A 56135-nucleotide genomic window follows, 5' to 3' on the forward strand; every position below is an offset into this window, starting at 1 on the left:
GGGGCGTCCGTCCGGGCCTGTCCCGGCCGGCGCGCGGCCGGGCGCCGTCGGTCAGGAGCCGTCGCTCACGCGGCGCGTGCGTCGTGCTCCGCGAGGGCGTGGGCGTGCGGGCACGCGCGCGGGGCGGGCTTGCGGCGGCGCAGGAAGCGCGGCAGCGCCACGGCCAGGTCGACGAAGCCCTCCGCCTGCATGGCGGCGAAGCCGATGCGCGGCAGGTCGGCGGAGGCGCGGTAGACGACGAAGCGCGGCTCCCAGCGCGGCTGGAACTTGGCGTTGAACTTGTACAGGGACTCGATCTGGAACCAGCGGGAGAGGAACACCAGCAGTCCGCGCCAGGCGCGCAGCACCGGTCCGGCGCCGATCTTCTCGCCCCGCGCGAGCGCCGAGCGGAACATCGCGAAGTTGAGCGACACGCGCGTGATGCCGAACTTCGGAGCCGCCTGGAGCGCCGCGACGATGAGGAGTTCGTTCATGCCGGGATCGGCCGAACGGTCGCGGCGCATCAGGTCCAGCGAGGCGCCGTCGGCGCCCCACGGGACGAAGTGCAGGATCGCCTTGAGGTCGCCGTACTCTCCCGGCTCCGCGTCGGCCCGCCCGTCGCCCACCGTCGCCCTGCCCGAGGCGCTTCGCGCCGCCCCGTCGATTCTGTGGGCGGTGGCGATCAGGCAGTCGCCGTCGGAGGGGTCGCCGATGCGGCCCAGCGCCATCGAGAAGCCGCGCTCGGTGTCGGTGCCGCGCCAGTCGTCGGCGGCCTGGCGGATCCGCGCCAGCTCGGCGTCGCCGACGTCACGGACACGACGTACCCGGGTTTCGTAACCGGCGCGCTCGATGCGCTTGACCATCTGGCGCACGTTGCGCATCGCGCGGCCGGTCAGGGAGAAATCCGCCACGTCCACCACCGCCTCGTCGCCGAGTTCGAGGGCGTCGAGGCCGGTCTCGCGGGTCCACACCTCGCCTCCCGTCTCGGAGCAGCCCATCACCGCGGGCGTCCAGGAGTGGGCCTTGGCGACGTCCATGAAGTGCTCGATGGCGCCCGGCCAGGCCTCGACGTCGCCGATGGGGTCGCCGCTGGCGAGCATCACACCGGACACCACGCGGTACGTCACCGCCGCCTTGCCGCTGGGCGAGAAGACCACGGCCTTGTCGCGGCGCAGCGCGAAGTGGCCCAGGGAGTCGCGGCGCCCGTGCTTCTCCAGAAGCGCCCGGAGGTGTGCCTCGTCGTCCTCCGTCAGGCGCGCCGCCGGGTGTTCGGGCCGGAAGGCGAGGTAAATGGTCGTCACGGCGGTGAGCAGCCCGAGGGCGCCGAGCGAGAAGGCGACCGTCCAGGAGGTGTTGCCCTGGTAGTCCACCGGGCCCTCGAAGCCGAACAGGCCGTAGAGCACGTGCGTGATGCGGTCGGCCAGGCTCGGGTCGCCGACCATGCGGTCCGGGTGGACGCTGACGATGACCAGTCCGAGCACGAGGGAACCGGCGCCCATGAGCACGAAGTTGGCGAGCGCGCGCCAGCGGCTGCGCGGGTCGGGCAGGGCCGCGAACTGGTCGCGGTGGCGCAGCAGCGGGGCGAGCAGAACCAGCGAGATGAGCACGCCGACGACCGAGTGCCGGTACGTGAACTGCGCCACGGCGCCTGCCGGGAGGAGGGCCACCGCGGCGCGCCAGGCCCGGCGCTTGCCGCGCCTGAGGCCGTGCGCGAGCAGCAGCAGGAGAATGCCGGCGCTCAGCGACAGCGCGGCCGCGAACGGGCCGAACGAGCCGGGCAGCACCTCGGCGAGCGTGTGCATACGGCTGTGCCGGAAGCGCGGGAAGACCCCCGCCGCGACGTCCAGCAGACCGACGACGGCGCACGCCCTGGCGACCAGGACGGGAACGGCCTCAGGGCGCGGACCACGGAATACGCGCCGCGCGCTGCGTGATCGGGCGGGAACCCCACCCGACATTTCCTCATCTGTCCTGACAGACATCGCATCCCGTAGTTCTGCGAGAGACCTTGGATCCGGTACCGATTCGGGCATCCGGCGACATTGCGCCCTCTAGGACGGTGTCACGCGAGGAGAGGTTCACTCCGCTTCTCAAAGGCGTTTCAAAGGCCGGGGAAAGTCCCGGACAAGCCCCTGCGAAAGCGCGGGGGAGCCGGGCGAAACCGCAGGCAGGAAGCTGGTCATGGGTCTTACGAGCAACAAGGTGCTGTGTGTGGCGGTCGCGTGCGCCGTGCTGCTGTTCATCGGCACGGTGTGGCTGTGGCCGCGCCTCGCCCGCCGCCACTGGCGGGCGGTCGGCGGACGGGTCGGCCTGCTGCTCGGCACCCAGGTGGCCCTCTTCGCCTCGGTCGGTCTCGCGGCCAACCAGGCCTTCGGGTTCTACGCCAGCTGGGCGGACCTGTTCGGGCAGGAGAAGGACCAGGGTGTCGTGGTCAACCACACGGCGCTCGGCGGCTCGGGCGGCCCGCTGGAGGTGCTCGACACGGCGGGCGTGCGCGGGGCCGGCGGGCCCGCGCCGGCGGCCGGCGGTGAGATCCAGAAGGTCGACATCGTCGGCCGTACGACCCACATCGCCACCCCCGCGTACGTGTATTTGCCGCCGGAGTACTTCCAGGCGCGCTACCGCGCGCGTACATTTCCCGCCGCCGTCGTACTGACCGGATATCCGGGCACCGCCGAGGCGCTCGTGACGAAACTGCACTATCCGCGCACCGCCCAGGAGCTCGCCAAGGACGGGCGTATGCAGCCGATGATCCTGGTGATGCTGCGTCCCACCGTGGCGCCGCCGAGGGACACGGAGTGCGTGGACGTTCCGGGCGGCCCGCAGACGGAGACATTCTTCGCCAAGGACCTGCCCGACGCGATGCTCGCGCACTACCGGGTGGGCAGGAAACCGGGCAGTTGGGGCATCATCGGCGACTCCACCGGAGGCTACTGCGCGCTGAAGCTCGCCATGCACCACCCCGGGTCGTACACCGCCGGGGCGGGCCTGTCGCCGTACTACAAGGCGCCGATCGACCCGACCACGGGCGATCTCTTCGGCGGGAACAAGGCGCTGCGCAATCGGGCCGATCTGTGGTGGTGCCTCAGCCATCTGCGCGCACCCGACACTTCGCTGCTCGTCACCAGCAGCCGGATCGGGGAATCCAACTACAAGGCGACGCTGAAGTTCATACAGCGTGTGCAGGCCACGAAGGTCACGCGGATCTCGTCGATCATCCTGGAAAGCGGCGGTCACAACTTCAACACCTGGCGCAGGGAGATTCCCGCGACGCTGCAGTGGATCAGCGGGCGGCTGAGCGACAGGTGACAGGGGTTTCGGAAGATGTCGATCTTGCCGAATTCGACGCCGGTCAATTCCTGATGCCGTGTGAACGTTTCGGTATGGCTGTGTTTTTGCGGGGCGGGGCACCAAGGGGCGCCTACGCGCGGTAAGTTTCTGGCCATGCCACGTGGACGTCACCGCCATTCCCCGCCCCTGCACAGACTGCTTCCCCCGTCGGCGATCGCAGGCGTCTCCTTCGTCTGCGCCTTCGGCCCGTGGGTCTTCACGCAGCAGGCCGTGCTCCGTGTCATCGCCGCGGGAGCCGCGGCGACGGCGGTCGTCGGTGCGGCCGTCATGCGCCGCTGGGACGCCCAGGCGGGCAAACAGGTCGCCGACCTCACGCGCGCGCGTGCGAGCGACGAGTGGCGCCACGAGGAGCGGGTCGCCGAGCTGGAGACCGACCTCGAGGAGTCGCGCGAGCTGCGCGCCAAGCTGGAGCAGCGGCTGCGGGCCAAGCGTGCCGAACTGGCGGGCCTGCGCAACGAACACGCGGCGCTGCTGCGGCGGTACGCCACCGCCGAGACCGAGCGTGCGAGCGCCCTGGAGGGCCGCCGCCTGCTCGAGATAGAGACGGGCGCGCCGGCACCTGCGCTGCCGCCCGCGCCGACGCAGGAGCCGGCGGACACGGACGCGGACGTCGAGGCCGCGGAGACCGAGGCTGTGGCTGCCTCGGCGGACGCGGAGGAGACGGCGGGAACGGCGGACACGGGGGACGGCGACGAGCCGGCGGAGGGCGGCACGGTCTTCTCCCCGGAGGGGTCGCAGCTGTTCCTGCGGGCGAAGGCGGCGCTGAAGCGGTTCGACGAGGACGAGGACGGCGCCGCGCGGGACGCGGACACGGCGGACGGGTCGTCCGGCGAGGACGGCTCCGCGGACGTCGCCTCCGCCGCGGACGACGCTTCCGGCGAGGACGACGCTTCCGGCGAGGACGCGTCGCCGGCGGACGCCCCGGAGACCGGCGCCGCGAACGACGATTCCCCGAACGGCGATTCACCGGCGGGCGACGCTCCGGCCGGCGACTCCTCGGACACCGAGGACGGACCCGCGCCCGAGGACGACGGTTCGCCCAAGGGCGACGGTCCCAAGGGCGACAGGTCCCGCAGGCGCGAGCGGGTGAAGGCGAAGGCCGCCGCCGCGACGAGCGAGGCCCCCGCCCCCGCGACCGAGCCGGCTCCGATCGCGTCGGAGGCCGCCGTGGACGGCGCCGCCGGGCCCGCGGCGCAGGAGGACGAGGCGCAGGGGCAGCCCGTGGCGCAGGAGGACGAGGCGCAGGGGCAGCCCGTGGCGGTCGACGGGCATGAGCGCGCGGCCGCCACCACTCCGGCCCGGCCCACGCCGTCCGCGCAGCAGCCCGCGGGGCACTTCGTCGCACCGACCGCGGTGGCCGTGGTGCCCGCGACGCCCGCGCGCCCGGCGGTCGAGGGCGGGTTCGACTTCTTCGGTACGAAGGCGGAGCCGTCCCCGCAGGACATCGAGGCCGTACAGAACGAGGACCTCGCGGACGTGGTCGGCGAGGAGGCACTCGCGGTCCACAAGGCCGACACCGAGGCGGAGTTCAAGCCGGCCGACGAGGAGACGCGCGGCGCCGGCCAGGTGATCGACCTGACGGCTCACGACGAGACCGAGCACATCGACGTAAAGGGGCTGCGCAGCGCGGTGTCCTGACCCTGCGCTCCCGCAGTCCCGAAGCCGGCGGTCCTACGGCCGCCGGCTTTCCTGTGCCCCCGTCCCACTCCCGCTCCCCGTCCCGGTCCCGCGCCCCGTTCCAGCTCCGGCGCCGTCGACGGCGGCGGCACCGCCGGCGTCGGCCCGCGGCGCCATCCAGCGGTCCGGGCGGGCGTCCCTGCGTCCCGTGCGGGACCGCTCGGCCTGTGCCCGCAGCAGCTCGGCCGCCTCCCGGGCGTCCCGCAGCCGGGCCGTCACGGTCTTGTTGGCCCCGGTGTCCACATGGAGGTCGGCGACCCGCCACAGCCGCTCCCACGGCCCCTGGGCCAGCCGTACGCTCTGCACCTTCGCGTGCGGCACCAGCGCCAGGTTCCGGCTCAGCAGCCCGTGCCGGGCGGCGAACACCGTGTCGGTGACGGCGAGTCCGTGCCCCCGCCACCACAGCGGCATGCACCACCCGGCCCGCTTCGGGGGGCGGGACACGGCCGCCGGCACGGTCACGCCGGGCAGCACGCGTGCGACGACCGACTCGGCCAGCGCCCGCGGGGCCACCGGCACCAGCACGGAGTTGGACGATCCGGCCACGTCCAGCTCCACCCGCACCCAACCGCGCCGCCGCCACAGCAGCGGCTCCACGATCCGCACGGTCTGCACCCGGCCGGGCGGCACCGTCTCGTGCGAACGGTCGAGCAGTCCGTGGTCGATGCGCAATCCGTCCGGCGACTCTCCGACCGTCCAGTCGTACTCGCCGACGAACCGCCCCACGCTGCTCGCGCCCGCCGCGCCCAGCAGGGGCACGCCCGTCGCGAGGACCGTCCACACGCTGTGAGTGGCCAGCCAGAGCAGCGGCGGGACGACGAGCGCCGCGAGCAGCGAGCCCCAGGTGGCGCCGGTGAGCACGACGGAGACGGCGAGGTCGAGCGGAGGCGTGCGCAGCAGCACGCGCGCCGGTGCCTCACCGACCTCGTGCGCCGTCTCCGGCGCGAACCCGGCGGCGCGCGCGAGGAGTTCCGCGCGCAGCGCACGCGCCTCGCGTTCCCCGAGGAAGGCGAGCTCGTCCTTCTTGTCGGTCCCTATGACGTCGAGCTTGAGCTTGGCGACGCCTGCCACGCGCGCGAGGAGCGGCCGGGTGACGTCCACGGCCTGGATGCGTTCCAGCCGGATGTGCGCGGTGCGCCGGAACAACAGGCCGGTACGGATGCGCAGTTCGCTCTGTGTCACCGAGAAGTGCGTGAACCACCAGGTCATGAAGCCGTACAGGGCGGCGACCGGGACGAGGACGGCGACCGCGATCAGCAGGGTCGTGGCCGTCAGCCTGGTCAGCTGCCGCTGTGCCTGGTCGGGGTCGTGCACCGCCCACCCGATGACGACGGCCACCGGCGCCCACGCCCGCCTCAGGGGTGTCACCGGGTGCAGCCGCCGTTCGGCGACCGGCTCCTTCTCGCCAACGGCGTCCTCGACGCCCGGCGCGGTCACAGGCCCGCCGATCGGGCCTCGCCGAGTGCGGTGAGCCGGTCGCGCAGCCGCTCCGCCTCGGCCGGGTCGAGGCCGGGGATGGTCGCGTCGGTCGCGGCGGCCGCCGTGTGCAACTGCACGCTGGCCAGCCCGAAGTGCCGTTCGACGGGCCCCGAGGTCACCTCGACCAGCTGCATCCGGCCGTACGGCACGACGGTCTCCTCGCGCCACAGCACGCCTCTGCTGATCAGCAGGTCGTCGGCGCGCTCGGTGTAGCGCCAGGAGCGCCAGTTGCGGCCGAGCAGCACCCAGCCCCAGACCGCCAGGGCCGGCGGCAGCAGCGCGAAGGCGGCCCAGGCGGGCCCGGCGAGCAGCCCCAGCAGCAGGCCCAGGGCGAGGGCGAGCAGCCCCAGCCAGACCACCAGCAGCAGTCGGCGCATCCGCAGCAGTCCGGGCGGCAGCCCGATCCAGGCCGGCTCCGCCGTCTCGTCCCCCGTGGTCTCCGCGCTCGGCGGGCTCCCCGTTTCCATACCGCCAGCGTACGTAGGAGAGACTGGGTTCCATGACTCCTACGACGGAGACCACGGTCGGTATCGGCGGCGCCGCGGAGAGCACCGACATGGTGCTCAACATCGGACCGCAGCACCCGTCCACCCACGGCGTACTGCGGCTGCGCCTGGTGCTGGACGGCGAGCGGATCGTGCACGCGGAGCCGGTGATCGGCTACATGCACCGGGGAGCGGAGAAGCTCTTCGAGGCGCGCGACTACCGCCAGATCATCATGCTCGCCAACCGCCACGACTGGCTGTCGGCGTTCTCGAACGAGCTGGGCGTGGTCCTCGCCGTGGAGCGCATGCTCGGCATGGAGGTCCCCACGCGCGCGGTGTGGACGCGCACGCTGCTGGCGGAGCTCAACCGGGTGCTCAACCACCTGATGTTCCTCGGCTCCTACCCGCTGGAGCTCGGCGGCATCACACCCGTCTTCTACGCCTTCCGGGAGCGCGAGGTCCTCCAGAACGTCATGGAGGAGGTCTCCGGCGGCCGGATGCACTACATGTTCAACCGTGTCGGCGGCCTCAAGGAGGACCTGCCGGCGGGCTGGAGCACGCGCGCGCGTGCCGCCGTCGCCGCGGTGCGCTCGCGCATGGACCGCTTCGACGACCTGGTGCTCGGCAACGAGATCTTCCGCGGGCGCACGCGGGGCGTGGGGGCCCTGACGCCCGGGGCGGTGCACGCGTACGGCGTGAGCGGCCCGATCGCGCGGGGCTCGGGCGTCGACTTCGACCTGCGCCGCGACGAGCCGTATCTCGCCTACCGCGAACTGCAGGACACCCTGAAGGTGGTGACACGGCAGGAGGGCGACTGCCTCGCCCGCTTCGAGGTGCTCCTGGAGCAGACCCACGTCGCCCTGGACCTCGCCGACGCCTGCCTGGACCGGCTCGGCGACCTGCCGCCGGGGCCGATCAACCAGCGGCTCCCCAAGGTCCTGAAGGCGCCCGAGGGCCACACCTACGCCTGGACCGAGAACCCGCTCGGCATCAACGGCTACTACCTCGTGAGCAAGGGCGAGAAGACCCCGTACCGGCTGAAGCTGCGCTCGGCCTCGTACAACAACATCCAGGCGCTCGTGGAGCTGCTGCCGGGGACGCTGGTCGCGGACATGGTGGCGATCCTGGGGTCGATGTTCTTCGTGGTCGGGGACATCGACAAGTAGCGCCGGCTCGCGGCCCCCCTCGGCGGGAGTGCGGGCGGCCTCACTCGGCGAGCGGGTCCGCGATGCCGACCGGCTGGAGCAGCCAGCCGAAGTCGCCCAGGCCGCCGGGAGCGGTGAGCTCGGCGGCCTCGCCCGCGCTCGCCAGAGCGCGTACGTACGCGGCGGGCTGGGTGGACGCCAGCGTGAGCGGGGGGCGTGCGCCGGTGATCCCAAGGATGCGCAGGGCGGCGCCCTGGTTCAGCAGGCGGGCGGCGGAAAGGCCGTGCGCGGCCGTGTGCGCCGCGCACGCGTCGAGGGCGACATGCGCCGTGATGTCGCACGACCCGTCGGGCACGGGCCTCGTCTCCCGCCCGGCGCGGAAGCCGGTGAGCGTCCCGAACGGGGGGCGCGCGTCCAGCGTGTGCCCGTAGTCGACGGCGACCGCGAGCCCCCGGCGGAGCGAGGCGACCGCGTCCGCCCACGCCTCGTCCCTGGGCAGGCCGATCTCGGCCCGCAGCCCCTCCTCGGCCGGCAGCGGCCACCACCGGGCGAGCCAGTCGGCCTCCGCACCGCCGAGGGGCTCCCCGAGGCGCTCCGTCCCGTCCCGCCGTACGAGCACGCGGCGTGCCACACCCGCGGCGTCCACCTCGGCGACGTCCACGGGGACGTTGTCCAGCCACTCGTTGGCGAACAGGAGCCCGGTGACGCCCCGGGGCGGTGCGGCGAGCCACTCGATCCGCTCGTCCAGGCCGTCCGGGCGGCCGGCTATCTCGACGCCGTACGCGCGTGTGCGGGCGAGGACGTCGGCCGGCAGCGCGGCCAGCACGCCGGCCGCCAGCTCGCCCCGGCCGGCGGCCATGTCGACGAAGGCGAGCGACGCGGGCCGCTCCAGGGCCGCGTCGACCCGGCACAGCAGCCGCGCGACGGCCCCGGCGAACAGGCGCGAGGCGTGCACCGACGTACGGAAGTGCCCGGCCGGGCCCTCCGGCCCGCGATAGAAGCCGCCGGGGCCGTACAGGGCCGTCCGGGCCGCCGTCCGCCAGCCGTGCCGGTGGCCAGATGTCTCTTCCGTCACCGGCCCAGGCTAAGCGCGCAGGAGAGGGGGGCCTCCACCTTGGGGAGTATGCGCGGTGGATGCGGATCGGCCCTCCGGTTGACCCCTGCACGCATCTCACTTCCCTACTCTGGGTTACGTGCAGCGCGTCTACGACTTCCTCCGCAGGCACCCGACAGGGGTCGACGGCTTCTGGGCCGTCTTCCTGTTCGGGATCTCGGTCGTGGGCGCGGCCGCCCACCAGGAGTCGCGGGGCACCGAGTCGCTGGCGCTGATCATTCCGATCGCCTTCCTGCTGAGCCTCGTGATCGCGCTGCGCCGCCGGATGCCGGAGAAGATGCTGCTGCTGACGATCGGACTCGGCGTCGCGCAGGTCGCGCTGGACGTCGAGACCACGGTCGCCGACTTCGCGATGCTGGTGATCGTCTACACGGTCGCGGCGACCGGCGCCCGCTGGGCCTCCCGGGCGGCGCTGGGCACCGGTCTGTGCGCGGCACTGGTCGCGCAACTGCGCTGGCCGAACGAGCACTCCGGCGCGCTGGGCAATCTCGCGATCGTGGTCTTCCAGACGGTTCCGTTCGCGCTGGCCTGGGTGCTCGGCGACTCCATCCGCACCCGGCGCGCCTACTTCGCGCAGCTCGAGGAGCGCGCGGCCCGGCTGGAGAAGGAGCGCGAGGCGCAGGCCAAGGTCGCGGTCGCCGCGGAGCGCGCCCGCATAGCGCGCGAGCTGCACGACGTCGTCGCGCACAACGTCTCGGTGATGGTGGTGCAGGCCGACGGCGCCGCCTACGTCCTCGACGCGGCCCCGGATCAGGCGAAGAAGGCCCTGGAGACCATCTCCTCCACCGGGCGCCAGGCCCTCGCCGAGATGCGCCGCCTGCTCGGCGTGCTGCGCACCGGCGAGCACAAGGAGGCCGGCGAGTACGTCCCGCAGCCGGACGTCGAGCAGATAGACGAGCTGATCGAGCAGTGCCGCACCTCCGGCCTGCCCGTCGACTTCAAGGTCGAGGGCACCCCGCGCCCGCTGCCCAGCGGCGTCGAGCTCACCGCGTACCGCATCGTGCAGGAGGCCCTGACCAACACCCGCAAGCACGGCGGGCCCAACACGGGCGCGAGCGTGCGCCTCGTCTACTTCGACGACGGCCTGGGCCTGCTCGTCGAGGACGACGGCAAGGGCGCGCCCCACGAGCTGTACGAGGAGGGCGGGTTCGACGGCCAGGGCCACGGGCTGATCGGGATGCGCGAGCGGGTCGGTATGGTCGGTGGCACGCTCGACGCGGGCCCGCGTCCCGGCGGCGGATTCCGGATCAGCGCGCTGCTGCCGCTGAAACCCGCACACTGACGCGTACGCACGCCGCCCGCTGACACCTGTCACGACCCGCTGCGCCGACCACGCAGCCGGAGACCGCCGCAAACGGACGAGAACGGAAGAGGCCCGATGACGATCCGCGTGATGCTCGTCGACGACCAGGTGCTGCTGCGCACCGGGTTCCGGATGGTACTCGCCGCGCAGCCGGACATGGAGGTCGTCGCGGAGGCGGGGGACGGCGTGGAGGCCCTTCAGGTGCTGCGTGCGACGGCCGTCGACGTCGTCCTGATGGACGTCCGCATGCCGAAGCTGGACGGGGTGGAGACCACCCGCCGCATCTGCTCGGAGCCCGAACCGCCGAAGGTGCTGATCCTGACCACCTTCGACCTCGACGAGTACGCCTTCTCCGGGCTGAAGGCGGGTGCCTCGGGCTTCATGCTCAAGGACGTGCCGCCCGGCGAGCTGCTGGCCGCCATCCGTGCCGTGCACAGCGGGGACGCGGTGGTGGCGCCGTCGACCACCCGCCGGCTGCTCGACCGGTTCGCGCCGATGCTGCCGAGCGGCGCCAAGGAGCCCCAGCACAAGGAGCTGGAGCGGCTCACCGACCGCGAGCGCGAGGTCATGGTCCTGGTCGCGCAGGGCCTGTCCAACGGTGAGATCGCGGCGCGGCTGGTGCTGTCCGAGGCGACCGTGAAGACCCATGTCGGCCGCATCCTGACCAAGCTGGGGCTGCGCGACCGGGTGCAGGTCGTGGTCCTCGCGTACGAGACCGGGCTGGTGCGCGCGGGCGGGCACGGCTGAGCCGCGGGGAGCGGCCACGGCCGACGCACGGGGGGCGTGCACGTCGCGCGTCCGCCGGCCACTAGGGTCCTGCGCATGCTCCTGTGGATCAACGGCCCTTTCGGGGGCGGCAAGACACAGACCGCACACGAGATCCAGCGGCGCCTGCGCGGCAGTGTCATCTGCGACCCCGAACACGCCGGGTTCGGCCTGCGCCGGATGCTGCCGCCCGAACTGCGCGGCGACTTCCAGGACCTGGCGTCGTGGCGGCAGGGCGTGGTCGAGGTGCTGGACCTCGCCCTGACCAAGCACGACGGAGTCGTGATCGCGCCGATGACGGTCACCGACTCCGGGTACCTGGACGAGACCGTGGGCCGGCTGCGCGAACTCGGCCACGACGTCCACCACTTCACCCTCCTCGCCCAGCGGGAGACGGTCCTGCGGCGGCTGCGCGAGCGCGGCTTCGGGCACCTTCTGCAGTACGTCGCCGGAAAGAACGCCGGGGCGGGCAGGGAGACCTGGGCCGTGCGGCAGCTCGACCACTGCCTGGAACGGCTGAGCGAGCCGGAGTTCGCCGAGCATCTGTGGACGGACCACTCGACCGTGCCGAAGACCGCGGACCGCATCGCCGTGCTCGCCGGGCTGACGCTGCGGCCGAACAACGAGGGGGCGCTGCGGACACGGCTGCGGCAGGCACGGGTGGGCATCCGGCACATCCGGTTCGACTGAGGCGGTGGCGCCAGGGCCTTCGGAGGCCCGGCCTCCGCCGGCTCAGCGCAGGATGCCCTCCAGGAAGTCGCTGCCAGGCCGGGCCACGACGGCGATGTCCAGCTGGTGCTGGACGTAGCGGCCGCGGCGGCGCGTGGTGATCAGGCCCGCCTTCTTCAGCACGCCCAGGTGACGGGATGTCTCGGGGGCCGTCATGTCGTGCGCCGGCGCCAGCTCGCTGGTGGTGTGGGCGCTGCGGGCCAGATGACGGCAGATCCGCATGCGGACCGGGTGGGACAGCGCGGTCATCCGCAGGGCGAGCTCCTGCACGGAGCCGTCAATCGACGCGGCGTCCCGGCGGCGTCCGGCGCGGCCCGGGACCACCCGGGCGGCCGGGGTCCGGCGTCGGCGGGCGGCCGGTCGTGCGCGGTCGCCGGCGGTCCGGCGCGGCCGCGCCGGACGCCCGGCCCGGGGCGGCCACCGCCGGTCCCGAGCCGGTGGCCGCATCCGCGCCGCGCTCCGCCCGCCGAACCCTGACCGACCCCACCGCGGACGTCGCCCCGCCGGCCGAACTCTGACCGACCCCACGGCGGACGTCGCCCCGCCCGGCCTACCGGCCGCCGCCCGGCGCTCCCGCCCCGGCGGCCTCCTCGGCGAGGCGGGACGCGAACTCCGCGACCGCCGCCTGCACGTCCTCGGTGGTCCACTCCAGGCCCGCGGACCGTACGGACACCTCGGTGAAGGACAGGCCCGGGCCCCTCTCGTCCCAGGCGGCCGGGAACAGCAGCGTGCCCGTCTCCTCGCCCTGCCGGACCGCGGCCTCCGCGAGGACGTCGGCGCCGTGGGGCAGCCAGACCTGGAACTCGTTGGTGTGCGGCACCTCGGGGTGGACGCGCGCCCAGGGCAGCCCGGCCGCCGCGAACCCCTCGCGCAGCGCGGCGGCGACCACGCGCGCGTGCGCCACGTACCCGGGCAGCCGGGGCAGCTCCCGCTCCAGGCCGGCGAGGGCCGACAGGGCCGTGGGGAACTGCTGGAAGATCTGGCCGCCGTACCGGTGCCGCCAGGCCCGTGCCTCCTCGACGAGGGTCCTGGGGCCGGCGAGCGCGGCGCCGCCGTAGCCGTCGAGGGACTTGTAGAACGACACGTACACGCTGTCCGCCAGGCCCGCGATCTCGTCCAGGGGGCGGCCGAGGTGGACGGTGGACTCCCACAGGCGTGCTCCGTCGAAGTGCACCACCGCGTCGCGTTCGTGCGCGGCCTCGACGACCTCGGTGAGCTCCTCCCAGGACGGCAGCACGAAACCGGCGTCCCTGAGCGGCAGTTCGAGCATCAGCGCCCCGAAGGGCTCCTCGAAGGAGCGCACCTCGTCGGCGGTCGGCAGCCGGGGCTCGCTCGTGATCCGCACCGGGCGCAGACCGCTGACCTGGCTGAACGCATGACGTTCGTGCACCTCGGGGTGGGCCAGCGCGTGCACGGCGACCCTGGTGTCGCCGGTGCGGCCCGCCCAGCAGCGCAGCGCCACCTGCTGGGCCATCGTGCCCGTGGGGAAGAACGCCGCGGCCTCGGTGCCGAGCAGCGCGGCGACCTTCTCCTCCAGGGTCTCCACGATGCCGTTGCCGTAGATGTCCGACGGCTCGTCCAGGTCGCACAGGGTCCGCGCCCCGTCCAGCAGCTCCAGACGTTCGCGGAGCGTGCCCAGGAAACCGGGGCGCGCGAGCACGCGCGTGGCACTCCGGTACGCGCTGATCCGCCGCCTGCGCCGCTGCCCGGCCCGCTCCTCGCCGGACGGCTCGTCCCTCTGCTCGCCCTGTTCCGCCCGTTCCGCCGTATCGCTCATGCAGCGGATCATTCCCGTCGCGCTCCGCGGGGGCACCCGGATTTCCACAGGGCCCCGCACCGGGCATCGTGTGACTACTCACAGCCTGTGGACAACCGAACGCACCGCGGACCGATAGCGTTAACATGACGAGAAATCGTCCGGTACCCGGAGCGGACTGGAACGGAAGGCCGCCGTCGCGTGAGTACAAGCCAACAGCCAGATCCCAGGGACCGCCCGGCGCGGCTCGCCGTCGGCGTCGTCGGCGCCGGTCGCGTCGGCCCCGTGCTGGCCGCGTCCCTCCAGCTCGCCGGGCACCGTCCGGTCGCCGTCTCCGGCGTCTCCGAGACCTCCCGGAGGCGCGCGGCGCAGATGCTGCCCGGCGTCCCGGTCGTCCCGCCCGCCGAGGTGCTCCGGCGCTCCGAGCTGGTCCTGCTGACCGTCCCGGACGACACCCTGCCCGGCCTGGTCGAGGGGCTCGCCGAGACCGGCGCCGTCCGGCCGGGGCAGCTGCTCGTGCACACCTCCGGGCGGTACGGCGCGAGGGTCCTGGACCCCGCCCTGCGCGCGGGCGCGCTGCCGCTGGCCCTGCACCCGGCGATGACCTTCACGGGTACGCAGGTGGACGTGCAGCGCCTGGCCGGCTGCTCGTTCGGCGTCACCGCGCCCGAGGAGCTGCGGCTGGCCGCCGAGGCGCTCGTCATCGAGATGGGCGGCGAGCCGGAATGGGTCGCCGAGCAGATGCGCCCGCTGTACCACGCGGCGCTCGCACTGGGCGCCAACCACCTGGTCACACTGGTCGCCCAGTCCATGGAGCTGCTGCGCGAGGCCGGTGTCACGGCCCCCGACCGGATGCTCGGCCCCCTGCTCGGCGCCGCCCTCGACAACGCCCTGCGCTCCGGCGACGCGGCCCTGACCGGACCCGTCGCACGCGGCGACGCGGGCACGGTCGCCGCGCACGTCACGGAGCTGCGCCGGCACGCCCCGCAGACCGTCGCCGGCTATCTGGCGATGGCGCGGGCCACCGCCGACCGCGCGCTCGCCCACGGCCTGCTGAAGCCGGAATTCGCCGAGGACCTCCTCGGCGTACTCGCCGACGGCACCGGCCGGGCCGACGGCGCCGAGGGAGACGCCCGATGACCACCACCCTGCTGCACACCGCCGGCGAACTGCACGCACGCACGCGTACGGGCCGCCGCGCCGTCGTGATGACCATGGGCGCCCTGCACGAGGGCCACGCCACCTTGATCCGCTCCGCGCGCGGGATCGCCGGACCGGACGGCGAGGTCGTCGTCACGGTCTTCGTGAACCCCCTCCAGTTCGGTGCGGGCGAGGACCTCGACCGCTACCCGCGCACCCTGGACGCCGACGTCAAGCTCGCCGAACTCTCCGGCGCGGACGCCGTGTTCGCCCCGTCCGTGGACGAGGTCTACCCGGGCGGCCGGCCGCAGGTGCGGATCAGCGCGGGCCCCATGGGCGAGCGCCTGGAGGGCGCCTCGCGCCCCGGCCACTTCGACGGCATGCTCACCGTCGTCGCCAAGCTGCTGCACCTCACCCGCCCCGACGTCGCCCTCTACGGCCAGAAGGACGCCCAGCAACTCGCCCTGATCCGCCGCATGGTGCGCGACCTGAACTTCGGCATCGAGATCGTCGGCGTCCCCACGGTGCGCGAGGAGGACGGCCTGGCGCTCTCCAGCCGCAACCGCTACCTGTCGCCCCGTGAGCGGCGCACGGCGCTCTCGCTGTCCCACGCGCTGTTCGCGGGCAGCGACCGGCACGCCGCCCAGGAGGCGTTGCGCGCGCGGGCCCGCGAGGTGCCCGCCACGCACGCGCGCGCCGAGGCGCTCAGCGCGATCGGCGAGTCCCGCGCGGCCGCCGACGCGCACGCCGTCGCCAAGGCACTGCCCGGCGCCCCCTCCGCCGTCCGCGCCGCCGCCCGGCTGGTCCTCGACGAGGCCGCGCGCCTGTCGCCGCCGCTGAAGCTGGACTACCTCGCCCTGGTCGACCCCTCCGACTTCACCGAGATCTCGGACGACTTCACCGGTGAGGCCGTCCTCGCCGTCGCCGCCCGGGTCGGCACGACCCGGCTGATCGACAACATCCCTCTCACTTTCGGAACCTTCGGAGCCGCCTCGTGAGCAGCACAGGCATACGACTGCACGCGCCCGCCCCGGGCTGGTCCATCTCCGCGGACGTGGTGGTCGTCGGCTCCGGGGTCGCCGGCCTCACCGCGGCCCTGCGGTGCGAGGCCTCCGGGCTGCGCACCGTCGTCGTCACCAAGGCCCGCCTCGACGACGGCTCCACCCGCTGGGCCCAGGGCGGCATCGCCGCGGCCCTCGGCGAGGGGGACACTCCCGAACAGCACCTGGACGACACCCTGGTGGCGGGCGCGGGCCTGTGCGACGAGGAGGCCGTCCGGATCCTCGTCAACGAGGGCCCGGACGCCGTACGGCGGCTCATCGCGACCGGTGCGCACTTCGACGAGTCCGAAGCGGGCGACCTGGCGCTCACCCGCGAGGGCGGACACCACCGCCGCCGCATCGCGCACGCCGGCGGCGACGCGACCGGCGCGGAGATCTCCCGCGCGCTGGTCGAGGCGGCACACGCGCGTGGCGTCCGCACGATCGAGAACGCGCTGGTGCTGGACCTGCTGACGGACACCGACGGCCGTACGGCGGGCGTGAGCCTGCACGTCATGGGCGAGGGACAGCACGACGGCGTGGGCGCCGTGCACGCGCCCGCGGTCGTCCTCGCGACCGGCGGCATGGGCCAGGTGTTCTCCGCGACCACCAACCCGTCCGTGTCCACGGGCGACGGCGTGGCCCTCGCCCTGCGCGCGGGCGCGGAGGTCTCCGACCTGGAGTTCGTGCAGTTCCACCCGACCGTGCTGTTCCTCGGCCCGGACGCGGAGGGCCAGCAGCCGCTGGTCTCCGAGGCCGTGCGCGGCGAGGGCGCCCACCTGGTCGACGCCGGCGGCGTGCGCTTCATGGTCGGGCGGCACGAACTGGCCGAACTGGCGCCCCGGGACATCGTCGCCAAGGGCATCATGCGCCGCATGCAGGAGCAGGACGCCGAGCACATGTACCTCGACGCCCGGCACTTCGGCGCCGACATGTGGGAGCACCGCTTCCCGACGATCCTCGCCGCCTGCCGCGCGCACGGCATCGACCCGGTGACCGACCCCATCCCGATCGCCCCGGCCGCCCACTACGCCTCCGGCGGCGTCCGCACCGACTCCCGCGGCCGGACGACCGTCCCGGGCCTGTACGCGTGCGGCGAGGTCGCCTGCACGGGCGTGCACGGCGCGAACCGGCTCGCCTCCAACTCCCTCCTCGAGGGCCTCGTCTACGCGGAGCGCATCGCCGCCGACATCGTCGCGGCCCAGGCCGCGGACGGCCTCCACGCGCGCGTGCCCGAGCCCGTGGAGCACCCCGAGGTCCCCGGGCACCCGCTGCTCGCACCGGAGGCCCGGTTCGCGATCCAGCGGATCATGACCGACGGCGCGGGTGTGCTGCGCTCCGCCGAGTCCCTCGCCAGGGCCGCCGACCAGCTCCACGGGCTGCACACCGACGCCCGCGACGCCCTCGCCGAGAACGGCAAGACCGCCGAGCCCGGCGTCGACACCTGGGAGGCCACCAACCTCCTGTGTGTGGCCCGTGTCCTGGTGGCCGCCGCCCGGCTGCGCGAGGAGACCCGCGGCTGCCACTGGCGCGAGGACCGTGCCGACCGCGACGACACCGCGTGGCGCCGCCACATCGTCGTACGGCTCAATCCCGACCGCTCACTCGCTGTCGGCACCACCGATGGCCCAGACTTCCCCCCGACCCGGCAGCCCCAGCCCGCGCACCGGCCCGCGCACCGTCCCCAGGAGCAGTGACAGAAGTGACCACCCCCGACCTCCCCCTCGCCTCGAACGGCGGCTGCGGCGACGGCTGTGCCTGCGGCGCCGACGCCGACGCCGGACACCTGGAGTGCGGGCTCGACCCCGCGCTCGCCCAGCTCCTGGCCGACGCCGGACTCGACCCCGTGGAGGTCGAGGACATCGCCAACGTCGCCATCCAGGAGGACCTCGACCACGGCGTGGACGTGACCACCGTCGCGACCATTCCCGAAGAGGCCGTCGCCACCGCCGACTTCACCGCGCGCGAGGCGGGTGTCGTGGCCGGCCTCAGGGTCGCCGAAGCGGTGCTCTCCGTGGTCTGCACGGACGAGTTCGAGGTCGAGCGGCACGTGGAGGACGGCGACCGCGTGGCGGAGGGGCAGAAGCTGCTGTCGGTCACCACCCGCACCCGCGACCTGCTCACCGCCGAACGCAGCGCGCTCAACCTCCTGTGCCGCCTGTCGGGCATCGCGACCGCCACGCGCGCGTGGGCGGACGCCCTCGACGGCACGCGGGCCAGGGTCCGCGACACCCGCAAGACGACCCCGGGGCTGCGGGCGCTGGAGAAGTTCGCCGTGCGCTGCGGCGGCGGGGTCAACCACCGGATGTCGCTGTCGGACGCGGCGCTCGTCAAGGACAACCACGTCGTCGCCGCGGGTGGCGTCGCCCAGGCCTTCAAGGCCGTACGGGAGGCCTTCCCGGACGTGCCGATCGAGGTCGAGGTCGACACCCTGCACCAGCTGCGCGAGGTCGTGGACGCGGGCGCCGACCTGATCCTCCTGGACAACTTCACGCCCGGTGAGTGCGAGGAGGCCGTGGCCCTGGTGGACGGGCGCGCCGCCCTGGAGGCGTCGGGCCGGCTCACCCTCGGCAACGCGCGCGCGTACGCCGAGACCGGCGTCGACTACCTCGCCGTGGGCGCCCTGACCCACTCCTCGCCGATCCTGGACATCGGCCTCGACCTGCGAGCGGCGGAGTAGGTACCGGTCATGCTGCTGACGATCGACGTAGGCAACACGCACACCGTCCTCGGACTCTTCGACGGGGACGACATCGTCGAGCACTGGCGCATCTCCACCGACGCCCGCCGCACGGCGGACGAGCTGGCGGTGCTGCTGCAGGGCCTGATGGGGATGCACCCCCTGCTCGGAGACGAGCTGGGCGACGGCATCGACGGGATCGCGATCTGCGCCACCGTTCCGTCGGTGCTGCACGAGCTGCGCGAGGTGACGCGCCGCTACTACGGCGACGTCCCCGCGGTGCTGGTGGAGCCGGGCGTGAAGACCGGTGTGCCGATCCTGACCGACAACCCCAAGGAGGTCGGCGCCGACCGGATCATCAACGCGGTCGCGGCCGTCGAGCTGTACGGCGGCCCGGCGATCGTCGTCGACTTCGGCACCGCCACCACCTTCGACGCGGTCTCCGCGCGCGGGGAGTACGTCGGCGGCGTGATCGCCCCCGGTATCGAGATCTCCGTCGAGGCGCTCGGCGTCCGGGGCGCGCAGCTGCGCAAGATCGAGGTGGCCCGCCCGCGGAGCGTGATCGGCAAGAACACGGTCGAGGCGATGCAGTCCGGCATCGTCTACGGCTTCGCCGGGCAGGTCGACGGCGTCGTCGGCCGGATGGCCCGGGAGCTGGCGGACGACCCGGACGACGTCACGGTGATCGCGACGGGCGGGCTGGCACCGATGGTGCTGGGGGAGTCGTCCGTGATCGACGAGCACGAGCCGTGGCTGACGCTGATCGGGCTGCGGATGGTCTACGAGCGCAACGTCTCCCGCATGTGAGGACGGGCCGGGAGCAACCGGGTGGCGCGCCCGCGCCACACCCGCCCCTTATGTCAAGTTTGTCTGATTAGCGCGTAGTGTCGCCGCATGCCCACGCCATACGGATCCCGCGGCGGCATGGCGTTCGGCGCGGAGGAGCTGCGTGTGCTCCGCCGCGCCCTCGCCCTCGCCCTTCAGCCCGGCCCCACGCCCGCAGAGGACGTCAAGGACTGCCTCCGCCTCGCCGAGTCCCTGGACGAGGCGATGCGCGAGGGAGCCCGGCTGCGCGCCTTCCTGGTGGCCGATCTCGCGCGCTACCGCGCCGCTCTGCCAGGGACCGTGTCCGGCTATCTGGCGCTCCTGGAGGAGGCGCTGGCGGCCGGATACCGCCCGCGGCCCGACGATCTCGCCGCGCTGCGGGCCCTGCGCGGCAATCCGGCCGCCTCGGTCCTGCTGGGGCGCTGCCGGATGCTCGCAGAGCAGGACGTACGCGACCGTCTCGCGCCCGGTACGGCCCGCCGGGCCACCCCGACGGTCCCGGCCGCCCGGAGCCGCCTCACGGCCCTTCCCGGCGGCCTGAGGGGCACCGGGGCGCGGCCCGCCGAGGCCGCGGAAGGCGATCCCGCGCGCAAGCCCGACAGGAAGCCCGCCCAGAAGCCGGCCGCCCCCAAGCCGGCCCCCGCCCCCGAGGGCCCGAAGCCGGCCCGTCCCATCCCGACCCCGGGCGAGGTCTTCCCGCGCCGCAAGCCCACCACTCCGCCCAGCTCCGGGCAGCGCCGGCACCTCGCCGCCGGCTGAGCGCGCCCGAACCGCCCGAAACCTCCCGGCCCCCGCCCCGCCCGCCCTCCGTGGCCGTGGCTACCCTGGACGCATGGACATCGTCTCCGCGCTCGTGCCCCCGGTCGTCATGGCCGCGCTCTTCATCGCCGTGATCAGGGTGATGGTGAAGACCCAGGGCGGGGCCAACAAGGCCAAGGAGGACGCGGCCGTCGACGCCGCCGTCGCGCGCACCGAGGGTGCCCGGCAGGGCTCCCCGACGACCGACGCCTGACCCCTCACCTGCGGCGCCCTCCGCCTGGGCGCCCCTGGGCGCACCGCTCCGCGCAGCTCGCGCTATCGGAGTCGTGCGCCCTTTTTGATCCTGTTTGTCGCCGGATGAGCACGTCCGGCACGCCAATACGGACTTCTCCCACTATTGTGCTGAGCTGTGCCTCGCCCATTGGGAGAACTCGAAGACGCGGTCATGACGCGGGTGTGGAAGTGGAACCGCCCGGTGACCGTCCGAGAAGTCCTGGAAGACCTTCAGCAGGAGCGGTCCATCGCATACACCACGGTGATGACCGTTTTGGACAATCTCCATCAGAAGGGCTGGGTCCGCCGTGAGGCGGAAGGCCGGGCCTATCGATATGAGGCGGTCTCCACCAGGGCCGCCTACGCGGCGGCCCTGATGAACGACGCCTGGTCGCAGTCCGACAACCCGGCGGCCGCTCTCGTCGCCTTCTTCGGGATGATGAGCGAGGAACAGCGCCTCGCCCTCAGAGACGCCGTACGCATCGTCCAAGGTCCGGAAACTTCCCAAGCGGCCGCGGATACCGGCCGTGATACGGGCCGTGAGAACCCCGGGTCGGCACAGGAGGCCGACGGGCGATAGCGTCCGCACATGTCAGCAGAGAGTCCCGTAGGTCCCGAAGGCACCGAAGTCAGTGCTAAAGCCATCACTGTCCGGCGGGCCCGAACCAGCGATGTCCCGGCCGTGCGCCGTCTCCTCGACACGTACGTCCGCGGCCGCATCCTGCTCGACAAAGCAACGGTCACGCTTTACGAGGACATCCAGGAGTTCTGGATCGCCGAACGGGACGACAACGCCGACGTCGTCGGCTGCGGCGCGCTGCACGTGATGTGGGAAGACCTCGCGGAAGTCCGCACTCTCGCGGTGAAGCCCGGCCTGAAGGGCGCCGGCGTCGGGCATCAACTGCTGGAGAAGTTGCTGGAGACCGCGCGCTGGCTGGGTGTTCGCCGGGTTTTCTGCCTGACCTTCGAAGTGGACTTCTTCGTCAAGCACGGCTTCGTCGAGATCGGCGAGACGCCGGTCGACACCGATGTCTACGCGGAGCTGCTGCGTTCCTATGACGAGGGCGTGGCGGAGTTCCTCGGTCTCGAACGGGTGAAACCGAACACCTTGGGCAACAGCCGGATGCTTCTGCATCTGTGATCGCGGATCGCCGCGATGTATTCCGCCTCCCCTGCCCAGGTTCCCTATGTCCGAAACGCGCATGTTTCCGGACGGGGTGAGCCATCTGTCTCGCTCTTGCGCCCGTACTAGGTCCCGCGGACAGTCTCTCGGCCGGTCTCGGGGTCGGTCTCCCGGTCAGTCTCTCCGAGGGGTTTGTGTTTTTCCGGCAAAAGCGGTTTGCTTTCCGACGTACTGCAGTACTGCATATAACAGGGGACGGCGAAACGGCGGACGCCGCAGACCCCAGGCCCGCAAGTTTTGGATGAAAGGAAATCCGGTGGCACAGAAGGTTCAGGTCCTTCTTGTCGACGACCTCGACGGCGGCGAGGCGGACGAGACCGTTACGTTCGCGTTGGACGGCAAGACGTACGAGATCGATCTCACGACCGCCAATGCGGACAAGCTCCGCGGCCTTCTCGAGCCTTACGTGAAGGGTGGCCGCCGCACGGGCGGTCGTTCTTCGGGCGGGCGCGGAAAGGCACGCGCGGCTTCCGGCGGCAGCCAGGACACCGCGCAGATCCGCGCGTGGGCGAAGGAGAACGGCTACGAGGTCAACGACCGCGGCCGTGTTCCCGCGTCCATCCGCGAGGCGTACGAGAAGGCGAACGCCTGATCGCGGTTCTACGGCAGGTCCGGCGGCCGGGCGCCCGCGCGCCGCAGCCGCAGCCGGTGGCACTGCGTTGCCACCGTGTCCACGAGTCGTACGAGATCGGGGGCGCCCCCAACGCCCCCCACGGCCGACAGCGTCGGCAGCGAGGCTTCCACCTCGCCCCCAGGCTCGGGGGGCCGCAGCCATACGGCGGCCCCCTGCAGGGCGCCCGAGCGGCCCCGGGGACCGGCCGGTCCGTTCCCGGGGGGAGGCGGCGCGTCCATGACGCCGCCCTCGCCGGTGGCCGCCAGATCCAGGGCGAGCGCGCCCCATTCCAGCCAGTCCAGCAGCCCCGGCAGTTCCTCCGCGCTGCCCGCGGCCACCAGCAGCCGCATCCGGTCGCCCTGCACGGCCACCGGGGAGGCCGCTGCGAGGTGGCGCAGGCCCGCGCGGCCCGCCTCGGCCGGCACGTCCAGGACGTCGAAGCGGTCGCCCACCCGCAGCCGCAGCCGCGGCGCGGATCTGGGGTCCCCCGCCGGTGCGTGCACCGTCGCCCAGCCCAGTTCGTTCTCGTACCACCGGCGGACGTGATCGCCGGCGTCGAGCGGCCTGCGGGGGAGCGGAATCGTGCGGCGGCTGCCAACCATGCCAAGCGCAACCGCCCGAACTGCTCCCGGGTTACGCTGGGTGTTCATGCGACCGCACAGGGTGCCGGATCGGGGGGCGTGCGGGGGCGCGGGGTGGTGCAAGGTTGTTCGCCCGTAGCGGAGGGATCGGGGCCGCGCGGCATGGACTGTCAGTCCCAGCGGGTAAGACATCCCTAGTGGGAGGGGGCGACACGCAGGACAGGGCGTCTCACGTTCGCCATCGGCGTAGTGGTGGTGTGGGTAACTGCCTGGCCTGCGGGAACATCGTCTCGCACCATCGGGTTGGAGCAGATGTCGGCGTTCGGGGTCAGGAGGCAGTGTTGGTTCTCGCACCGGTGTCGGCAGTTGGAATGAGCGGTCCCCGCTTGCGGGACTAAGCTGCGGAAGGACAGGGAGGGGAAGTTCCCCCCACTGCCTGACCGCTCTGAGGAGCGATTAACGATGTTCGAGAGGTTCACCGACCGCGCGCGGCGGGTTGTCGTCCTGGCTCAGGAAGAAGCCCGGATGCTCAACCACAACTACATCGGCACCGAGCACATCCTCCTGGGCCTGATCCACGAGGGTGAGGGTGTCGCCGCCAAGGCCCTTGAGAGCCTCGGGATTTCGCTCGAGGCGGTCCGCCAGCAGGTGGAGGAGATCATCGGCCAGGGCCAGCAGGCCCCGTCCGGGCACATCCCCTTCACCCCCCGTGCCAAGAAGGTCCTGGAGCTGTCGCTCCGGGAGGCCCTCCAGCTGGGCCACAACTACATCGGCACGGAGCACATCCTGCTCGGCCTGATCCGCGAGGGCGAGGGCGTCGCCGCCCAGGTCCTCGTCAAGCTCGGCGCCGATCTCAACCGGGTGCGGCAGCAGGTCATCCAGCTGCTCTCCGGCTACCAGGGCAAGGAGACCGCCGCCGCCGGCGGGCCTGCCGAGGGCACCCCCTCGACGTCCCTGGTCCTCGACCAGTTCGGCCGGAACCTCACCCAGGCCGCTCGTGAGTCCAAGCTCGACCCGGTCATCGGGCGCGAGAAGGAGATCGAGCGGGTCATGCAGGTGCTGTCCCGCCGTACCAAGAACAACCCGGTCCTGATCGGTGAGCCCGGCGTCGGCAAGACCGCCGTCGTCGAGGGCCTCGCCCAGGCCATCGTCAAGGGCGAGGTGCCCGAGACCCTCAAGGACAAGCACCTCTACACCCTGGACCTCGGCGCGCTGGTCGCCGGCTCCCGCTACCGCGGTGACTTCGAGGAGCGCCTGAAGAAGGTGCTCAAGGAGATCCGCACCCGCGGCGACATCATCCTGTTCATCGACGAGCTGCACACGCTGGTCGGTGCGGGTGCCGCCGAGGGCGCCATCGACGCCGCTTCGATCCTGAAGCCGATGCTGGCCCGCGGTGAGCTCCAGACGATCGGCGCGACCACGCTGGACGAGTACCGCAAGCACCTGGAGAAGGACGCGGCCCTCGAGCGCCGCTTCCAGCCCATCCAGGTCGCCGAGCCGTCCCTGCCGCACACGATCGAGATCCTCAAGGGTCTGCGCGACCGGTACGAGGCCCACCACCGCGTCTCCATCACCGACGAGGCGCTGGTCCAGGCGGCCACCCTGGCCGACCGTTACATCTCGGACCGCTTCCTGCCGGACAAGGCGATCGACCTGATCGACGAGGCCGGCTCCCGGATGCGCATCCGCCGGATGACGGCTCCGCCGGACCTGCGCGAGTTCGACGAGAAGATCGCGGGCGTGCGCCGCGACAAGGAGTCCGCGATCGACTCGCAGGACTTCGAGAAGGCCGCCTCCCTGCGCGACAAGGAGAAGCAGCTCCTGGCCGCCAAGGCCAAGCGGGAGAAGGAGTGGAAGGCCGGCGACATGGACGTCGTCGCCGAGGTCGACGGCGAGCTGATCGCCGAGGTCCTCGCGACCGCCACCGGCATCCCGGTCTTCAAGCTGACCGAGGAGGAGTCCTCGCGGCTGCTGCGCATGGAGGACGAGCTCCACAAGCGGGTCATCGGCCAGGTCGACGCCGTCAAGGCGCTGTCGAAGGCGATCCGCCGTACGCGCGCGGGTCTGAAGGACCCCAAGCGCCCCGGTGGCTCGTTCATCTTCGCCGGCCCGTCCGGTGTCGGTAAGACCGAGCTGTCCAAGGCCCTCGCGGAGTTCCTCTTCGGCGACGAGGACGCGCTGATCTCCCTCGACATGTCGGAGTTCAGCGAGAAGCACACGGTCTCGCGCCTGTTCGGTTCGCCTCCCGGCTACGTGGGCTACGAGGAGGGCGGCCAGCTGACGGAGAAGGTGCGCCGCAAGCCGTTCTCGGTGGTCCTCTTCGACGAGGTCGAGAAGGCCCATCCGGACATCTTCAACTCGCTGCTGCAGATCCTGGAGGACGGTCGCCTGACCGACTCCCAGGGCCGGGTCGTGGACTTCAAGAACACGGTCATCATCATGACGACCAACCTCGGCACCCGGGACATCTCCAAGGGCTTCAACCTCGGCTTCGCCGCCGCGGGTGACACCAAGTCCAACTACGAGCGCATGAAGAACAAGGTCTCGGACGAGCTCAAGCAGCACTTCCGGCCCGAGTTCCTCAACCGCGTGGACGACGTGGTCGTCTTCCCGCAGCTGACGCAGGACGACATCCTCGCGATCGTCGACCTGATGATCAGCAAGGTGGACGAGCGCCTGAAGGACCGGGACATGGGCATCGAGCTCTCCCAGTCCGCCAAGGAGCTGCTGTCCAAGAAGGGTTACGACCCCGTGCTCGGTGCGCGGCCGCTGCGCCGCACCATCCAGCGCGAGATCGAGGACTCGCTCTCGGAGAAGATCCTCTTCGGCGAGCTGCGTCCCGGTCACATCGTGGTCGTCGACACCGAGGGCGAGGGCGACAACGCCACCTTCACCTTCCGCGGTGAGGAGAAGTCGGCCCTGCCGGACGTCCCGCCGATCGAGCAGGCGGCCGGCGGAGCCGGGCCGAACCTGAGCAAGGAGGCCTGACCCTCCGGGGGTCGAGCCGACGAAAGGGGCCGGTGCCGCAAGGCACCGGCCCCTTTCGCATGGGGTTCGCGTGGCGCGGCCTAGGAGAGCTGCCCGTCGTAGTCCGGCAGCTTGAAGGTCTTCTCGGCATGGCCGCCCGACAGGTCGGTGGCGCTGTTGCCGATGTTCGCGATGATCGTGTAGCCCTTGTTCTCGATGTCGACGCGCTGGGCGGTCTTGTAGGCGGCGACGTTCTTGAAGAGGTCGAACAGGCCGCGGACGTAGAGCCCGGAGACCTGGTATCCGTCGTGCTCGAGGTTCCACTCGGTGGGCGCGTAGAGGATGCCCGGGCGGGCCGTCACGAAGAAGACCGAGACGCCGTGCTGCTGGGCGTACTCGGCGACGTTCAGGACGGGCTTGTTGGCCGGCTGCGGGTACGTGAAGCCGAAGTCGGTCTCCAGCGTGGTGTTGTCGACGTCGAAGACGATCGCCTGCTTCTCACCGGGGCCGGTGCGTGCGATCCGCTGTTTCAGATAGGGCAGCGCCTGGTCCATCACCGCCTGGCAGTCCGTCTGCCAGGTCGCGTAGTCGACGTCCTCGGTGCTCGTCGCCGCGTTCGCGGGGGTGGCCAGTGCCACAAGGGCCGTGGTGGAGACTGCGGTGACCACTGTGCTCAGCGCCCAGGGGCGTCGGCTTGTCATGGTGGGGGGTCCTCTCACGTCCGTATGCCGTTGTCTGGTGCATGGTCGGGGGCGAGGGTGGCGCGAGGGGAACCGTAGGGTTACCGAGTGGTAAGTCGCCAGAGATGTGCGTCACATGAGGCCGGACAGTTTCATCGGGTCCGGCGCGGAGGGGGAGTTGGCCGGCGTAGCGCCCGTCACATCGGCGAGGGGAGGGAGCGCACGGGCCGGTGACATGCCGCACAGGCGATATGTCCGTTACTAGACGGAATAGTGGATCCCCTGATGCGAGAGAGGGGGGCCTTGGTCCTGGAGCCGGGGCGGCGCCTTCGCCTTCTTCGGGGGATTGATGACCGATCTGTCCCGGATGAGTCATGTGTCAAGAAGTCGGACATCTTGGCGTGAAGTACTAGCTTCCGTCGTAGATCACATGTTTTGGGTTCAACGGGTTCCGGGGTTACCAAGGATGAGCCCATCCGGCCGAGTGCGTCGGGTGGCTTTTCTCTGCTCCCGTCCTCCCGAGGTATCCATGTCTACGCGTGTCACGTCCCGTTCCTCCCGTACGTCCCTCCTCCGCACCCGCGCCGCCGTCCTGGCCGCAGGCCTCGGGGCCTCGGTCGTGCTGGGGGCCGGGGTCGCGGCCGCCGCCGACGTCTCCTCCGCCTCCACCGCCGCGAGCGCCGTCGAGGCGCAGGCCGCCGCGCAGGCCAAGGCCGCCAAGGCCGCGGCGGCCGCGAAGGCGAAGGCGCAGGCGGTCGCGCAGCAGAAGGCGGCGGCCAAGAAGGCCGCCGCCGCCAAGAAGGCCCGCTCCTGGGTCCGCCCGGTGGCGAAGTACACGCTCTCCGCGAGCTTCAACCAGGCCGGCGGTATGTGGCAGCACAAGCACAGCGGTCAGGACTTCGCCGTGCCGAGCGGCACGAACGTCGTCGCCGCGCACGGCGGCACGGTCGTCAAGGCCGGCGGCAACGGCGCCGGTGACGGCCCCGCGTACGGCAACGCCATCGTCATCAAGCACGGCAACGGGACCTACTCGCAGTACGCCCACCTGTCGCGGATCGACGTCCGCGTCGGCCAGGTCGTCGCCACCGGCCAGCACATAGCCCGGTCCGGCAACACCGGCAACTCCAGCGGCCCGCACCTGCACTTCGAGATCCGCAGGACCGCCAACTACGGTTCGGCGATCGACCCGGTCTCCTTCCTGCGCGCCAAGGGCATCAAGGTCTGAGACACGGGTGCCCGGGCGGGACCGGCTACGGCCCGTTCGCCGACCGGTGCGCCTGGGTCACCAGATCGGTGGCGACCTCGAGGACGGCCTTGCGCTTGTCCTCGGGGTCGCCTTCGAGGTCGTTGAGGACGAACATCCCGGCGTGCAGCGTGAACATCGCGCTGACGCAGCGCACCTGGTCGACCAGGTCCGCGTCCGGGTCGATGAGGATGTCGCGCATCCCCATCATGCGGTTGCGGAACATCTCGCCGATGCGCAGCTCCTTCACCGTCGCCTGGTTCTCCTGCATGAAGCGGAAGAGCGGCGACGCGCTCGCCAGGGTGTCGCTGTAGCGGCGGATGATCTCCTGCTTGGTCTCCAGCGTCTGGGGCTGCGCCCTGCCCCACTCGATGAGGTCCTCTATCGGCTGGGAGAGGTCCTCGAAGATGCTGACGAGGATCTCTTCCTTGGTCTTGAAGTGGTAGTACAGCGCCGCCTTGGTGACGTCGAGGCGCTCGGCGATCTCGCGCAGCGAGGTCTTCTCGTAGCCCTGCTCGGCGAAGAGCTCGAGCGCCACGTCCTGGATGCGCTGGCGGGTGTTTCCGCGGCGATGCTGTTTGGTGCCGTCCATGGTGACGCCCATCCTCGTACTCCTCGCGCTCGCACGGAAACTTACTTGCCGCCCGACTAGAAAACTTACTTGACGCCCGGCTAGTTCCGGGTCTAACTTCTCCCAGTGTAGACAACTAGCCGGGCGGCAAGTAAGTAGTCGGCCGGGGGGAACGAAGAAGGACCTAGGGGAGTGGGGACGATGGCGGACACACAGACGGTCGAGACCAAGCCGGACAAACAACCGAAGAGCGTACGGGTCGTCCTGCTGGCGCTCATGATCACCATGATGCTCGCGATGCTCGACAACATGATCGTGGGGACGGCGATGCCGACGATCGTCGGCGAGCTCGGCGGGCTGGAGCACCTGTCGTGGGTGGTGACGGCGTACACACTGGCCACCGCTGCGTCCACCCCGATCTGGGGCAAGCTCGGTGACATGTACGGCCGCAAGGCCACCTTCATGACCTCGATCGTGATCTTCCTGGTCGGCTCCGCGCTGAGCGGCATGGCCCAGGACATGGGACAGCTGATCGGCTTCCGGGCCGTGCAGGGCCTCGGCGCCGGCGGTCTGATGGTCGGCGTCATGGCGATCATCGGTGACCTGATCCCGCCGCGGGAACGGGGCAAGTACCAGGGCATGATGGCCGGTGTCATGGCGCTGGCGATGATCGGCGGCCCGCTGGTCGGCGGCACGATCACGGACAACTGGGGCTGGCGCTGGTCGTTCTACATCAACCTGCCGCTCGGCGTCGTCGCGCTCGGTCTGATCAGCGCGGTGCTGCACCTGCCGAAGAAGCGGTCCAAGGCGGGCATCGACTACCTCGGTGTCGTGCTGCTGACCGTCGGCATCACCTCCATCGTGCTGGTCACCACCTGGGGCGGTACGCAGTACGCGTGGACGTCGGCGCGGATCATGGAGCTCATCGGCATCGGCGTGGCCGCGCTGATCGGGTTCGTGTTCTGGCAGACCAAGGCGTCCGAGCCGGTGGTGCCGCTGCACATCTTCCGCAGCCGCAACTTCACGCTGATGTCGATCATCGGCTTCATCACCGGCTTCGTGATGTTCGGCGCGACGCTGTTCCTGCCGCTGTACCAGCAGTCGGTGCAGGGCGCGTCCGCGACCAACTCCGGTCTGCTGCTCCTGCCGATGCTGGGTGCGATGCTGGTCACCTCGATGGTGGCCGGGCGGGTGACCACGAACACCGGCAGGTACAAGGTGTTCCCCGTGATCGGCAGCACGCTGATGATCATCGGGCTGTACCTGCTGTCGACGATGGACACGGAGACCTCGCGGCTCATGTCCGGTGTGTTCATGGCCGTGGTCGGCCTCGGCATGGGCTGCCTGATGCAGATCACCATGCTGGTCGCGCAGAACAGCGTCGAGATGCGGGACATGGGCGTCGCGTCCTCCTCGACCACCCTGTTCCGTACGCTCGGCTCCTCCTTCGGTGTCGCGATCATGGGCGCGCTGTTCAACAACCGGGTCCAGGACGTCATGTCCGCCCGGGCCGGGTCGCTGGGTTCGAAGATCACCGAGAAGTCGGCGCAGCTGGACGCCAAGAGCCTGGAGAAGCTGCCGGCGGCAGCGCGGGAGGCGTACCAGCACGCGGTGTCCGCGGGAACGCACACGGCCTTCCTGCTCGGGTCGGTCGTGGCCGTGGTCGCGCTGATCGCGGCGGTGTTCGTGAAGGAGGTCGCGCTGCGCGGGGCGGGACCGGCCGCGCCCGAGCCCGGCGAGGACGAGGCGGTGCAGGCACCGGTCGTCGAGGCCGTGTGATCCTTCGGCCATGAACCGAAGGCCCCCCGGATGGTGTCCGCCCCGGGGGGCCTTCTTCGTGTGCGGGGTGCGGCCGTCCGGCGGGGGCGTGCGCGGCGGCGCGTGGGCGGGCGCGGCCGGGCGGGCGCGCCGTCGCGCCGCCGCGGAGGAGAGGGCTACGGCAGCATCGGATAGCTGCCGGTGTTCGTCGGGGCGTGCTCCGGCAGCCACAGCACCGCCACCGCGCCCTCCGCCGGCACGTCGTCGGGCGCTCCGGCCGGACGGACGTTGCGGAAGGTCAGGCGGGCGCCGAGCACGCGGGCCTGGCCGGCGGCGATGGTGAGGCCCAGGCCGTGCCCGTGGCCCGCACGGTCGGTGCTGCCGGTGCGGAAGCGGCTCGGCCCGTCGGCGAGCAGGTCGGCGGGGAAGCCGGGGCCGTGGTCGCGGACGCGGATCACACGGCCCTCGACGGTGACCTGGATCGGCGGCTTGCCGTGCTTGGCGGCGTTGGCGAGCAGGTTGAACAGCACCCGCTCCAGGCGCCGGGGATCGGTCGTGACCATCGACTCGTGCACCACCCGTACCTCGACCGCCGGGTCCTTCGCCGCCACCCGCCGGCTGACGAACTCGCCGAGCATCAGGTCCTGCAGCTCGGCCCGCTCGGAGGCCCCGTCCAGCCGTGCCACCTCCAGCACGTCCTCCACGAGGGTGCGCATCGCCTTCGCGCGGTCCAGGACCAGCTCGGTGGGGCGGCCGGGCGGGAGCAGCTCGGCCGCCGTGAGCAGCCCGGTCACCGGGGTGCGCAGCTCGTGCGCGATGTCCGCGGTGACCCGGCGCTCGGCCTCCAGCCGCTGCTGCAGGGTGTCCGCCATGGCATCCACCGCGCGGGCCAGGTCGTCGGTCTCGTCCCGTACGACGCCGCCGATGGCGTCCCGCACCCGTACGTCCGACTCGCCCCTGGCGACCTGGTTCGCGGCGGCCGCCGCCTTGCGCAGCCGGCGTGAGAGCTGGCCGCCGATGAGCACGCCCAGCGCGCTGCCGCCGAGGACCACCGCGATGGAGCCGATCACCAGGGCCTGGTCGAGATCGTGCAGGATGTCCGTGCTGCGGTCGGTGAAGTTGGTGTGCAGCGAGAGCACGTGCCCGTCCTTGACCGGCACCGCGGCCCAGATGTCCGGCACCCCGGCGCGTCCGTCGGTCACGAACGTCGCCCTGCGGCCCTGCAGGACCTTCGCGCGCAGCGCCGGCGGCAGCCGGGGGTCGTCGATCTTGACGTTGGGGAAGTTGGGCCGGTTGGACAGCTCGTAGCTGCGCTGCGCGATCTGGACGCGCTCGTCCGCGAGGTCGCGCGCGTTGTCCAGCATCGAGACCCGGGCCGCGTTGTGCACGACCAGGCTCAGCGCGATCGCCACCAGCGCGCCGACCAGGGCGATGGCCGCGCTGAGCTTCCATCGCAGCCCCGTGCGCATGCCCGCGCCACCCGCGTCGTCCGGGGTGGTCGGGCGCCTGAATGTCCCCCGCATGTCCCTGGTGTCCCCGTTCAGGCCTTCAACTTGTAACCGAAGCCGCGGACCGTCTCGATCCGGTCCTGGCCGATCTTCGTGCGCAGCCGCTGCACGTGGACGTCCACCACGCGGGTGTCGCCGCCCCAGCCGTAGTCCCACACCCGCTCCAGCAGCTTGTCGCGCGAGAGGACGGTGCCCGGCGCGGAGGAGAACTCCAGCAGCAGCCGCATCTCGGTCGGGGTCAGCGCCACCGGCTGCTCGGCCCGGCGCACCTCCATGCCCTCGGTGTCGATCTCCAGATCGCCGAAGGTCAGCACTCCGCCGCCCGTCGGGTCCGAGCCGTCGTCCGCCTTCTCGCCGCCGCTCGCGTGGCCGAAGCGGCGGAGCACCGCACGGATCCGCGCGACCAGCACGGCGCCGTCGAAGGGCTTGGTCACGTAGTCGTCGGCGCCCGCCTCCAGGCCGAGCACCACGTCGATCGAGTCGGCACGGGCGGAGAGCATGATCACCGGCACGGTCGACTCGTCGCGGATGCGGCGGCACAGGCTCACGCCGTCGAGACCGGGCACCATGACGTCGAGCAGCGCGATGTCGGGGCGGTTCGCCCGGAACGACTCCAGGCCCGACAGCCCGTCGGGCATGGCGGTGACCGCGAAGCCGTCCCGTTCCAGCGCGAGCTGGGTGGCCTCACGGATGACGTCGTCGTCCTCGACGAACAGGACGTGGGTCTGGTCTGCCATCCCGGTGCTCTCAGTTCTCGTATCGGTGATGTCGGTCGTGGCCTGCGCACGGCCTCTGCCGGTGGATCGGTCCGAGCGGCCCGAACGGTTCACGAGGACGGCGACGCGCCGCCCCCGACGGCGTTGCTGTAGTCGTTGCGGGTGTTGTACCGCTTCACGAAGCGGCCCGCGGTCCAGCCGTACGTCGTCACGATCTCGCCGGACGGACTCGACACCGGGTCACCCTTCTCGTACACCTGCTTGGTCACCACCAGGTCGCCGCGGTCGATCTCCGCGTAGACCGGGGGCTCCTCGGCCTGGAACACATTCTCGTACCGACCGCCTTCCCGGCGATACACGTACGAGCCGATCCCCACCGCGTCGCCGCAGGTCAGCACGTTCACCACGACGTCGTCGGCCGATGCGCCGGTCAGATTGCCGTAGGAGACGTCGATCGGGTACTCGTTCGCGACGCACGGCTTGAGGCCGCGCTTGACGTCCGCCGAGACCGACGGGTCGTCCTCGACCAGCTTGACCGCGTCCACATGCGCGGGGGCCTTCGACGGGCTGGGCTTCGGCGAGAGGGCGGCGCCGGCCACCGCGTCCGAGGGCGCGTGTGCGGGGCCCTCGTCACGGGCGCCGGTGCCGCCCGTGGCGCAGGCGGAGACGAAAAGGGCAAGGGCGGCGAGCACGGCCACCGCCGTGCACGCCGCCTGCAAGGTCCCTCGGCCCGAGTCCGTCAGACCGCGCAACGCTCCTGCTCCCCACGCTCCAGCGCGCGTGCGTCCAGATCGCGGCTCTCCAGCTCCTCACGGAGCCGGGCGAGCGCCCGGTGCAGCGTGCTCTTGACCGTACCGGCCGACATCCCGAGGGCTGCGGCCGTCTCCTCCGTCGACATCTGCTCCCAGTGTCGCAGGACGACGACACTGCGCTGCTTCGGCGCCAGAACCTTCATGATGTCCATCAGCAGGGCGCGGTCCGCGTGCTGCTCGGTGGAGTCGTCGACCGAGGCGTCCGGCAGCTGCTCGGTCGGGACCTCCTCCAGCTTGCGGGCCCGCCACCACTCGGTACGGGTGTTGATCATCACGCGGCGCAGGTAGGCGTCGGCGAGGCGCTTGTCCGCGATGCCGTCCCAGCGGTGGTACGTCCGGACCAGCGCCGTCTGCAGCAGGTCCTGGGCGTCCACCGGGTCCGGGACCAGCCGGCGCGCGCTGCGCAGCAGCGCGTCCTGCCGGGTGCGGACGTACTCCTCGAACTCGAGCACCTCTCCCTGAGCCATGCTGAACCGCCTCCCGATCCCCGTTCCCGCCGGCCCCTCGCCGTCGGTCTTCCTCGTGGCAATGAAGCTACGGAGGCGTTGTCACGGCGCTGTGCGAGCCAGCGCGCGGCTGGCAATCGGCTGTCCGTCGGTTGTGTAACGGACGTAGGAACGGGGTAAACACGCGCACCGAACTGCGGTGTTATGGGGGGATTCGGTCGGGCGGCGGGTCGTGATGTGCCGTGAGGTGACGGGGGGTTATGTCAACGGGAGCCGATACAAACCACCGGGAAGCGGCTCCACGAGCCCGTCCGAGACGAGTCCGTCGAGCGCCCGCGCGCGCTGCACGGGCTCGTGCCACACACGGTCGAGCACCGGCTGCGGCACGGGTCCGTGGGCCTCGCGCAGCACGGCGAGCAGCTTGCCCCGCACCTGGCGGTCCGTGCCCGCGTACGTCTGCCCGCGCCGCGGCGGCCCCTGGTGCTCGGGCTTGCCCGCGAGCCGCCAGGCGCACCGGTCGGCGATGGGGCAGCGGTGGCAGGACTCGTTCTTGGCGGTGCACACGAGCGCGCCGAGCTCCATGGAGGCGGCGGCCCAGCGGGAGGCGGTGCGCTCGTCCTCGGGCAACAGGGCGCGGGCCAGCTTGCGTTCGGCGGCGGTGGTGGCGTTCGGCGGGTACTGGACACCGGTGACGGCGCGTGCGAAGACCCGCCGGACGTTGGTGTCGAGGACCGCGTGCCGCTGCCCGTACGCGAAGGAGGCGACGGCGGCGGCCGTGTACTCGCCGATGCCGGGCAGGGCGAGCAGCTGGGCGTGGTCGGTCGGTACGTCCCCGCCGTGCCGCTCCGTTATGGCCACGGCCGCGCCGTGCAGGCGCAGGGCGCGGCGCGGGTAGCCGAGGCGGCCCCAGGCGCGGACCGCCTCGCCGGGAGCCTCCTTGGCCAGGTCGGCGGGGCGCGGCCAGCGGGCCAGCCACTGCTCGTAGACGGGCAGTACGCGGCTGACGGGTGTCTGCTGCAGCATGAACTCGCTGACCATCACCCCCCAGGCGCCGGCTTCCGGGAGCCGCCACGGCAGGTCCCGGGCATGCTCCTCGAACCAGTCGATGACGGGGGAGTGGAGGTCCTCGCCGGGAGGGGGCCCCAGAGGGCCGTCGGCGGGGCTGTCGTTCGGGGGCTTCGTTGGCGCAGTCATGGCCCTTCCGATCCTGCCACGGCCAGGGTCGGTTGGGCGGTCGTGCCGCCTGCGGTGCGTCGTGCGGAAGTGGTTGGTGTGCGGACCGGGATGATGATCCGGAAAAGTTGCGGAACTGGCGGCGGGTGCGGCAAGCGAACGCGCCGATCTCTCGTACAGTTTGCGCCGTGGGATCTCTGCGCAATCCTGTCGGACCGCTCCCCCGCTCCATCTACTGGCGCCGGAGGGCCGTACTCGTGTCTGTGGTCGCCCTGTTGGCGCTGCTGATCGTCTGGATCGTGACGTCGGGCGGAGGCGGCGGCAAGAAGGGCGGCGGGACGAACGGCAAGGGGCCCGTGCCCACGATCACCGCGGGCCCGTCGGGTTCGGGTCCCGCGATCAGCCAAGCCCCGGGCGGACGCGACGATTCGAGCGGCGGAGACTCCAGCGGGACCGGTTCCGGGGGCAGTTCGGGCTCCGGGTCCGGCGGTTCCGGGGCGGGCTCCGGCTCCGGCGGCGGGGCCGCGGGCGGCGGCGGGTCCGGGTCCGGGGGAACCGAGGGTGCGGGCGGCGGCGGTGCGGCCGGTGTCGGTTCGAGCATCGGGGTCGGCACGGGCGACACCCTCGCGCCGGGTTCCACCCTTCCCAACTGCACCGCGAGCACGGTGAAGTTGAGCGTGCGCAGCCTGCACAACACCTACTCGCCCGGCCAGCGGCCCACCCTGCTGCTCACCGCCTCGAACACCTCGCCCTACGACTGCAAGATCGATCTCGGGCCGAAGAGCGCGGTGTTGACGATCACGCAGGCCGGCAGCGAGGACGACTACTGGTCCTCCGCCGACTGCCCCAAGGGCTCCGGCAGCCTGGTGTTCCGGGTGCCCGCGAAGACCGGCATCACCTACACCGTGAAGTGGGACCGCAAGCCCAGCGCTCCGAAGTGCGCGACGCCTCCGGCGGGGTCCGCCAAGGCCGGTACGTACCTGGTGGAGGCGACGTCGTCGGGCTTCACCAAGGCCCAGACGTCGTTCCTGCTCAAGGCGGACTGAGCGGCCACGCCACGACGGGCGGACGACAGGCCGACGCGGCGGGCGGGCCGGGGTGTACCGGCGCGGCGCGTGGACTGGGGGGTCTTGGTGTGGCGGGCGGGCCGGGTGTTCCCGGTGTCGTCGGTGGACCGGGGCATTCCGGGGCGGCCGTCGGGGCGAGGGGGCTGGTGCGGTCGGCGGGCCGGGGTGTCCCCCGGCGCGGTATGTGGACGGAGGGCCTTGCTGCGGCGGGTGGGCCGAGGTATCCCGGGGCGGCCGTCGGGGCGAGGGGTCTTGGTGCGGCGGGCGGGCCGGGTCTTCCGGTGTCGTCGGTGGATCGGGGCATTCCGGGGCGGCGCGTGGACCCAGGGCATGATGCGGTGTGCGCGGACGAGCGGGCCCGGGGCGGCCGCGGGGCCGGTCTGTATCAGACGTATCGCTCGAGGATCGACGACTCCGCGAGCCGGGACAGGCCCTCGCGCACGCTGCGGGCCCGTGCCTCGCCGACGCCGTCGACGGTCTGCAGGTCGTCGACGCTCGCCGCGAGCAGCTTCTGCAGACCGCCGAAGTGCTCCACGAGCCGGTCGATGATGGCGCCCGGCAGCCGCGGCACCTTGGCCAGCAGGCGGAACCCGCGGGGCGAGACCGCCGAGTCCAGCGTCTCCGGAGAGCCGGTGTAGCCCAACGCCCTGGCCACCGTGGGCAGTTCCAGCAGCTCGGCGTGGGTGAGCGCGTCGAGTTCGTAGAGCGCCTCGTCGACCGTGCGGGAGCGCTTGGCCGTGGGCTCGGGGACGTAGTCCCGCACCACCAGCTCACGCTCGGGCTCCACGCCTGCGATCAGTTCGTCGAGCTGGAGGGCCAGCAGCCGTCCGTCGGTGCCCAGTTCGACCACGTATTCGGCGATTTCGGTGGCGATGCGGCGCACCATCTCCAGCCGCTGGGCCACCGCCGACACGTCGCGGACCGTCACCAGGTCCTCGATCTCCAGGGCCGACAGCGTGCCCGCGACCTCGTCCAGGCGCAGCTTGTAGCGCTCCAGGGTGGCGAGGGCCTGGTTGGCGCGGGAGAGGATCGCCGCGGAGTCCTCCAGGACGCGGCGCTGGCCGTCGACGTAGAGGGCGATCAGGCGCATGGACTGCGAGACCGAGACGACCGGGAAGCCGACCTGCTTGCTGACCCGGTCCGCCGTGCGGTGCCGGGTGCCGGTCTCCTCGGTCGGGATCGTCGCGTCGGGCACGAACTGCACGCCCGCCCGCAGGATCTTCGACAGGTCGGAGTTGAGCACGATGCCGCCGTCGAGCTTGCACAGCTCGCGCAGGCGGGTGGCCGTGAACTCGACGTCCAGCACGAAACCGCCCGTGCACATCGCCTCGACGGTCCGGTCGAAGCCGAGCACGACGAGACCGCCGGTGTTGCCGCGCAGGACGCGCTCCAGGCCGTCGCGCATGGCCGTGCCGGGAGCCACGGCGCTCAGTGAGGCGCGCATCAGGCCATCGGCACCGGAACTCCCACCGGATTTGCCGGGAGCTGCTGCCCGGTCGTTGGCTGCCACTGCACTCCTCCGGTCGCAGGTTCTGGGCGCCCCCATGTCGCACATTCTGTTCGCACGGACGGGCGAGACCAGGGCAAAGTCTACCGGCGGTCCTCCTCGTCCCGTGGGGCCTCTCGGCGACGGGAGCGCGGAAGGACCCGCAGGGCGTCCCCTATGTCGGCGACTTCCAGGACCTTCATCCCCGGAGGGATCTTGCCGGGGTCGCCCGGAACGAGGGCGTGCGTGAAGCCCAGACGGTGCGCCTCGGAGAGCCGGCGCTGGACGCCCGTGACCCGTCTGACCTCGCCCGCGAGACCGACCTCGCCGATCGCGACGAGGTTCTTGGGCAGCGGGGTGTCGCTCGCGGCCGACGCCAGCGCGAGCGCGACGGCGAGGTCGGCGGCGGGCTCGGAGAGCTTCACCCCGCCGACCGTCGCGGAGTAGATGTCCCGCTTGCCGAGCGCGCTGATCCGGCCGCGCTGCTCCAGGACGGCCAGCATCATGGAGACGCGGGAGGTCTCCAGACCCGAGGTCGTACGGCGCGGGGAGGGGATCTGGGAGTCGACGGTGAGCGCCTGGACCTCGGCGACCAGGGGGCGGCGGCCCTCCAGGGTGACCGTCAGACAGGTGCCGGGGACCGGTTCGTCACGTCTGGTCAGGAAAAGTCCGCTCGGGTCGGCGAGGCCCGTGATGCCCTCGTCGTGCAGCTCGAAGCAGCCCACCTCGTCCGTGGCGCCGTAGCGGTTCTTGACGCCTCGTACGAGGCGCAGGCGCGCGTGCCGGTCGCCCTCGAAGTGGAGGACGACGTCCACCAGGTGCTCGAGGAGGCGGGGGCCGGCGATGGCGCCGTCCTTGGTGACGTGGCCCACGAGCAAGGTGGACATGCCGCGCTCCTTGGAGGCGCGGATGAGCGCGCCGGCGACCTCGCGCACCTGCGCCATGCCGCCGGGGGCGCCGTCGATCTCCGGGGAGGCGACGGTCTGCACCGAGTCGAGGATGAGCAGCGAGGGCTTCACCGCGTCCAAGTGACCCAGCACGGCGGACAGATCGGTCTCGGCGGCGAGGTACAGATGGTCGTCGAGCGCCTTGATGCGGTCGGCGCGCAGCCGGACCTGGCTCGCCGACTCCTCACCCGTGACGTACAGCGTGGGGTGCTCGTCGCTGGCCGACTTGGCCGCCACGTCCAGCAGCAGCGTCGACTTGCCGACGCCGGGCTCGCCCGCGAGGAGCACGACCGCGCCGGGCACGAGCCCGCCGCCGAGGACCCGGTCCAGCTCGGGCACGCCGGTCGAGCGGGCGGTGGCCTGCCGGCCGTCGACCTGGCCGATGGGCACGGCGGAGGTCGTCACGCGGCCCGGTGCGGTCGTACGCACCGCGGACGCGCCGTACTCGTCGATCGTCCCCCAGGCCTGGCACTCGGGGCAGCGACCGAGCCACTTGGCCGTCTGCCAGCCGCACTCGGTGCAGCGGTAGGACGGGCGGTCCTTGGCGGTCTTGGTACGGGCAGCCATGCCGAGAACCGTATCCGAGGCCACTGACAACGCCGGACGGCGCGAACGGTTCCCCTGGCCGCCGCCCGTTCTCGCACCGCGAACCGGCCACAGCCGTCAGGAACCGGCCACGGAACGAACGGTTCCTGTACCCGATTGAGGGATCGTTTCACCCGTATGGATTAAATGTGCTCAAGGGGGAAGAAGGGGCCATCCCGAGCCGCCTACGGTCCACGGATGATGAGCAGCAGTCCGGAGACCCCGACCCGCACCACCGGCGCACACCGGGCGCGCCGGGAAGCCCGCGACCGCGCGGCGGCCCGCACGCTGGCGCAGCGTCCGCCCGCGCGCTACGAGCCGTATCTCGACGGCCTGTTCACCTACTGCCTGTCGGTGCTGTGCGACCACGACGCGGCGACCGAGGCCCTCGGCGACGCCCTCGCCCTCGCCGAGCGGCGCCGCGGCCCGCAGGCGGCGGGGGACCGCCGGCCGTGGCTGTACGCGCTGGCCCGCTGGTCCTGTCTGCGCAAGCTGGCCGAGGCCAAGCAGAAACGTCAGGGCACCCACGCGGCGGGCCGCACCGTCGCCGGGCGGCAGTGCCCCGGTGCGCCTCCCGTCGCCGAGGACGTCCAGAAGCGGCGCCGCCGCGAACTCGCCCTGCTCGCCTGGCCGGAGGCCGCCGGCACCACACCGGAGCAGCGCGAGGCGCTCGAACTCGCCGTGCGCCACCACCTGGCCGCCCACGAGGTGGCCGCCGTGCTCGGCCTCGACCTCGCCGCCGCCCGCGAACTGCTGGCCTCCGCGGCCTGCGAGGTCGAACGCACGCGCGCGGCCCTCGCCGTCGTCGAGGCCGGCGGCTGCCCGGGGGTCGCCCGCCTCACCGGGGACAACCAGCTGGTGCTCAGCTCGGCGCTGCGCAAGGAACTCGTCCGGCACGTCGACGACTGCCCGCGCTGCCGCCGCAGCGCCGAGCGCGCGGTCCCCGGCCGCTGGCCCGGCGCGATGGTGACGCCCGCCGAACTCCCCGTCCTGGAGGCGCCCCGCGCCGCCCTGCACGGGGCGGTCGCCCACCCCGCACGCGCGCGTGGTGCCGCGGGTCCCCGCTTCGACCGGCGCGGCTTCCCGATGGACCCCAAGGACCGCGCCGCCCGCCGGGACCGCATCCGCGCGCGTGCCGTCACCACCACGGTCGTGGCCACCGTCGTGGCGGCCCCCGTGCTCGCCCTGTGGGCCGCCTACCGCGGCTCACCCGCCGACGAGGGCCCGGACGGCCGCTTCCCCACCGCCGGCGAGGCGCACGGCCCGGAGAGCCTCGACGGCGAGGCGGCGGGCGGCGGCTACGAGAACGCCGGCAACGCCAGCAGCACCCCCGGCGGCCGCTTCGGCACGGGCGGCGACCCGGACGTCTCCGTGGAGGTCGTCAGCGTCGCCGGCGCCGGGCGGAACGGTTCCGGAGAGCTCGACGTCTCGGCCGGCCACCACGGCGACACCACGCTCGTCACCCTCACCGCGACCGGGACGTCCCCGGTGCGCTGGTCGGCGTCCACGGGCGCCTCCTGGCTCTATCTGAGCCAGTCCTCGGGAACGCTCGCGCCCGGCGACTCGTTGACGATCAAGGTGTACGTCGACCACCTGCGCGAGCCGTCCGGCTCGTGGAGCGCGAAGGTGGCCGTCTCGCCGGCCGGCGCCGTCGTCTCCATCGAGGGCTACGGCAGCGCGCCCGGCCCGGACAGCCCGGCCCCGGCCAGTCCCTCGGACCCGCCGCCCCCGTCGGACCCGGACCCCACGCCGAGCGGCCCGGCACCCTCCGGCCCCCCGTCGAGCCCCCCGCCGTCGTCGGCCTCCCCGGACCCCACGCCCAGCGACCCGACCCCGACCGCGCCGACGAGCGCGACGCCGTCGCCCACCGGCAGCGGCGGTCCGAGTCCCTCGACGTCGTGAGCGCGGGCCCCTGCGGACGCCGGTTCGGGACGTCCGCGGCGCCGGGGACCGCCGCGGACGTCCCGCCCGCCCGGCGGCCGCCGGCGACGCCCGCGCTCAGTGCTGCTGGCCGGCCGGATCGGCCGGGTGCGGTGCCAGCAGGGGCAGCTGCGAGGCCAGCCGCTGCTCGCACAGCTCGACCAGGCGGTCGTAGCCGGCCTTGCCCATCAGCTCGATCAGCTCCGGCCGGTAGGACACGTACACCGGGTCGCCCGCGCCGTGCGCCGAGGTCGCCGAGGTGCACCACCAGTGCAGGTCGTGGCCGCCCGGGCCCCAGCCCCGGCGGTCGTACTCGCCGATCGACACCTGGAGCACCCGGGTGTCGTCGGGCCGGTCGATCCAGTCGTAGGTCCGCCGGACCGGCAGCTGCCAGCAGACGTCCGGCTTGGTCTCCAGCGGTTCGCGGCCCTCCTTCAGGGCCAGGATGTGCAGCGAGCAGCCCGCGCCGCCCGCGAACCCGGGCCGGTTCTGGAAGATGCAGGAGCCCTGGAAGGGACGCGTCTGGCGGTCGCCGTCCTCGTCCTCGGAGATCCAGCCGTGCTCCATGCCCTCGTCATGGTGCTGCCAGATCTCCGGCGTGAGCCTCGCCACATGCCCGGCGACGCGCTTCTCGTCGTCCTCGTCGGAGAAGTGGGCACCGAGCGTGCAGCACCCGTCGTCCGCGCGGCCGGCCTGGATGCCCTGGCAGCCGCTGCCGAAGATGCAGTTCCAGCGAGAGGTCAGCCATGTCAGATCGCACCGGAAGACCTGCTCGTCGTCCGCCGGATCAGGGAATTCCACCCACGCGCGCGCGAAGTCGAGGCCCTGCTCGTCGGCCGCCAGGTCCTTCTTCGACTTCTTGGCCGTCCCCGGCGCCTTCACCTTCGAAGACCCCTTGGCGGACTTGTCCTTCTTCGCCGTTTTCGTCTTTGGCACGGAACCAGCCTACGGCTCCGGCAGCCCCGTCCCGTACGGAGGACCGCCCAGCTGGCAGTAGCGTTCCGTACATGAGACTCGGTGTCCTCGACGTGGGATCGAACACGGTGCATCTGCTGGTGGTGGATGCGCACCCCGGCGCGCGCCCGCTGCCCGCGCACTCGCACAAGGCGGAACTGCGCCTCGCCCAACTCCTCGACGACAGCGGAGCCATCGGCTCCGACGGCATCGCGAAGCTGGTCGACGTCACCCACGAGTGCCTCCAGGCCGCCGAGGACAAGGGCGTCGAGGACGTCCTGCCCTTCGCCACCTCCGCCGTGCGCGAGGCCAGCAACGCCGACGACGTCCTCGCGCGCGTGCGGGACGAGACCGGTGTGGAGCTGCAGGTCCTCACCGGTGAGGAGGAGGCCCGGCTGACCTTCCTCGCCGCCCGCCGCTGGTTCGGCTGGTCCGCCGGCAAGCTGCTCGTCCTGGACATCGGCGGCGGCTCCCTGGAGATCGCCTACGGCATCGACGAGGAGCCCGACGCCGCGGTCTCCCTGCCGCTCGGCGCCGGCCGGCTCACCGCGGGCTGGCTCCCCGGCGACCCGCCCACCCCGGACTCGATACGGGCACTGCGCCGCCACGTCCGCGCGCAGATCGCCCGCACGGTGGGCGAGTTCACCCGCTTCGGCACCCCCGACCACGTGGTGGCCACCTCCAAGACCTTCAAGCAGCTGGCCCGCATCGCCGGGGCCGCCCGCTCCACCGAGGGCCTCTACGTCCAGCGGGAGCTGAAGCGGGAGTCCCTGGAGGCGTGGGTCCCGAGGCTGGCCGGGATGACGGTGGCCCAGCGCGCCGAACTGCCGGGCGTCTCCGAGGGCCGCGCGGGCCAGCTCCTCGCCGGCGCCCTGGTCGCCGAGGGCGCCATGGACCTGTTCGGCGTGGACAGGCTGGAGGTCTGCCCCTGGGCCCTGCGCGAGGGTGTCATCCTGCGCCGCCTGGACCACATGGGGTCGGTGTAGCGCCCCGGGGGCGCGGGGAACGGCGTGAGCAACCCTTCTCGACACCGCACCCGTCAGTGGCGAAGTCCACAACGACGCATAGGCACGACACGGCGGCCGATCCCAACCCGTAACCTGTCCAGCATGGCGGAGCCAGTCGTGCGCATCCCGGATGCGAAGGTCGCGCTGTCCACGGCCTCGGTGTACCCGGAGTCCACGGCGACGGCCTTCGAGATCGCCGCGCGCCTCGGGTACGACGGAGTCGAGGTCATGGTGTGGACCGACCCGGTCAGCCAGGACATCGAGGCGCTGCGCAGACTCAGCGACTACCACCGGATCCCGATCCTGGCCGTGCACGCCCCCTGTCTGCTCATCACCCAGCGGGTGTGGTCGACGGACCCCTGGGTCAAGCTCCAGCGCGCCCGGGCGGCCGCCGAGAAGCTCGGGGCCGACACGGTCGTCGTGCACCCGCCCTTCCGCTGGCAGCGCCAGTACGCGCGCGACTTCGTCTCCGGGATCTGGCGCATGGCGCACGAGACGGACGTGCGGTTCGCCGTCGAGAACATGTACCCCTGGCGCTACCGCGACCGCGAGATGCTCGCGTACGCCCCCGACTGGGACGTGACGAAGGAGGACTACCGCCACTTCACGATCGATCTCAGCCACAGTGCGACCGCCCGGGTCGACGCGATGCACATGATCGACCGCATGGGCGACCGGCTCGGTCATGTCCACCTGGCCGACGGCCGGGGTTCGGCCAAGGACGAGCACCTGGTCCCGGGCCGCGGCAGCCAGCCCTGTGCCGAGCTGCTGGAGCGGCTCGCCCTGACCGGCTTCGACGGCCACGTCGTCATCGAGGTCAACACCCGGCGCGCCATGTCCGGCGCCGAACGCGAGGCCGATCTGGCGGAGGCACTGGCCTTCACCCGGCTCCACCTCGCCTCCGCGGTGAGGGTGCCGCGGCCATGACCGACACCGCCTCCCGGCGCCGGGGCCGGCCTCGCCGTACGGAATCGGCCGACACCCGCGACCGCATCCTGGCCGTCGCCCGCGAGGAGTTCTCCGAACGGGGCTACGAGAAGACGTCGGTGCGCGGCATCGCGAAGGCGGCCGGCGTGGACTCCGCGCTGGTGCACCACTACTTCGGCACCAAGGAGCAGGTCTTCGAGTCGGCCATCGAGGTCGCGTTCGCGCCCGCGCTGGACGCGCCGGCGGCGCTCGCCGACGGCCCGTCCGCCGAGGTCGGCGAGCGGCTGACCCGCTTCATCTTCGGCATCTGGGAGAACCCGACCACCCGTACGCCGCTGCTGGCGATCGTGCGCTCCGCCGTCAACAACGAGGCGGCGGCCGCCGTCTTCCGCCGCCTCATCGCCTCCCAGCTGCTGCGCCGTATCGCCTCCCAGCTGGACCTGCCGGACGCGGAACTGCGCGCGGAGCTGGCCGCCGCACAGCTCGTGGGGTGCGCGATGCTGCGGTACGTGATCAAGGTGGAGCCGCTGGCGTCGGCGGACGTCGAGCAGGTCATCGCACGGGTGGCGCCGGTGGTGCAGGGACATCTGACCGGCCCCTGAGCCGGTCCGGCCGGCCGGGACGTCCCGGTCCCCGCCGGTCCGCCGGGCCGGGCGGCCCGGTCCTCCGAGACGTACGTCCCGTATTCCGGACACCGCGTCCCGACCCCTGGATGACGGGCGTAACCTCGGTAGCAGCCCTATCTGTCTGAAGGAGCGAGCGACGATGCCCGAGCTGAGGTCCCGCACAGTCACCCACGGCCGCAACATGGCGGGCGCACGCGCCCTTATGCGCGCCTCCGGTGTACCCGGTGCGGACATCGGGCGTAAGCCGGTCATCGCGGTCGCCAACTCCTTCACGGAGTTCGTGCCGGGCCACACCCACCTGCAGCCGGTCGGCCGGATCGTCAGCGAGGCGATCGTCGAGGCCGGCGGCATCCCGCGCGAGTTCAACACCATCGCGGTGGACGACGGCATCGCGATGGGCCACGGCGGCATGCTCTACAGCCTGCCCTCCCGCGACCTGATCGCGGACAGCGTGGAGTACATGGTCGAGGCCCACTGCGCCGACGCCCTGGTCTGCATCTCCAACTGCGACAAGATCACCCCGGGCATGCTGAACGCGGCCCTGCGCCTGAACATCCCGACGGTCTTCGTCTCCGGCGGCCCGATGGAGTCCGGCCGCGCGACGCTGGTCGACGGCACGGTCCGCACGCTCGACCTGGTCGACGCGATCTCCGACGCCGTGAACGACAAGATCTCGGACGAGGACATCCTCCGCATCGAGGAGAACGCCTGTCCGACCTGCGGCAGCTGCTCCGGCATGTTCACCGCCAACTCGATGAACTGCCTGACCGAGGCCATCGGCCTCTCCCTGCCCGGCAACGGCTCGGTCCTCGCCACCCACACGGCCCGCAAGCAGCTCTACGTCGACGCGGCCCGTACGGTCATGGACCTCACGCGCCGCTACTACGAGCAGGACGACGACACCGTCCTGCCCCGCTCGATCGCGACCTTCCCCGCCTTCGAGAACGCGATGGCCCTGGACATCGCGATGGGCGGCTCGACCAACACGATCCTGCACCTGCTGGCCGCGGCCCAGGAGGCGCAGGTCCCCTTCGGCCTGGCGGAGATCGACGCCGTCTCACGCCGTGTGCCCTGCCTGGCGAAGGTCGCCCCGAACGTCGGCAAGAACCGCACGTACTACATGGAGGACGTGCACCGCGCCGGCGGCATCCCGGCCCTCCTCGGTGAACTGCACCGCGCGGGCCTGCTGAACGAGGACGTGCACGCGGTCCACAGCCCCTCCCTGGCGGACTGGATGAAGACCTGGGACGTGCGCGCCGGCTCCCCCTCCCAGGAGGCGGTCGAGCTGTGGCACGCGGCCCCGGGCTGCGTCCGCTCGGCGGAGGCCTTCTCCCAGTCGGAGCGCTGGGAGGCGCTGGACGAGGACGCGGCCGAGGGCTGCATCCGCAGCGTCGAGCACGCGTACTCCAAGGACGGTGGCCTCGCCGTCCTCAAGGGCAACCTCGCCGTCGACGGCTGCGTGGTGAAGACGGCCGGCGTCGACGAGTCGATCTGGACCTTCGAGGGCCCGGCGGTCGTCTGCGAGTCGCAGGAGGAGGCCGTCCAGAAGATCCTCACCCAGCAGGTCAAGGAGGGCGACGTCGTCGTCATCCGCTACGAGGGCCCCAAGGGCGGTCCCGGCATGCAGGAGATGCTCTACCCGACCTCGTACCTGAAGGGCCGCGGACTGGGCAAGGCCTGCGCCCTGGTCACCGACGGCCGCTTCTCCGGCGGCACGTCGGGCCTCTCCATCGGCCACGCGTCGCCGGAGGCGGCGGGCGGCGGCACCATCGCCCTCGTCGAGGACGGCGACCGCATCCGCATCGACATCCCGGCCCGCACGATCGACCTCCTGGTCGACGACACCGAACTGGCCCGCCGCGAGGCCGCGTTGGGCGGCGTCCACGCTCCCAGGAACCGCGAGCGCAAGGTCTCGGCGGCCCTGCGCGCCTACGCTGCGATGGCGACCAGCGCGGACAAGGGCGCGGTGCGGGACGTGTCGCAGCTCGGCTGAGATCCCGCTTTCCGAAGGGGCCGCTCCTGCCGGGGCGGCCCCTTCGCCCGTCACCAGCCGGCGGGATCGCGGGCGTCCACGGAGAAGACGGTGCCGTCGGGGGCGGTGGCGTAGACGCGGGAGCGGGCGAGGACGGGCCCGGGCAGCGCGGCGGCGACCTTGCCCGACCCCGCTCCCGGTCGCGCCGGAGTCTGCCCGGCGAGGCGTCCCCTGGCGGCGTCGACGGCGAGCAGCCGCCCGTCGCCCGCCGAGAGGTACACGTACCTGCTGTCGGCGACGGGTGCCGAGCCGCGGCTCACGGACGTCTCGACGTGCCAGAGCCGCTTGCGCGCCTCCAGGCCGACGGCGTCCAGCGAGCCGTCCGGCGCCAGGATGTACACGACGTTCCCCCGCACGGTGGCCTGGGCGTCCGGACGCGCGACCGGCAGCGCCACCCGGCGTGACGCCCCGGACGCCGGGGTGTAGCGGAGGACGGCGTCGGTCTCGGCGTAGACCTTGTTGGCGGAGAGGAAGAAGACGGAGCCGGAGTGGGCGCCGACCGGGGTCAGGTTCCCGCTCAGCCGTGCCTCCCAGCGCACCGCCCCCGAGGCCGGGTCCACCGCCGTGACCAGGGTGCTCGAACCGTCACCCGACGGATCGACCGCGTACGCCAGCGGATCCCCGGGGAACGAGACGAAGGACGGAGTGGGCTGGCCCGGTATCCGGCGGCTCCACCTGGTGTCGCCCGACGCGGCGTCCACCGCGGAGACCGTACCGTCGGCGTGCGTGAGCAGCACCGTCCCCCCGGCGACCTGAATGCCGCTGTGCGCGGGCATCTTCCGCTGCCAGCGGGTCGCGCCCGAACCGGGGTCGAGTGCCTCCAGCCGCCCGCCCTGCTGCGTCAGGGGCTGCACGAGGCCGCCCGCGAGGGCCGGTGGCGCGGGCCTGAACCCCTCCGCGACCGTGTGCCGCCACAGGACGCTGCCGTCGGACGGGTCCATCGCGAAGACGACGCCGGGCCGGGCGCAGATCAACTGCTCCGTTCCGTACGCGCATTGTGGTGCGCCGGAGTCCTCGGCCAGGGGCTTCGCCGACCACGCGGCGGGCCGGGCCGCCGACGCCTCGGGCGAGCCGCCACGCCGGGGCGCGGGGCCCGCGCCACCGAGCAGCTGCACGGAGGCGAGCGCCGCACCGGCCACCAGGACGAGTGCCGCCGCCGCGAGGACCGCCTTCCCGCCCAGGCGTCTGCGGGGCCGCGGCTCCTGCTCCCGGCCTCCGGCCGGCCGCGGCGCGTCTCCCGTCCGCTGCGCCGGTATGAAGGCCTGTGTGTCGTACGAGGCCGCCACCGAGCGCAGTTCACGCATCAGCTCGTCGGGCGTCGGCCGGTCCTCGGGCTCCTTGGCGAGGCAACGCAGCAACAGCGGCGCGAGATTCTCCGGTACGCCGGTCAGATCCGGCTCGTCGTGCACGACCTGGTAGGCGACGACGTAGGGACTGTCGGAGTCGAACGGCCCCCGCCCCGTCGCCGCGTGCACCAGCACGGACCCGAGCGCGAAGACGTCGGCCGCGGGCCCGACCTCCCGGGGCCGCCGGAACTGCTCGGGCGCCATGAACGGGGGAGTGCCGATCAGCTTCCCCGTCTCGGTGCGCAGTTCGCTGTCCTTTGGCCGAGAGATGCCGAAGTCGATGACCCTCGGCCCGTCGTCGGCGAGCAGCACGTTGCTCGGCTTGAGGTCCCGGTGCACCACCCCGACCCGGTGGATGTCACGCAGCGCCTCGGCCAGTCCGGCCATCAGCCGGCGCAACTGGGCCGGAGCCATCGGGCCGTTCCGCTTCACATGCTCGGAGAGCGTCGCGCCGGGTATGAACTGCGTGGCCATCCACGGCCGCTCGGCATCGGGATCGGCGTCGACGACGGGGGCGGTGAAGGCGCCGCTCACCCGTCGCGCGGCGGCCACCTCCTGCCGGAAACGCCCCCGGAACTCGGGGTCCTTGGCGAACTCGGCATGCACGACCTTCACCGCGAGCTTCATCCCCGAGGTGCTGCGGGCGAGGTGCACCACACCCATGCCGCCCGAGCCGAGGCACGACTCAAGGCGATAGTGACCGGCGTACTCCGGAAGTTCCGCTTCCGCGCCCGCTCCGGTGCTTCCCTGTGGCGCCATTGGGACCACCCCCGTGCTGTTCGTCCGCGCGCGCGACGCTCGGAGCCTAGTCGATGCACCGCGTGGGACAGAGGCGGCTTGCTAGTCTCCGTGTGCGAGTTGCGTACATGTGTTTCATGGCGTGTTTCAGGGGAATCAATGGGGCCCCATGGCAGTCATGGGCACCAACGGGGGAGGTTTTTCATGTCTGTTGACCGCGCCGAAGAGCCCGAGGGCGGCGAAGGGGCGGAAGCCCTGGCGGCGGCAACGGTCCGCTACTACTCGGTGGCCCCGGGCGTCCGGCTGAACGTCCGCAACGGCCCCGGCACCAACTACAGCATCGTCCGTGTCCTGCCCGCGGGCTCCAAGGTCCCGATCTACTGCCAGACCCCGGGCACCTGGGTCACGGGTACCTACGGCACCTCGAACATCTGGGACAACATCAGCAACGGCCAGTTCGTCTCCGACGCCTACATCTTCACCGGCAGCGACGGCTACGTCGCCGACCGCTGCTCCTTCTGACCCCTCCACGGCAGGGCGGGGGCGACGTCGGGGACCCGCGGGTCCTCCTGCCGGCGGGGGCGGGCCGGGTGCGACCGGTCGCTCGGGGCGCGCGTCTCGACCCCCGCACCGGTCCGGGCCCGACTGCCGGATCGTGCGCGTGCCGTCCGCGGTGTCCCGCGTGCCGCTCTTCGGCCGCCCGCCGGGCCCACGGGTCACGGGGACCTGCGGCACCTCCGGGCGGTGCTTGGGGCGTCTTCGGGTGGTGCTTGGGGCGTCTTCGGGTGGTGCCTGCGGCCTTCGGCACCGCGAACGTCCGGGACAGGTGCTACGGCGGCCGATACGTCCCGGACGTCTGCCCGCACACCGGCGGCGAGGACCGCATCCCCGCACGCTGCGGCAGCCCCGGAGGGGAGCCCGCCCCCACCCCGGCGCCATAATCGTCCCGTGAGCGACGAAAACGGCACCCGGGTGACCCCCGCGGGCTCGCCTGCCCCCCGACCGGAACCCCTGCGCTTCTTCGGCACCACCTGGGTCGACCACGGCAAGGGCTACACCCTCCGCCGGATCGGCGCGGCCACGGGCTCCTTCGCCGCCGCCGTCGTCTCCTGTCTCGTGCTCCGGTTCGCTTACCAGGGACTCCAGATCGCCGACACCGGTGCCTTCGTCACGGTCCTGGTGGTCGCGATGTTCGCGATCTGCAGCGCGCTGGCCTTCCGCACCACCTGGGACTCCTTCACCCGCCGCCCCGACCCCGACCGCCAGGCATCGCTCCGCGGCCTGCTGGCCATCGGTTTCGTCGGCTCTCTCCTCGCTTACTTCTTCCGCTCCCTCACCGAGGCGCCGGGCGAGAAACTCCACCGCGAGGAGTACGAGGCGGCCCTCGAGCGGCACGAGAAGCGCAGCACCCGCCGCTCGGGCAACCCGTCGAAGAAGCGGCACCGCGGCTGACCGGCCCATCCGCCGGTGAGCCCACCGGTCTTGCCGGTCAGGCTCGTTCCGTACCGAAAATTTGCTGCCCCTTGCACGCAGTGGGGTCACCATGGCCGTATGACGGCCTCCTCACACACCGCCCGCGCCCACTCCTTCAACGCCGCCGCCGCCCAGTACGCCGCGAACCGCCCCTCCTACCCGCCGGCCCTCTTCGACGCGATCGAGGAACTGTCCGGCCGCGCGCTCGCCGGCGCCCGGGTCGCGGACATCGGTGCCGGCACCGGTATCTCGACCGCACTCCTGGCCGCCCGCGGCGCGGACGTGGTCGCCGTGGAGCCCGGTGCGGGCATGGCGGCCGAGTTCCGCCGCGCCCACCCCGGCATCCCGATCGTCCGGGGCAGCGGCAACGTCCTTCCCCTCGCCACCGACTCCGCCGACCTCCTCACCTACGCCCAGGCCTGGCACTGGACCGACACCGCCCGCTCGGTGCCGGAGGCTCTGCGCGTGCTGCGTCCCGGCGGCGCGCTCGCGCTGTGGTGGAACACCAGCGCCACCGACGTCCCGTGGATCGACGCGCAGAGCGCCCGGATCGGACGTCACTTCGGCGCCGACGGGGTCGTCGACCGCAAGGGCAGCGGCGTCCGCACGGCCCTCGCCGATCCCAGCGGCCGCCTGGAGTTCGCCCATCGCCGGGTGCGCTGGAGCCGCCGGGTCCCCGTCGACACCCACCTTGCCAACATCGGCAGCCACTCGATCTTCCTGGTCCAGGGCGAGGAGAGCGCGAGCGCCTTCCTCACCGAGGAGCGCACCCACCTGCTGACGGTCTTCCCGGACGGCGTCGTCGAGGAGACCTACGTCGTCGAGCTCCTGGTGGCCACCACCGCGTGATCCGGCGCGGCGGTCCGTCCCCCGCGGACCGCCGCCGATCCGCCGTACACCTGCCACGGCGTGCCTCCCAGGGCCCCGGCCGACTGCCGCCCGAGACCGCGCCCCGAGACCGCGCCCCGAGACCGCGCCCCGAGGCCGCGCCCCGAGCCGGCGCCTCGTGACGCCCGCCCGTCTCCAGGCCCGCATACCTCCGCGTCTTCAGACCCTGCGCCCCGCTTGGGTGCCTGGGAGCTACCAGCGCTCCTGCGGCTCGGTGCCTCCACGCCATGCGCTTCCGCGCATCCCCGCCTGCGCGCATCCCCGCCTGCGCGCTCACGCCTGCGCGCGTCCGCGCCCTCCCGGGCCGCGCGCCTCCGCGCTACCGTGCCGCGCGCCTCCGCGTTCCCACGCATCCCTCACCCCCCGGCCAGCCCTTGACGCGGACCCCACCCGAGAGCATTATTCATCACATGATGAATTACTCCCCGGGCGAACCCGCCGAGCCCGCGGCCGGCGCCGCACCCGCGGTCCGGGCCGAAGGCCTCAGCGTCGTCCGCGGCCCCCGCACCGTCCTGCGCGACCTCAACTTCGCCGTCCCGCGCGGCCAGATCACCGGCCTGCTCGGCCCGTCCGGCTGCGGCAAGTCGACACTCATGCGGGCGGTCGTCGGCACCCAGGCCAAGGTCACCGGCACGCTGGAGGTCCTGGGGAGCCCGGCCGGTCACCCCACCCTGCGCACCCGCATCGGCTACGTCACCCAATCCCCGTCCGTCTACAACGACCTGACAGTGCGCCAGAACCTGGACTACTTCGCGGCGATCCTCGACCCCGGCCGCACCAGCAGCGACCGCCGCCAGGAGGTCGACCGCGTCCTCACCGACGTCGACATGAACAGCCACGCCGACGCCCTCGCCGGCAATCTCTCCGGCGGCCAGCGCAGCCGCGTCTCCCTGGCGGTCGCCCTCCTCGGCACCCCCGAACTCCTGGTCCTCGACGAACCGACGGTCGGCCTGGACCCGGTCCTGCGGCGCGACCTGTGGCACCTCTTCCACGCCATCGCCGCCGAACGCGGAGCGACCCTCCTCATCTCCTCCCACGTCATGGACGAGGCCGAACGCTGCCACCGCCTGCTCCTGATGCGCGAGGGCGAGATCCTCGCCGACGACACCCCCGACGCACTGCGCACCCGCACCGGCTCCGAAACGGTCGAGGCGGCCTTCCTGCACCTGGTCGACGAGGCGGCCGCCGCCGCCCGCGAGAAGGAGACCTCCCGATGACCACGACGACGCCCACGAGCGGCACCCGGCCGGCGCCGGCCGCGCCCCGCGCCCTCAACGCCTCCCGGACCAACGCCACCGCGGCCCGCGTCCTGCGCCAGCTCCGGCACGACCCGCGCACCATCGCGCTGATGATCGTGATCCCCTGCCTGATGCTGTTCCTGCTGCGCTACGTCTTCGACGGCAGCCCGCAGACCTTCGACAACATCGGCGCCTCGCTCCTCGGCATCTTCCCGCTGATCACGATGTTTCTGGTCACGTCCATCGCCACCCTGCGCGAACGCACCTCCGGCACCCTCGAACGCCTCCTCGCCATGCCACTCGGCAAGGGCGACCTGATCGCCGGCTACGCCCTCGCCTTCGGCACCATCGCGATCATCCAGTCCGCCCTCGCCACCGGCCTCGCGGTCTGGTTCCTGGGGCTGGACGTCACCGGCAGCCCCTGGCTGCTTCTCCTCGTCGCCCTTCTGGACGCCCTCCTCGGCACCGCGCTCGGCCTCTTCGTCTCGGCCTTCGCGTCGTCGGAATTCCAGGCGGTCCAGTTCATGCCAGCCGTGATCTTCCCCCAGCTCCTCCTCTGCGGCCTCTTCACCCCCCGCTCCAACATGCACCCCGCCCTGGAGGCCATCTCCAACGTCCTCCCCATGTCCTACGCCGTCGACGGCATGAACGAGGTCCTCAAACACACCGACATGACAGCCACCTTCGTGCGCGACGTCCTGGTCGTCGCCGGCAGCGCCCTCCTGGTCCTGGGCCTGGGCGCGGCGACCCTGAGGCGCAGGACGGCCTGACCGGGTCCACGGAGCAGCCGTTCACAGGGCGGGGCCGCCGCTTCCCGGGGCGGGACGGCGCCGGCATCCCGCCCACCGGACAACCGAGCCGCCCACCCACCCCCGATGCGAGGATGAATCCGGACGACGCAACCCCCGGAGGGCACCCCGCCATGACCCAGAAAGTCGCAGTCCTCGGCACCGGCAAGATCGGCGAAGCCCTGCTCAGCGGAATGATCCGCGCAGGCTGGGCCCCGTCGGACCTCCTGGTCACCGCCCGCCGCGAGGAACGTGCCGACGAACTCCGCACCCGCTACGGAGTCTCCCCGGTCACCAACCCGGAGGCAGCCAAGACCGCCGACACCCTGATCCTCACGGTCAAGCCGCAGGACATGGGCGCCCTCCTCGACGAGCTCGCCCCGCACCTCCCCGCCGACCGTCTGATCATCAGCGGCGCCGCCGGCATCCCCACCTCCTTCTTCGAGGAGCGCCTGGCCTCCGGCACCCCCGTCGTCCGCGTCATGACGAACACCCCCGCCCTCGTCGACGAGGCGATGTCCGTCATCTCGGCCGGCACCCACGCCACCGCCGAGCACCTCGCCCACGCCGAGGAGATCTTCGGCGCCGTGGGCAAGACGCTCCGCGTCCCCGAGTCCCAGCAGGACGCCTGCACCGCCCTGTCCGGCTCCGGCCCGGCGTACTTCTTCTACCTCGTCGAAGCCATGACGGACGCCGGCATCCTGCTCGGACTGCCCCGCGACAAGGCCCACGACCTGATCGTCCAGTCCGCGATCGGCGCCGCGACCATGCTCCGCGACAGCGGCGAACACCCGGTCAAGCTCCGCGAGAACGTCACCTCCCCCGCGGGCACCACCATCAACGCCATCCGCGAGCTGGAGAACCACGGCGTACGAGCCGCCCTCATCGCCGCCCTCGAGGCCGCCCGCGACCGCAGCCGCGAACTGGCCTCCGGCAAGAAGGACTGACCAGCCCGACCGGGGGCGCCGTTCACGCGGCCGCCGCGTCCACCACCTCCTTCGTGGTCACCACCCGCGCGAAGCCGCCCCCGTGCAGCGACACCGCCGCCGCCTGCCCGACCTCGTCCGCGGTGCGCCGCCAGCCGAACGGTCCCTCCAGGTCGAAGGTGTACGTCGCGTCGTACGCCACCACCACGCCGTAGCCCAGATTCCCGCCCATCCGGGCCGTCGTCTCGACGCACATGTTGGTCTGGATCCCGGCCAGGACGACCTGCGAGATCCCCTCCGCCTTCAGCCAGGCGTCCAGATCGGGCGTGCCGTAGAACGCCGAGTTCACCGTCTTCGTCACGAACAGCTCGGTCCCCTCGGCCCCCTTCCCGCGCCGCTGCTGCACGTACTCCTTGAAGTCGTTCCCCTCGTATCCCGGCCGCAGCGGCGAGCCGGGCTTCAGCGAGTCGTGCCGTACGAACACGACCGGCCGCCCCGTCGACTGCCACACGTCGATCAGCGAAGCGATGTTGTCATCGGCCCCCAGATTGTTCCGTGGCCCCCAGAAGTCGGTCTCCTCGAAGCCCTTCTGCACGTCCACGACCACCAGCGCTGCGTTCTCCGCCATCTCCATGCCCTCGATCCTGTCGCCGGGAGCACGCCCGCCCCAGAGGGCGGGAAGACAGCGATCGATGGTTTACTGCCAACCATGGAGAATGCCGCGAAGAACGCCTACCGCGTCGCCCTCGTCGCCTTCCCCGGCATCCGCGCCTTCGACGTCTCCGTCATCACGGAGGTCTGGGGCACCGACCGCACCGACCGCGGCGCCCCCGCCTTCGACCTGCGCCGCGTCGCCACCGACACCACCCCCGTCCCCATGCGCGGCGGCATGGCCCTCCACCCGGACCGCACGCTCACCTGGCTGTCCCGTGCCGATCTGATCGTGATCCCCGGCCTCGACGACCACCTCACCCCCGCACCCACCCCCGTCCTCGACGCCCTGCGCCGCGCGCACGCCCGCGGCATCCCCCTCGCGGCCCTGTGCGGCGGCGCGTTCACCCTCGCTCAGGCCGGCCTCCTCGACGGCCGCCGCGCCATCACCCACTGGAACCTCATCGACCTCCTCCGCGCACACCACCCCCAGGTCACCGTCGTCCCCGACACCCTCTTCATCGAGGACGACAACATCTGGACCGCCGCCGGCACGGCAGCCGGCATCGACCTCTGCCTCCATCTCGTCCGCCGGGCCCAGGGTGCCGAGGCGGCGGCCACCATCGCCCGGTCGATGGTCACCGCGCCCTTCCGCACCGGGAGTCAGGCGCAGTTCATCGAGCACCCCACCCCGCGTGCGGACCGTGACGCCGACGCCCTCGCCGCCCTACGAGAGCACGCCCTCCGCCACCTCCACGAGCCCCTCACCGTCGCCGACCTGGCCGACATCGCGGGCATGTCCCCACGCAGCTTCGCCCGCCACTTCACCGCGGAGACCGGCACCTCCCCCCGTCGCTGGCTCCTCGACCAGCGCGTCGCCGCAGCCCAGAAACTCCTCGAACGCACCGACCTGCCGATGCCCGAGGTCGCCCGCCGCGCCGGCTTCGGCAGCGAGGTCACGATGCGCCAGCACTTCGCATCGCGCCTCGCCATCAGCCCACGCGCCTACCGCGCAGCGTTCAGCACGGCATCGGTATCGACCGCGCCGCTATCGACCGGGCCGGCATCGGCAGCGTCCCTGTCCGACGCGGCCGGCAGCAACCCGATCGCGCGATAGGCGGCATCGACGGTCGGCCGGGCCATCGCCCGAGCCTTCTCCGCACCATCCCGCAGCACCCCCTCCACATGGCCAGGATCGGCGCACAGCGCACTGTGTCTCTCCTGTACGGGCCTGAGGAGCTCGACCACGGCCTCTGCGGTGTCCTTCTTCAAGGCGCCGTACGACTCATATACACCGGCCAGGGCCTCCGGGTTCCCACCCGTGCAGGCCGCGAGGATCTCCAGCAGGTTCGCGAGCCCGGGCCGCTCCGCACGGTCGTAGACGACGTCCCGGCCGCTGTCGGTCACCGCCCGCATGACCTTCTTCCGCACCACGTCCGGCTCGTCCAGCAGGTAGACGACCCCGAGCCCCGACTCGTCGGACTTCCCCATCTTCCGCGTCGGTTCCTGAAGGTTCATCACGCGGGCGGCGACCTTGGGAAGCGTCGCCCGCGGCACCCTGAACGTGTGCCCGTAGCGCTGGTTGAACCGCACCGCCAGATCCCGCGCCAGCTCCACGTGCTGCGCCTGGTCCTCCCCGACCGGTACGTCGTCCGTCCCGTACGCCAGGATGTCCGCCGCCATCAGCACGGGATACGTCAGCAGCGACACCCGCACACTTCTGCCCCGTGCGGCCTCCTTGGCCGCCTTCTCCTTGTACTGGATCATCCGCCGCATCTCGCCGTC

The 56135-nt window shown here is 72.3% G+C and carries 51 protein-coding genes and 1 pseudogene (1 of these 52 only partly in view); 32 read left to right on the forward strand and 20 right to left on the reverse strand.

Going from position 1 to position 56135, the window contains the following annotated elements; translation table 11 throughout:
• Nucleotides 1-65: 65 nt before the first annotated feature.
• Complete coding sequence (locus ACIRPX_RS31985) at nt 66-1937, reverse strand: phosphatidylglycerol lysyltransferase domain-containing protein (RefSeq protein ID WP_404201762.1); 1872 nt, start codon at nt 1935-1937, stop codon at nt 66-68.
• 223 nt (nt 1938-2160) lie between these two features.
• Between ACIRPX_RS31985 and ACIRPX_RS31990 the strand changes: the two genes are divergently transcribed.
• Together ACIRPX_RS31990 and ACIRPX_RS31995 are read left to right on the forward strand one after the other, a co-directional pair.
• Nucleotides 2161-3288: an alpha/beta hydrolase gene (locus ACIRPX_RS31990; protein WP_404201764.1), complete on the forward strand. Its 1128-nt coding sequence runs from the start codon at nt 2161-2163 to the stop codon at nt 3286-3288.
• A 135-nt stretch (nt 3289-3423) separates the two neighbouring features.
• A complete protein-coding gene (locus tag ACIRPX_RS31995) occupies nt 3424-4968 on the forward strand; it encodes a hypothetical protein (RefSeq protein ID WP_404201765.1) in 1545 nt (514 codons plus the stop codon).
• 33 nt (nt 4969-5001) lie between these two features.
• Here the strand turns inward: ACIRPX_RS31995 and ACIRPX_RS32000 are convergent, their stop codons facing one another.
• Complete coding sequence (locus tag ACIRPX_RS32000) at nt 5002-6444, reverse strand: PH domain-containing protein (protein WP_404201767.1); 1443 nt, start codon at nt 6442-6444, stop codon at nt 5002-5004.
• Entirely contained in the window at nt 6441-6953 is a 513-nt protein-coding gene (locus tag ACIRPX_RS32005) for a PH domain-containing protein (RefSeq protein ID WP_404201769.1), read from the reverse strand. Before ACIRPX_RS32005 ends, ACIRPX_RS32000 begins: the two co-directional genes overlap by 4 nt.
• 32 nt (nt 6954-6985) lie before the next feature.
• Here ACIRPX_RS32005 and ACIRPX_RS32010 point away from each other — a divergent pair, with 32 nt between their 5' ends.
• Nucleotides 6986-8137, forward strand: coding sequence for an NADH-quinone oxidoreductase subunit D (locus ACIRPX_RS32010; RefSeq protein ID WP_404201771.1), 1152 nt, complete (start codon nt 6986-6988; stop codon nt 8135-8137).
• A 40-nt stretch (nt 8138-8177) separates the two neighbouring features.
• On the opposite strand, the gene ACIRPX_RS32015 is transcribed toward ACIRPX_RS32010, so the two are convergent.
• Nucleotides 8178-9191 (reverse strand): SAM-dependent methyltransferase, encoded by a 1014-nt coding sequence (locus ACIRPX_RS32015; RefSeq protein ID WP_404201773.1) that lies wholly within the window; start codon nt 9189-9191, stop codon nt 8178-8180.
• 118 nt (nt 9192-9309) lie between these two features.
• On the opposite strand from ACIRPX_RS32015, the gene ACIRPX_RS32020 reads away from it, so the two are divergent.
• The 3 genes from ACIRPX_RS32020 (at nt 9310) to ACIRPX_RS32030 (ending at nt 11988) form a co-directional block, all read left to right on the forward strand.
• The gene (locus tag ACIRPX_RS32020; protein ID WP_404201775.1) at nt 9310-10512 is read left to right on the forward strand and encodes a sensor histidine kinase; all 1203 of its coding nucleotides are present in this window, start codon (nt 9310-9312) and stop codon (nt 10510-10512) included.
• A 96-nt stretch (nt 10513-10608) separates the two neighbouring features.
• On the forward strand, nt 10609-11280 hold the full coding sequence (locus ACIRPX_RS32025) for a response regulator (protein WP_404201777.1): 672 nt from the start codon (nt 10609-10611) through the stop codon (nt 11278-11280).
• A gap of 75 nt (nt 11281-11355) precedes the next feature.
• Nucleotides 11356-11988 (forward strand): AAA family ATPase, encoded by a 633-nt coding sequence (locus ACIRPX_RS32030; protein WP_404201779.1) that lies wholly within the window; start codon nt 11356-11358, stop codon nt 11986-11988.
• A gap of 42 nt (nt 11989-12030) precedes the next feature.
• Here ACIRPX_RS32030 and ACIRPX_RS32035 read toward each other — a convergent pair.
• Nucleotides 12031-12300 (reverse strand): annotated as a pseudogene (locus ACIRPX_RS32035) (ArsR/SmtB family transcription factor); the annotation flags it as partial.
• A gap of 277 nt (nt 12301-12577) precedes the next feature.
• Nucleotides 12578-13804, reverse strand: coding sequence for a threonine aldolase family protein (locus ACIRPX_RS32040; protein ID WP_404201781.1), 1227 nt, complete (start codon nt 13802-13804; stop codon nt 12578-12580).
• A 180-nt stretch (nt 13805-13984) separates the two neighbouring features.
• Here ACIRPX_RS32040 and ACIRPX_RS32045 point away from each other — a divergent pair, with 180 nt between their 5' ends.
• From ACIRPX_RS32045 to ACIRPX_RS32090, 10 genes are all read left to right on the forward strand, one after another.
• Nucleotides 13985-14923: a Rossmann-like and DUF2520 domain-containing protein gene (locus ACIRPX_RS32045; RefSeq protein WP_404201783.1), complete on the forward strand. Its 939-nt coding sequence runs from the start codon at nt 13985-13987 to the stop codon at nt 14921-14923.
• Nucleotides 14920-15921: a pantoate--beta-alanine ligase gene (gene panC / locus ACIRPX_RS32050; protein WP_404201785.1), complete on the forward strand. Its 1002-nt coding sequence runs from the start codon at nt 14920-14922 to the stop codon at nt 15919-15921. Before ACIRPX_RS32045 ends, panC begins: the two co-directional genes overlap by 4 nt.
• A complete protein-coding gene (locus ACIRPX_RS32055) occupies nt 15918-17660 on the forward strand; it encodes an L-aspartate oxidase (RefSeq protein ID WP_404201787.1) in 1743 nt (580 codons plus the stop codon). Before panC ends, ACIRPX_RS32055 begins: the two co-directional genes overlap by 4 nt.
• A 5-nt stretch (nt 17661-17665) precedes the next feature.
• Nucleotides 17666-18643, forward strand: coding sequence for a carboxylating nicotinate-nucleotide diphosphorylase (gene nadC / locus ACIRPX_RS32060; protein WP_404201789.1), 978 nt, complete (start codon nt 17666-17668; stop codon nt 18641-18643).
• A 9-nt stretch (nt 18644-18652) separates the two neighbouring features.
• Nucleotides 18653-19450, forward strand: a complete 798-nt coding sequence (locus tag ACIRPX_RS32065; protein WP_404201791.1) for a type III pantothenate kinase — start codon at nt 18653-18655, stop codon at nt 19448-19450.
• 117 nt (nt 19451-19567) lie between these two features.
• Nucleotides 19568-20227: a hypothetical protein gene (locus ACIRPX_RS32070; RefSeq protein WP_404201860.1), complete on the forward strand. Its 660-nt coding sequence runs from the start codon at nt 19568-19570 to the stop codon at nt 20225-20227.
• Nucleotides 20228-20300: 73 nt separating this feature from the next.
• Nucleotides 20301-20480, forward strand: a complete 180-nt coding sequence (locus ACIRPX_RS32075) for a hypothetical protein (protein ID WP_404201792.1) — start codon at nt 20301-20303, stop codon at nt 20478-20480.
• A 192-nt stretch (nt 20481-20672) separates the two neighbouring features.
• Nucleotides 20673-21080 (forward strand): BlaI/MecI/CopY family transcriptional regulator, encoded by a 408-nt coding sequence (locus ACIRPX_RS32080; RefSeq protein WP_404201794.1) that lies wholly within the window; start codon nt 20673-20675, stop codon nt 21078-21080.
• Nucleotides 21081-21089: 9 nt separating this feature from the next.
• Nucleotides 21090-21641, forward strand: a complete 552-nt coding sequence (locus ACIRPX_RS32085) for an amino-acid N-acetyltransferase (RefSeq protein WP_384261583.1) — start codon at nt 21090-21092, stop codon at nt 21639-21641.
• 298 nt (nt 21642-21939) lie between these two features.
• On the forward strand, nt 21940-22275 hold the full coding sequence (locus ACIRPX_RS32090) for an Lsr2 family protein (RefSeq protein WP_360745728.1): 336 nt from the start codon (nt 21940-21942) through the stop codon (nt 22273-22275).
• A gap of 8 nt (nt 22276-22283) precedes the next feature.
• On the opposite strand, the gene ACIRPX_RS32095 is transcribed toward ACIRPX_RS32090, so the two are convergent.
• Nucleotides 22284-22898, reverse strand: a complete 615-nt coding sequence (locus tag ACIRPX_RS32095; RefSeq protein ID WP_404201796.1) for an SCO3374 family protein — start codon at nt 22896-22898, stop codon at nt 22284-22286.
• A gap of 441 nt (nt 22899-23339) precedes the next feature.
• On the opposite strand from ACIRPX_RS32095, the gene ACIRPX_RS32100 reads away from it, so the two are divergent.
• Nucleotides 23340-25865, forward strand: a complete 2526-nt coding sequence (locus ACIRPX_RS32100) for an ATP-dependent Clp protease ATP-binding subunit (protein WP_404201798.1) — start codon at nt 23340-23342, stop codon at nt 25863-25865.
• Nucleotides 25866-25945: 80 nt separating this feature from the next.
• On the opposite strand, the gene ACIRPX_RS32105 is transcribed toward ACIRPX_RS32100, so the two are convergent.
• On the reverse strand, nt 25946-26545 hold the full coding sequence (locus tag ACIRPX_RS32105) for an HAD family acid phosphatase (RefSeq protein ID WP_404201800.1): 600 nt from the start codon (nt 26543-26545) through the stop codon (nt 25946-25948).
• Nucleotides 26546-27053: 508 nt separating this feature from the next.
• On the opposite strand from ACIRPX_RS32105, the gene ACIRPX_RS32110 reads away from it, so the two are divergent.
• Nucleotides 27054-27749: a M23 family metallopeptidase gene (locus ACIRPX_RS32110; protein ID WP_404201802.1), complete on the forward strand. Its 696-nt coding sequence runs from the start codon at nt 27054-27056 to the stop codon at nt 27747-27749.
• 25 nt (nt 27750-27774) lie between these two features.
• Here the strand turns inward: ACIRPX_RS32110 and ACIRPX_RS32115 are convergent, their stop codons facing one another.
• Nucleotides 27775-28371, reverse strand: a complete 597-nt coding sequence (locus ACIRPX_RS32115; RefSeq protein ID WP_404201804.1) for a TetR/AcrR family transcriptional regulator — start codon at nt 28369-28371, stop codon at nt 27775-27777.
• 168 nt (nt 28372-28539) lie between these two features.
• Between ACIRPX_RS32115 and ACIRPX_RS32120 the strand changes: the two genes are divergently transcribed.
• The gene (locus ACIRPX_RS32120) at nt 28540-30117 is read left to right on the forward strand and encodes an MDR family MFS transporter (RefSeq protein ID WP_404201806.1); all 1578 of its coding nucleotides are present in this window, start codon (nt 28540-28542) and stop codon (nt 30115-30117) included.
• A gap of 155 nt (nt 30118-30272) precedes the next feature.
• On the opposite strand, the gene cseC is transcribed toward ACIRPX_RS32120, so the two are convergent.
• From cseC to ACIRPX_RS32145, 5 genes are all read right to left on the reverse strand, one after another.
• The gene (gene cseC / locus ACIRPX_RS32125) at nt 30273-31748 is read right to left on the reverse strand and encodes a two-component system sensor histidine kinase CseC (protein ID WP_404201863.1); all 1476 of its coding nucleotides are present in this window, start codon (nt 31746-31748) and stop codon (nt 30273-30275) included.
• The gene (gene cseB / locus ACIRPX_RS32130) at nt 31637-32341 is read right to left on the reverse strand and encodes a two-component system response regulator CseB (RefSeq protein WP_404201808.1); all 705 of its coding nucleotides are present in this window, start codon (nt 32339-32341) and stop codon (nt 31637-31639) included. Before cseB ends, cseC begins: the two co-directional genes overlap by 112 nt.
• Nucleotides 32342-32430: 89 nt before the next feature.
• Nucleotides 32431-33072 (reverse strand): hypothetical protein, encoded by a 642-nt coding sequence (locus tag ACIRPX_RS32135; RefSeq protein WP_404201810.1) that lies wholly within the window; start codon nt 33070-33072, stop codon nt 32431-32433.
• Nucleotides 33060-33599 (reverse strand): SigE family RNA polymerase sigma factor, encoded by a 540-nt coding sequence (locus tag ACIRPX_RS32140; RefSeq protein ID WP_108011029.1) that lies wholly within the window; start codon nt 33597-33599, stop codon nt 33060-33062. The genes ACIRPX_RS32135 and ACIRPX_RS32140 overlap by 13 nt, the downstream gene beginning before the upstream one ends.
• 237 nt (nt 33600-33836) lie before the next feature.
• The gene (locus ACIRPX_RS32145; RefSeq protein WP_404201812.1) at nt 33837-34772 is read right to left on the reverse strand and encodes an A/G-specific adenine glycosylase; all 936 of its coding nucleotides are present in this window, start codon (nt 34770-34772) and stop codon (nt 33837-33839) included.
• A gap of 167 nt (nt 34773-34939) precedes the next feature.
• On the opposite strand from ACIRPX_RS32145, the gene ACIRPX_RS32150 reads away from it, so the two are divergent.
• A complete protein-coding gene (locus tag ACIRPX_RS32150) occupies nt 34940-35797 on the forward strand; it encodes a hypothetical protein (protein ID WP_404201814.1) in 858 nt (285 codons plus the stop codon).
• Nucleotides 35798-36203: 406 nt separating this feature from the next.
• On the opposite strand, the gene disA is transcribed toward ACIRPX_RS32150, so the two are convergent.
• Together disA and radA are read right to left on the reverse strand one after the other, a co-directional pair.
• On the reverse strand, nt 36204-37328 hold the full coding sequence (gene disA / locus ACIRPX_RS32155) for a DNA integrity scanning diadenylate cyclase DisA (RefSeq protein ID WP_404201816.1): 1125 nt from the start codon (nt 37326-37328) through the stop codon (nt 36204-36206).
• 80 nt (nt 37329-37408) lie between these two features.
• Nucleotides 37409-38818: a DNA repair protein RadA gene (radA, locus tag ACIRPX_RS32160; RefSeq protein ID WP_404201818.1), complete on the reverse strand. Its 1410-nt coding sequence runs from the start codon at nt 38816-38818 to the stop codon at nt 37409-37411.
• Nucleotides 38819-39034: 216 nt separating this feature from the next.
• On the opposite strand from radA, the gene ACIRPX_RS32165 reads away from it, so the two are divergent.
• Nucleotides 39035-40738, forward strand: a complete 1704-nt coding sequence (locus ACIRPX_RS32165; RefSeq protein WP_404201820.1) for a hypothetical protein — start codon at nt 39035-39037, stop codon at nt 40736-40738.
• 96 nt (nt 40739-40834) lie between these two features.
• Here the strand turns inward: ACIRPX_RS32165 and ACIRPX_RS32170 are convergent, their stop codons facing one another.
• A complete protein-coding gene (locus ACIRPX_RS32170; RefSeq protein ID WP_404201822.1) occupies nt 40835-41692 on the reverse strand; it encodes a hypothetical protein in 858 nt (285 codons plus the stop codon).
• A 71-nt stretch (nt 41693-41763) separates the two neighbouring features.
• Here ACIRPX_RS32170 and ACIRPX_RS32175 point away from each other — a divergent pair, with 71 nt between their 5' ends.
• The 4 genes from ACIRPX_RS32175 (at nt 41764) to ilvD (ending at nt 46263) form a co-directional block, all read left to right on the forward strand.
• Nucleotides 41764-42696 (forward strand): Ppx/GppA family phosphatase, encoded by a 933-nt coding sequence (locus ACIRPX_RS32175; RefSeq protein ID WP_404201824.1) that lies wholly within the window; start codon nt 41764-41766, stop codon nt 42694-42696.
• A gap of 123 nt (nt 42697-42819) precedes the next feature.
• Complete coding sequence (locus tag ACIRPX_RS32180; RefSeq protein ID WP_404201826.1) at nt 42820-43644, forward strand: sugar phosphate isomerase/epimerase family protein; 825 nt, start codon at nt 42820-42822, stop codon at nt 43642-43644.
• Nucleotides 43641-44246, forward strand: a complete 606-nt coding sequence (locus ACIRPX_RS32185) for a TetR family transcriptional regulator (protein ID WP_404201828.1) — start codon at nt 43641-43643, stop codon at nt 44244-44246. The genes ACIRPX_RS32180 and ACIRPX_RS32185 overlap by 4 nt, the downstream gene beginning before the upstream one ends.
• A gap of 163 nt (nt 44247-44409) precedes the next feature.
• The gene (ilvD, locus tag ACIRPX_RS32190) at nt 44410-46263 is read left to right on the forward strand and encodes a dihydroxy-acid dehydratase (RefSeq protein ID WP_404201830.1); all 1854 of its coding nucleotides are present in this window, start codon (nt 44410-44412) and stop codon (nt 46261-46263) included.
• 50 nt (nt 46264-46313) lie between these two features.
• Here ilvD and ACIRPX_RS32195 read toward each other — a convergent pair whose 3' ends face one another.
• Entirely contained in the window at nt 46314-48407 is a 2094-nt protein-coding gene (locus ACIRPX_RS32195; protein WP_404201832.1) for a serine/threonine-protein kinase, read from the reverse strand.
• Nucleotides 48408-48590: 183 nt separating this feature from the next.
• Here ACIRPX_RS32195 and ACIRPX_RS32200 point away from each other — a divergent pair, with 183 nt between their 5' ends.
• The 6 genes from ACIRPX_RS32200 (at nt 48591) to proC (ending at nt 53720) form a co-directional block, all read left to right on the forward strand.
• Complete coding sequence (locus ACIRPX_RS32200; RefSeq protein ID WP_404201834.1) at nt 48591-48908, forward strand: SH3 domain-containing protein; 318 nt, start codon at nt 48591-48593, stop codon at nt 48906-48908.
• A 426-nt stretch (nt 48909-49334) separates the two neighbouring features.
• Complete coding sequence (locus ACIRPX_RS32205; RefSeq protein ID WP_404201836.1) at nt 49335-49838, forward strand: EamA/RhaT family transporter; 504 nt, start codon at nt 49335-49337, stop codon at nt 49836-49838.
• Between the two features lie 99 nt (nt 49839-49937).
• Nucleotides 49938-50708 carry a class I SAM-dependent methyltransferase gene (locus tag ACIRPX_RS32210; protein ID WP_404201838.1) on the forward strand — a complete coding sequence of 257 codons (771 nt, stop codon included), beginning with the start codon at nt 49938-49940 and terminating at the stop codon, nt 50706-50708.
• A gap of 449 nt (nt 50709-51157) precedes the next feature.
• On the forward strand, nt 51158-51964 hold the full coding sequence (locus ACIRPX_RS32215; RefSeq protein ID WP_404201840.1) for an ABC transporter ATP-binding protein: 807 nt from the start codon (nt 51158-51160) through the stop codon (nt 51962-51964).
• The gene (locus ACIRPX_RS32220; protein WP_404201842.1) at nt 51961-52755 is read left to right on the forward strand and encodes an ABC transporter permease; all 795 of its coding nucleotides are present in this window, start codon (nt 51961-51963) and stop codon (nt 52753-52755) included. The genes ACIRPX_RS32215 and ACIRPX_RS32220 overlap by 4 nt, the downstream gene beginning before the upstream one ends.
• A 152-nt stretch (nt 52756-52907) precedes the next feature.
• On the forward strand, nt 52908-53720 hold the full coding sequence (gene proC, locus ACIRPX_RS32225; protein WP_404201844.1) for a pyrroline-5-carboxylate reductase: 813 nt from the start codon (nt 52908-52910) through the stop codon (nt 53718-53720).
• A 22-nt stretch (nt 53721-53742) separates the two neighbouring features.
• Here proC and ACIRPX_RS32230 read toward each other — a convergent pair whose 3' ends face one another.
• Nucleotides 53743-54333, reverse strand: a complete 591-nt coding sequence (locus tag ACIRPX_RS32230) for a cysteine hydrolase family protein (protein WP_404201846.1) — start codon at nt 54331-54333, stop codon at nt 53743-53745.
• Nucleotides 54334-54408: 75 nt separating this feature from the next.
• On the opposite strand from ACIRPX_RS32230, the gene ACIRPX_RS32235 reads away from it, so the two are divergent.
• Nucleotides 54409-55467 (forward strand): GlxA family transcriptional regulator, encoded by a 1059-nt coding sequence (locus ACIRPX_RS32235; RefSeq protein WP_404201848.1) that lies wholly within the window; start codon nt 54409-54411, stop codon nt 55465-55467.
• Here ACIRPX_RS32235 and trpS read toward each other — a convergent pair.
• Nucleotides 55356-56135: the 3' portion of a tryptophan--tRNA ligase gene (trpS, locus tag ACIRPX_RS32240; RefSeq protein ID WP_404201850.1), read on the reverse strand. Its footprint extends 297 nt past the window's final position; 780 of the gene's 1077 nt are visible here — the last part of the coding sequence; its start codon lies beyond the right edge, outside the window; the stop codon is at nt 55356-55358. The genes ACIRPX_RS32235 and trpS overlap by 112 nt on opposite strands.

This window comes from Streptomyces sp. NPDC101225, from assembly GCF_044767585.1.
GTDB lineage: Bacteria > Actinomycetota > Actinomycetes > Streptomycetales > Streptomycetaceae > Streptomyces.

Excerpts from the sequence above, each read along its gene's own strand:
- ACIRPX_RS31995 (WP_404201765.1), top strand. The coding sequence starts at position 3,424 with ATGCCACGTGGACGTCACCGCCATTCCCCGCCCCTGCACAGACTGCTT.
- ACIRPX_RS32065 (WP_404201791.1), top strand. The coding sequence starts at position 18,653 with ATGCTGCTGACGATCGACGTAGGCAACACGCACACCGTCCTCGGACTC.
- ACIRPX_RS32235 (WP_404201848.1), top strand. The coding sequence starts at position 54,409 with ATGGAGAATGCCGCGAAGAACGCCTACCGCGTCGCCCTCGTCGCCTTC.
- ACIRPX_RS32200 (WP_404201834.1), top strand. The coding sequence starts at position 48,591 with ATGTCTGTTGACCGCGCCGAAGAGCCCGAGGGCGGCGAAGGGGCGGAA.
- ACIRPX_RS32210 (WP_404201838.1), top strand. The coding sequence starts at position 49,938 with ATGACGGCCTCCTCACACACCGCCCGCGCCCACTCCTTCAACGCCGCC.
- ACIRPX_RS32220 (WP_404201842.1), top strand. The coding sequence starts at position 51,961 with ATGACCACGACGACGCCCACGAGCGGCACCCGGCCGGCGCCGGCCGCG.
- ACIRPX_RS32165 (WP_404201820.1), top strand. The coding sequence starts at position 39,035 with ATGATGAGCAGCAGTCCGGAGACCCCGACCCGCACCACCGGCGCACAC.
- ACIRPX_RS32195 (WP_404201832.1), bottom strand. The coding sequence starts at position 48,407 with ATGGCGCCACAGGGAAGCACCGGAGCGGGCGCGGAAGCGGAACTTCCG.
- ACIRPX_RS32215 (WP_404201840.1), top strand. The coding sequence starts at position 51,158 with ATGATGAATTACTCCCCGGGCGAACCCGCCGAGCCCGCGGCCGGCGCC.
- ACIRPX_RS31990 (WP_404201764.1), top strand. The coding sequence starts at position 2,161 with ATGGGTCTTACGAGCAACAAGGTGCTGTGTGTGGCGGTCGCGTGCGCC.
- ACIRPX_RS32185 (WP_404201828.1), top strand. The coding sequence starts at position 43,641 with ATGACCGACACCGCCTCCCGGCGCCGGGGCCGGCCTCGCCGTACGGAA.
- ACIRPX_RS32175 (WP_404201824.1), top strand. The coding sequence starts at position 41,764 with ATGAGACTCGGTGTCCTCGACGTGGGATCGAACACGGTGCATCTGCTG.
- ACIRPX_RS32110 (WP_404201802.1), top strand. The coding sequence starts at position 27,054 with ATGTCTACGCGTGTCACGTCCCGTTCCTCCCGTACGTCCCTCCTCCGC.
- ACIRPX_RS32105 (WP_404201800.1), bottom strand. The coding sequence starts at position 26,545 with ATGACAAGCCGACGCCCCTGGGCGCTGAGCACAGTGGTCACCGCAGTC.
- proC (WP_404201844.1), top strand. The coding sequence starts at position 52,908 with ATGACCCAGAAAGTCGCAGTCCTCGGCACCGGCAAGATCGGCGAAGCC.
- ACIRPX_RS32140 (WP_108011029.1), bottom strand. The coding sequence starts at position 33,599 with ATGGCTCAGGGAGAGGTGCTCGAGTTCGAGGAGTACGTCCGCACCCGG.
- ACIRPX_RS32120 (WP_404201806.1), top strand. The coding sequence starts at position 28,540 with ATGGCGGACACACAGACGGTCGAGACCAAGCCGGACAAACAACCGAAG.
- ACIRPX_RS32030 (WP_404201779.1), top strand. The coding sequence starts at position 11,356 with ATGCTCCTGTGGATCAACGGCCCTTTCGGGGGCGGCAAGACACAGACC.
- ACIRPX_RS32005 (WP_404201769.1), bottom strand. The coding sequence starts at position 6,953 with ATGGAAACGGGGAGCCCGCCGAGCGCGGAGACCACGGGGGACGAGACG.
- ACIRPX_RS32100 (WP_404201798.1), top strand. The coding sequence starts at position 23,340 with ATGTTCGAGAGGTTCACCGACCGCGCGCGGCGGGTTGTCGTCCTGGCT.
- ACIRPX_RS32010 (WP_404201771.1), top strand. The coding sequence starts at position 6,986 with ATGACTCCTACGACGGAGACCACGGTCGGTATCGGCGGCGCCGCGGAG.
- ACIRPX_RS32080 (WP_404201794.1), top strand. The coding sequence starts at position 20,673 with ATGACGCGGGTGTGGAAGTGGAACCGCCCGGTGACCGTCCGAGAAGTC.
- ACIRPX_RS32085 (WP_384261583.1), top strand. The coding sequence starts at position 21,090 with ATGTCAGCAGAGAGTCCCGTAGGTCCCGAAGGCACCGAAGTCAGTGCT.
- ACIRPX_RS32070 (WP_404201860.1), top strand. The coding sequence starts at position 19,568 with ATGGCGTTCGGCGCGGAGGAGCTGCGTGTGCTCCGCCGCGCCCTCGCC.
- ACIRPX_RS32025 (WP_404201777.1), top strand. The coding sequence starts at position 10,609 with ATGACGATCCGCGTGATGCTCGTCGACGACCAGGTGCTGCTGCGCACC.
- radA (WP_404201818.1), bottom strand. The coding sequence starts at position 38,818 with ATGGCTGCCCGTACCAAGACCGCCAAGGACCGCCCGTCCTACCGCTGC.
- ACIRPX_RS32115 (WP_404201804.1), bottom strand. The coding sequence starts at position 28,371 with ATGGGCGTCACCATGGACGGCACCAAACAGCATCGCCGCGGAAACACC.
- ACIRPX_RS31985 (WP_404201762.1), bottom strand. The coding sequence starts at position 1,937 with ATGTCGGGTGGGGTTCCCGCCCGATCACGCAGCGCGCGGCGCGTATTC.
- cseB (WP_404201808.1), bottom strand. The coding sequence starts at position 32,341 with ATGGCAGACCAGACCCACGTCCTGTTCGTCGAGGACGACGACGTCATC.
- ACIRPX_RS32095 (WP_404201796.1), bottom strand. The coding sequence starts at position 22,898 with ATGGTTGGCAGCCGCCGCACGATTCCGCTCCCCCGCAGGCCGCTCGAC.
- ilvD (WP_404201830.1), top strand. The coding sequence starts at position 44,410 with ATGCCCGAGCTGAGGTCCCGCACAGTCACCCACGGCCGCAACATGGCG.
- ACIRPX_RS32180 (WP_404201826.1), top strand. The coding sequence starts at position 42,820 with ATGGCGGAGCCAGTCGTGCGCATCCCGGATGCGAAGGTCGCGCTGTCC.
- panC (WP_404201785.1), top strand. The coding sequence starts at position 14,920 with ATGACCACCACCCTGCTGCACACCGCCGGCGAACTGCACGCACGCACG.
- ACIRPX_RS32040 (WP_404201781.1), bottom strand. The coding sequence starts at position 13,804 with ATGAGCGATACGGCGGAACGGGCGGAACAGGGCGAGCAGAGGGACGAG.
- ACIRPX_RS32230 (WP_404201846.1), bottom strand. The coding sequence starts at position 54,333 with ATGGAGATGGCGGAGAACGCAGCGCTGGTGGTCGTGGACGTGCAGAAG.
- ACIRPX_RS32075 (WP_404201792.1), top strand. The coding sequence starts at position 20,301 with ATGGACATCGTCTCCGCGCTCGTGCCCCCGGTCGTCATGGCCGCGCTC.
- ACIRPX_RS32145 (WP_404201812.1), bottom strand. The coding sequence starts at position 34,772 with ATGACTGCGCCAACGAAGCCCCCGAACGACAGCCCCGCCGACGGCCCT.